Raw genomic sequence first — 57671 nt, 5'->3', positions numbered from 1 at the left:
GCTGGAGAGCTCCGGCTACCTGGCCCGCGCCGCCTTCGTGGTGGATGCCCTGATGCGCCGCCTCGGCCTGCCGGGCAAGGCGTTCGTCCCCATGCTGATGGGCTTTGGCTGCACCGTGCCCTCGGTGATGGCGACCCGCACCCTCAACTCCGAGCGTGAGCGGCTGATGACCTCGGCCATGGCCCCCTTCATGTCGTGCGGTGCCCGCCTGCCGGTCTACGCCCTGTTCGCGGTGGCCTTCTTCCCCGAGTCGGGCCAGAACCTGGTGTTCGGTCTCTACCTCATCGGCATCCTGGTGGCGGTGCTCACCGGCCTGTTGCTGCGCAGCACCCTGCTGCCGGGCAAGAGCGACTCCATGCTGATGGAGATGCCGGACTACGAGTGGCCGCGCCCGGTCAACGTCGGCATCAAGACCTGGCAGAAGCTCAAATCCTTCGTGTTCGGCGCCGGTAAAACCATAGTTCTGGTGGTCGCCGTGCTGAGCGTGCTCAACTCGCTAGGCACCGATGGCAGCTTCGGCCACCAGGATCAGGAGAGCTCGGTGCTGAGCAAAATCAGCCAGGCGGTGACCCCGGTGCTGCACCCCATCGGCGTGCGCGATGACAACTGGCAGGCCACGGTCGGCATCGTCACCGGCATCTTCGCCAAAGAGGCGGTGGTCGGTACCCTCAACAGCCTCTACGCCGGCAGCGGCGACGGGGAAGAGGAGGCGAGCGAGTTCTCCCTGGTGAACAGCTTCCAGGAGGCGATCGCCGCGGTCGCCACCAATCTGGCCGACATCGACCCGACCGACCCCATGGGGCTGGCGGTGGGCAACCTGGATGACCAGAAGGCTGCCGCCGAGGCGCAGGAGGTGGACGTCTCCACCTACGGCAACATGCAGAGCCACTTCGATGGCGCGGCCGGTGCCTTTGCCTACCTGTTGTTCGTGCTGCTCTACATGCCCTGCGCCGCCGCCATGGGCGCCCTGGTGCGGGAGACCGGCCGCCAGTGGGCCCTGCTGACCGCCGCCTGGTGCAACTACATGGCCTTCATGTGTGCCACCGTCTTCTATCAGCTGGCCACCTTTGCCGCGCACCCCGAGCAGAGCCTGTTCTGGGTGGCGAGCTACGGCGGCTCCCTGCTGCTGCTCTGGTGGGCCGGTCGTCGCCACGGCGACATCGTCGCCCGCAAGGTGGTGACCCTATGATCCTGCGCGAGCTGGGGGAGTACCTCGCCGCGCAGCAGAAGGTGAGCCGGCGCGAGCTGGCCCGCCACTTCCACACCTCGGAAGATGCGGTGGAGGCCATGCTCGGCGTCTGGATGCGCAAGGGGCGGGTCGCCAAGCGAGAGACCCAGGTGTGTGGCGGCTCCTGCTGCGGCAAGAGCCAGGAGGTGATGTTCGAATGGTGCGAGCCGGGCCAGATTGGTCTGGTGCAAAAGGGCTGAGCTCACGCCCGAACCCCCGCATTCAGATATAAAAAGACCCGCCGCTGGCGGGTCTTTTTATTGGCGCGTGTTCGCCGTGTTGGCAGTGTTCGCGTAAGGGTGGGGGGCAGATCAGCGCCCCGGCCAGCGCTGGCCCACCTCGGCATGGCGATACCAGGCCATCAGCGCCTGCTGGCCGGCGACGTCGTCCACCGCCGGTGACCAGGGGGCGAAGTCCTCTTCCCGAAAGGGGGCGTAGGGGCCGTGCTTGACCTCGAAGATGACGGCGCCGGGATCCAGAGAGAGCACCGCATGCCAGCTGGCGACGGGGGTCTCCAGCACCGAGGTCTCTTCCCCCAGCACGGCACGAGCAATGACGGTGCCCTCGTCGTCGAAGTTGAGCACCACGAAGCGGCCTTGCAGCGAGGTGAGCAGCTCCCAGGTCTGCAGGTGGCGATGGGGGCGGATATAGGTGCCCGGCTCCATGGCGATGGCCAGGCGCTGGATGGGGTCGGCCAGCTCCTGATGCAGGTTGTGGTTCATGCGCAGGCGCGGGGAGTGGGCGGCCTCATCGGCGAGGCTGGCAAGGCGGGCAACATCCAGTTTTTTCATATGCGATTCCATGGTGAGACGAAGGCAGGGCCGAGCGCAGAGTAGCATGCCCGGCAACCTGTCAGGCAAGGGGCGAGCGGTAAGCAAATGTAAAAAGGGAGCCATTTTGACTCCCTCTGCTATGACTGTTCGGCATCACAATCTGGCCAGCATCTCCTTGGTGACCAGCACTATGCCCTGCTCGGAGCGGTAGAAGCGGCGGGCATCCTCGCAGGCGTTTTCCCCCACCACCAGCCCTTCCGGCAGCTTGCAGCCCTTGTCGATCACCACCCGGCGCAGCCGGCAGCCCGGGCCTATTTCGACCCCGGGGAAGATCACCGCCTGATCCAGGGTGCAGAAGGAGTCGACCCGCACATTGGTAAACAGAACCGAGCTGACGATGAAGGAGCCGCTGACAATGGTGCCGCCGGCAAACATGGAGTTGATGGTCATGCCGTGCTGGCCGTTTCTGTCCTGCACGAACTTGGCGGGCGGGGTCATGTTCTGGCTGGTCCAGATGGGCCAGTCCTGATCGTAGATGTCGAGCTCCGGGGTGACGGAGGCGAGATCCATGTTGGCTTCCCAGAACGAATCCACCGTGCCCACGTCGCGCCAGTAGGGGCGCTTTTGTGGGCAGCAGCCGACGCAGGACATGCTGAACGGGTGGGCGTAGGCGGTGCCCTCTTGCACCACCCGCGGGATCACGTCCATGCCGAAATCGTGGTGGGAGGCCGGGTTGGCGAGATCCTCTTCCAGCAACTGGTAGAGGTAGTCGGCCTCGAAGATGTAGACCCCCATGGAGGCCAGCGCGGTGTCCGGTTTGCCCGGCATGGCGGGTGGGTTGGCGGGTTTCTCGACGAAGGCGTTGATCTTGCGATCCCCATCCACCGCCATCACCCCGAAGGCGCTCGCCTCATCCCGCGGCACCTCGATGCAGGCCACCGTGACCCTGGCCCCCATGTTGACATGATCGAGCAGCATGGCGGCGTAATCCATCTTGTAGATGTGATCCCCCGCCAGCACCACCACATACTTGGGGCCGTGATCGCGAATGATGTCCAGATTCTGGTAGACCGCATCGGCGGTGCCGCGATACCAGTTGACCTCGTCCACCCGTTGCTGGGCGGGCAGCAGGTCGATGAACTCGTTCATCTGGTAGCGCAGAAAGGACCAGCCGGACTGCAGGTGGCGCAGCAGGCTGTGGGATTTGTATTGGGTCACCACCCCGACCCGGCGAATGCCGGAGTTGATGCAGTTGGAGAGTACGAAGTCGATGATGCGGAACTTGCCGCCGAAATGCACTGCCGGTTTCGCCCTGTTGTCCGTCAACTGTTTGAGGCGACTGCCCCGCCCTCCTGCGAGAACCAAGGCCATGGTCTCGTTCAGCAACTGTCTGGACTGTGCTGTATTGGCAGGTTGTAACAACATTGAATACCCCTTTATTGATAGAACCCCTTGATACTGCCTCCTTTGAAGCCAGTATGAAAGTGCTTTCACTCACACTTCTCACACGCCTTTTCGGTGAAGTGATGGTTTTGTCATTTGTGATGACAAAATCTGTCGCAGATGGCGCGATAGTTCACCAGATGTCACGGCGGCGCTGGGCTGGCGGGGAAGGCGGTGGCCTTGAAGGGCGGCCAGATGCGGGCGTTTCTTGTGCAAACACCCACCGAAGCGGGTGTTTGCAGGTACTGTCAGAGGCGGGCGAGGTCAGAACAGATCGTCTTTCTCGTCCTTGGTGGGCTCGAGGCTCCAGCCGGTGGCATCGCTGCTGCTCGCGATCTGGCCCTTTTCCTTCCACAGCTTGATCTTGAGGCGCAGGTTGTTGGCCGAGTCGGCGTTCTTCACCGCCTCCTCCTCGTCGATCACCCCCTCTACCACCAGATCGAACAGGGCGCTGTCGAAGGTGACCATGCCGAGGGCCTTGGACTTCTCCATCACCTCCTTGAGGCCGCCAAATTCGCCGCGTTTGATCATGTCGCGAATGGTGTGGGTACCCAGCATGATCTCCACCGCTGCCCGGCGACCACCGTCGCTGGTTTTGACCAGCCGCTGGGAGACAAAGGCCTTGAGGTTGTTGCCCAGATCGTTGAGCAGCTGGGGCCGGCGCTCTTCCGGGAAGAAGTTGATGATGCGGTCCAGCGCCTGGTTGGCGTTGTTGGCGTGCAGGGTGGAAATCGCCAGGTGGCCGGTCTCGGAGAAGGCCAGCGCATGCTCCATGGTCTCGCGATCGCGAATTTCACCGATGAGGATCACGTCCGGTGCCTGGCGCAGGGTGTTTTTCAGGGCGGCGTGGAAGCTGCGGGTGTCCACCCCCACCTCGCGCTGGTTGATGATGCTCTTGCGGTGGCGGTGCACGAACTCCACCGGATCCTCGATGGTGATGATGTGGCCGCCGCTGTTGCGGTTGCGATGGTCGATGAGGGCCGCGAGCGAGGTGGACTTGCCCGAGCCGGTACCGCCGACGAACAGTACCAGGCCGCGCTTCTCCATGATGGTGTCGAGCAGCACGGGGGGCAGTTTCAGATCCTCGAAGCGGGGGATCTCGGTCTTGATGTTGCGCGCCACCAGCGACACTTCGTTGCGCTGCTTGAAGATGTTGATCCGAAAGCGGCCGATCTGGGGCAGCGAGATGGCGAGGTTCATCTCCAGCTCCCGCTCGAACTGCTGCTTTTGCTCGCCGTCCATGATGGCGTCGGCTATTCTGGCCACCTCGCCGGGTTCGAGCGGCGTTTCACTGAGCGGACGCAGGCCGCCGTTGAACTTGGCGCAAGGGGGGGCGCCGGTCGACAGATAGAGGTCGGAGCCATCCTGCTTGGCCAGGATCTGTAGCATGTCTCGCAATTCCATTGGTTTTGCCTCGTCTATCAAGCAGATGCAATTACATCGAATGTCATTGAGTGTACAGCGTCAGGCGCCGGTGAGTTTCTCGCGAAACACAAAAAACACCGCGCCCAGGATGCACAGGCCGGCCCACAGGTAATCCCATTTCAGATCCTCTTTCAGATAGAAGATGGAGAAGGGGACGAACACGGTGAGGGTGATCACCTCCTGCAGGATCTTGAGCTGGCCGACGGAGAGCACGGTATGGCCGATGCGGTTGGCAGGCACTTGCAACAGGTATTCGAACAGCGCTATGCCCCAGCTCACCAGGGCGGCGATGATCCAGGGTTTGTGATTCATGCTCTTGAGGTGGGCATACCAGGCGAAGGTCATGAAGACGTTGCTGCACAGCAGCAGGCCGATGCTGGTAAAGATAGGGTTCATTAGGTTCTCCTTTAAAATCAATCGCATTTTATCTCCGAACCACGGGTTTTCATAAGTGGGGCGGCAGGGTATTTTTAATCCATCAAGGATGAAGTCACAGAGGGTTGTACGGGATGGGCAAGACAAGCTGGGGTGTGCTTGGTCTGCTGTTTGCCTGCCTGGTGCATGGGGCGCCGACCCTGACGGTGGCCACCGATGTCTGGCCGCCGTTTCGAATAGTGCAGCCGGACGGCCGCTTCGGCGGACTGGACATGGACATCTTGCAGCAGTTGCAGCGCCGCAGCGGCATCCGCTTCGAGGTGAAACGGGTGCCCTGGGGGCGGGCGCTCAAGCAGATGCAGACCGGCCAGGTGGACCTCATGATAGGCTTGGCGATGACGGCGGAGCGGGCAGCCTTCATCGATTATCTGCAGCCGGCCTATTATCAGTGCCGGCCGGCCTTCTACGGCAAGGCGGCGGCGGTATCGACCCTGCGTACCTACGCCGACCTGCAGGGCAAGAAGGTGGGCTATGTGCTCAATTCGGCCTATTTTGCCCCCTTTGATGCCGACAACCGGCTCGACAAGCACGGGGTGCCCACCGAGGATCAGCTGCTGCGCATGGTGCAGCGTGGCCACCTGCCGCTGATGATCGGCACCGACTGCCAGGTGGACTACGCCCTGAGCCAGGACAATGAGGCCGGTCTGCTCAAGGCGGCCTATCAGCCGCCGCAACCTGTGGTGCTCTATCTGGGCATGAGCAAGCACTCCCCCCATCAGGCGCTGCAGCAACCGCTGGCGCTGGCCCTGCAGGAGCTGGTGGCAAGCGGCGAAATTGCCGCCCTCGCCAAGCCTTACCAGCCTTGACCTCGGGTAGTAACACGCTGTTATCATGCGTTTTTCATGACTCGCGCCAGCTGCTCGACAGGCTCTGGCGCCGGCTTCTTCTCACCTTCGGAGAGCCCCTGTGTATCTCTCTTTGCTCGCCCGCCAGCAGCGCTGGCAGCGGCGCTGGTTGCTCGGCCTGCTGCTGCTGACCCTGGCGCTGTTCCTCTGCTCCCTCGCCTGGGGCGAATTCGTCTTGCTGCCCTGGCAGCCGCTGGGGGATCTCGAGCAGCGCATCCTGCTGGAGCTGCGCCTGCCGCGCGCCCTGCTGGCCCTGTTGGCGGGGGCGGCGCTCGCCTGCGGTGGCGCCGTGCTGCAGGTGATGCTGCACAACCCGGTGGCCGAACCCGGCCTGCTCGGCGTCTCGAGCGGGGCGGGATTGGCCGCCATGGTGGCGATGGCGGTGGCCAAGGCCCTCGGCGTTTATCTGCCGGGCTGGGGGTTGTCGCTGGCGGCCTTCGGCGGCGCCCTGCTGGTGACCATGCTGCTCATTCGGCTGGCGCGCCGGGCCCGGCTTGGCCATGCCCGGCTGCTGCTGTTCGGGGTCGCCATCGGCATCCTCACCAATGCCGCCATGACCTGGTTGATGTACTTTGCCGATGATGCCTCCCTGCGTGAATTCATGTTCTGGATGATGGGCAGCCTAGCCTACGGCAGCCAGCAACTGGCCTGGTGGTGGCTGCTGTTCCCGCTCGCCCTCGGCTGGCTCGGCTGGCAGGGCAAGGCGCTGCAGCAACTGCTGCTGGGAGAGACCCAGGCCCGCCTGATGGGGCTCGATGTGGACAAGATGCGGGTGCGGCTGGTGCTGGCGGTGTGCCTGCTCACCGGGATGGCTGTGGCGCTGTGCGGCGTCATCGGCTTCGTCGGGCTGGTGGTACCCCATCTGCTGCGGCTCTGCGGCGGCAGCGATCAGCGCTTCCTGCTGCCCGCCTCGGCGCTGGGGGGCGGCGCCCTGCTGCTGGCGGCCGATCTCATCGCCCGCTCCGCCCTGCGGGCGGGGGAGCTGCCCATCGGGGTCATCACCGCCTCGGTCGGCGCCCCGCTCTTCATCTATCTGTTGTTGAGGCAAGATGCCCATGCCAGCACCTGATCTCCTCGGGGGCCAGCCCCCCTTGCTGGCGGCCCGCGCCCTGGCCGTCGCCAACCGGCTCGCACCCCTCGACCTTGCCTGGCAGGGGGGCCAGCTGGTAGCCCTGCTCGGCCCCAACGGCAGCGGCAAGTCGACCCTGCTCGGCGCCCTGGCCGGCCTCTTGCCGGGGCAAGGGGAGGTGCGCATCGGCGGGGCGTCGCTGGCGGACTTGAGCTGGCCGGCGCTGGCACAGCGGCGGGCCATGCTGCCCCAGCGCCAGCCCCAGCTGTTCCATATTCCGGTGTTCCAGGTGCTGAGCTTGGGGCTCGATGAGGCTCAACCTGCGGCCAGACAGAACGAGGCTATTCAGGCGCTGTGCCAGGCGCTGGAGCTGGAAGCCTTGCTGGCGCGGGACTTCAGCCGCCTGTCGGGCGGGGAGCAGCAGCGGGTGCTGATCGCCCGCACCCTGCTGCAGGTGTGGCCGAGCCTCAATCCGGGCGGGCGCGTATTGCTGCTGGACGAACCGCTGGCGGGGCTGGATCTGCACCATCAGCTGGCGCTGCTGCGGCTGCTCAAGCAGCTGGCCGGGCAGGGGTTGCTGGTGGTGCTCGCCATCCACGACATCAACCTGGCCATCGACTGGGCTGATCGCCTGCTCTGTCTGCAACAGGGACGGGTGGTGCGGGAGGGGGGCGTCGAGCTGGTGGACGAGGCGCTGCTGGCGCAGGTGTTTCAGATAAAGACCGATCGCATCGAGGCGGGCGGCCGGGTCTGGTTTATGCCGAGCCTGTGAGAGACAAGCAAGGCCCTGGCGTCAGCCGAGGGCCTTTTTGAAGAAGACGACCCGCTCCGTTTCGGCAAAGCCGAGCCGCTGGTGCAGCTGCTGGGAGGCGAGGTTGTCGATGGCGACATCGGAGGCCAGCTCGCGACAACCCAGCTCGCGGCCCCACTGGGCCACCCGGGCGATCAAGGCCTGAGCCAACCCGCGCCGGCGCGAAGCCGGCTGCACATATACCCCTTCCAGATAGACCACCGGGCTGCTCTCGCAGCCGTTCACGTAATCGTGGCGCAGGGCCGCATCGGCAAAGGCGACCGCCTGGCTCTGGGCATCCAGCACCAGAAAGGCGTTGAGATGGGCAGCGGCCAGCAGCTCGGCCCCTTCCTGCAGATGGGCCGCCATTTCGTGGTGCGGCCACAACTGCTGGCGCAGGGTTGCCCACTGCGCCAGCCGCGTCTCGTCGAGGGGCACTATCCGCCAGTCGGCGTTCGTCATCCGCACTCAGGCCTGCTGCTTGGCAAGGCGCACCTGCGCCGCCTCGGCCAGCATGGCCAGCAGGGTTTCGGTGTCGCTCCAGGAGAGGCAGGCATCGGTGATGCTCTGGCCGAAGGTGACGGCGCAGCCGTTCTCCACATCCTGCCGCCCTTCCACCAGGAAGCTCTCGGCCATGATGCCGGCGATGCCGGTGCGGCCGCGGCGCAGCTGATCACAGATGTCCTGCGCCACCAGCAGCTGGCGACGGTGATCCTTCATGCTGTTGCCGTGGCTGAAATCCACCACCAGCCGCTCGGGCAGGCCCACGTCAGCCAGCGCTTCGCAGGCTTCATCGATGCTGGCGGTGTCGTAGTTGGGGCGGTGGCCGCCGCGCAGGATCACGTGACCATAGGGGTTGCCGGCGGTGCGGTAGATGGTCATCTTGCCGTCCTTGTCCGGGGAATAGAAGATGTGGCTGTGACGGGCGGCGCGTACCGCATCGATGGCGATGCGAGTGTTGCCGTCGGTGCCGTTCTTGAAGCCGACCGGGCAGGAGAGGGCAGAGGCCATTTCGCGGTGCACCTGGGATTCGGTGGTGCGCGCGCCGATGGCACCCCAGGTGATGAGGTCGCTGATGTACTGGCCGGTCACCATGTCGAGGAACTCGGTGGCGGTGGGCATGCCGAGGGCGTTGATGTCCACCAGCAGCTTGCGGGCCAGTTTCAGCCCTTCGTTGACGTCGAAGCTGCCATCGAGGCGCGGATCATTGATGAGGCCTTTCCAGCCGACGATGGTGCGCGGCTTCTCGAAGTAGGTGCGCATCACGATGCACAGGCTCTCTTTATACTGCTCGCGCAGGGCATTGAGGCGCAGGGCGTACTCGTGGGCGGCGGCCGGATCGTGAATGGAGCAGGGACCGACGATGACCAGCAGGCGCTGATCCTCACCGGCCAGGATCGCTTCCACTTCGCGGCGGGCATCCAGCAGATTCTGGGCAACGGTGTCGCTTAACGGGAAGGCGTGCGCCAGTTCGCTGGGAGTGATCAGGGACTCCAGGCGACGGGTGCGCAATTCATCGGTGTGAATGGACATACGACTCGATTCTCGAAATGGGTGGCGTGGGCAGTAGCAATGACTGAGTGCCGAAGAGGCAAAGGGATAAAATAAAGCAAAAAACCCCTGATGGAAACCTCGAGGGGCTCTGATAGGATGTGAGCCCCAAAACGATTCCAAATGAGGTAGATAGCGTGGCAAAGCCAGGGGCAACCGGGGTCACCCGCATCATCAATGCAACCGGTTACAGCATGAAGGGGCTCAAGTCAGCCTGGATCAACGAGGCGGCCTTCCGGCAGGAGCTGATGCTGATCCTGCTGCTGATGCCGCTGGCGTTCTGGATCGGCGATACCCTCGATCAAATCCTGCTGCTCATCTGCATCAGCTGGCTGGTGGTGATCGTCGAGGTGCTCAACTCCGCGGTCGAGGCGGTGGTGGATCGCATCGGCTCCGAACATCACGAGCTCTCCGGTCGCGCCAAGGATCTGGGCTCCGCCGCCGTCTTTATCGCGCTGGCCCTGAATGCCCTGGTGTGGGGCGCTCTGGTGGGCCGCAACCTGCTGGGTTGGTGGTAAGTCAGGCCTCGTTTTTTCTCGCGTCATTGCTCTCTCCATTTGGGAGATGACTGGGTGAGGGAGGTCTCTTTTCCCCCTCATCCCCACCCCTGCTCCCGCGAGGGGAGAAGGGGGCGTCGTAGCAACGACGCGAATGTGTGTTGAGCATCGCAGCATAAAAAAAGCCCGTCATCACGACGGGCTTTTTGCTGGACGGCTCTGCAGGCCAATCAGTGCAGGATACGGGCACGGATGGTGCCGCCGATCTCCTTGAGCTTGGCCAGCGCCTTCTCGCTGTGCTCGGTCTCCACGTCGATCACCACGTAGCCGATGTGGCTGCTGGTCTGCAGGTATTGACCGGCGATGTTGATCCCCTCGTCGGCGAAGATCTGGTTGATCTGGTTCATCACGCCGGGCTGGTTGCGGTGAATGTGCAGCAGGCGGCTGGAGCCCTTGTGGCCGGGCAGGGAGACCTCGGGGAAGTTGACGGCGGAGAGGGTGGAGCCGTTGTCGGAGTATTTGACCAGCTTGTTGGCCACTTCCAGCCCGATGTTCTCCTGGGCCTCCTGGGTGGAGCCGCCGATGTGAGGGGTCAGGATCACGTTGTCCAGCCCGCGCAGCGGGGTGAGGAACTCCTCGTCATTGGACTTGGGTTCGCTGGGGAAGACGTCGATGGCGGCGCCGGAGATGTGACCGCTCTTGATGACGTCGGCCAGGGCATCGATATCCACCACGGTGCCGCGGGAGGCGTTGATGAAGATGGCGCCCGGTTTCATCATGCGCAGCTGTTCGGCACCGATCAGATCCTTGGTAGAGGCGGTCTCAGGCACGTGCAGGCTGATGACGTCGGACATGTTGAGCAGCTCGACCATGCTCGGTACCTGGATGGCGTTGCCGAGGGAGAGCTTGTTCTCGATGTCGTAGTAGTAGACCTTCATGCCTATGCTCTCGGCGATGATGCCGAGCTGGGTGCCGATGTGGCCGTAGCCGATGATGCCGAGCTTCTTGCCACGGGCTTCCACCGAACGGTTGGCCAGCTTTTCCCACACACCGCGATGACACTTGGCGTTCTTCTCCGGGATGCCGCGCAGCAGCAGCAGGATCTCGCCCAGCACCAGTTCGGCCACCGAGCGGGTGTTGGAGAAGGGGGCGTTGAACACCGGGATGCCGCGCAGATGGGCGGCGTCAAGCTCGACCTGGTTGGTACCGATGCAGAAACAGCCGATGGCCACCAGCTTGTTGGCGGCATCCAGCACCTTCTCGGTGATCTGGGTGCGCGAGCGCAGCCCCACGAAATGCACGTCACGAATGCGCTCGATCAGATCTTCTTCGGAGAGAGAGGTCTTCAGATACTCCACACTGGTGTAACCTGCGGCACGAAAGGTTTCCACCGTGTTGGGGTGAACCCCCTCCAGCAGCAGTACCTTGATTTTATCCTTGTCCAGTGAAAACTTGGCAGTCATGACGATCCCTCTATGTTTGCAAAAGTGAGTGCAGATATGGTGTGTGAAGAAAACCGTAAAGTAGCAAAAACGTTTGGGAGAGGGAATATTTGTGACGAAAGTCAAATTCTTTGAAGTTTTCAACGATAGTTGTAAACGAGGGTTTGCAACTCATTGAGCAACCAATAAAAACGGCGCCATGGGGCGCCGTCTTGCATTGCGGGGCGATGGTCGGGGACCACCTCCGTTGAGCTGCCTCTTGGCAGGCAACCTTATTGGGTGATGACCCCGTCGGGAGTACCAATCAGCACCACGTCTGCACCGCGGTGGGCGAACAGGCCGTTGGTGACGGTGCCTACGATGGCATTGAGCTGCACTTCCAGCCCCTTGGCGTCGGTGATGGCCATGCCTTTCACGTCCAGGATGTGGTTGCCGTTGTCGGTGACTACCCCTTCCCGCCAGACCGGGTTGCCGCCGAGCTTTCTGATCTCGCGGGCCACGTATTCGCGGGCCATGGGGATTACTTCCACCGGCAGCGGGAAGGTGCCGAGCACGTCGACCGTCTTGGTGTTGTCGATGATGCAGATGAACTTGTCGGCCACGGCGGCGACGATCTTCTCGCGGGTGAGGGCTGCGCCGCCGCCCTTGATCATGTCGCGGGTGCCGTTGATCTCGTCGGCACCGTCCACGTAGACGGAGAGGGCGTCGATCTCGTTGAGGTCATACACTGTGATGCCGAAGCCCTTGAGGCGTTCGGTGGAGGCCACGGAGCTGGATACCGCCCCCTTGATCTCGTCCTTCATGGTCGCCAGTGCATCGATGAAGTGGTTGACGGTAGAGCCGGTGCCTACCCCGACGATGGTGCCGGGAACCACATACTTGAGCGCAGCCCAACCGGCCGCCTTCTTCATTTCATCTTGAGTCATGATCGATCCTTTGGAAAAAAGCGGCCGCATTATATACAAGCCGCTCCCCCAGAGCGACCACCCAGCTCACGTTCCGGGCCAAAAACTCGCAAGATGTAAATCGTTTGCCTGTTTATTGCACCATGTCATTGCACCATGGCTGTGGCGGCAGGGCGTGACGATCGCGGCAGAGGGGGGCAGATGGTCCTAGCCGGGAAAGTGCCAGCAGCGGCTGGGGGTGATGATCTGGGGCAGCGGCACGTCCCACTCCTCTTGCGGCACCGCGTCCACCTGCTGGCAGTCGTGGGCGAGCCCCAGTGGCTTGGGGCCGAGCCGATGTTCATGCCAGCAGGCGAGGGTGCGATCGTAGTAGCCACCGCCCATGCCGAGCCGGTTGCCCGCTGCATCGAACGCCACCAGCGGCGTGCAAATCAGATCGAGGGTGCTGTGGGGTACCACCTGCTGCATGTCGAGCTCAGGTTCGGCGATGCCGTAACGGTTGCGGGTCATGGGGCTGGTGGCGGTGTAGCGCAAGAAGAGCAGGTGGCCCGGGGTGAAGGGGTGCAGTACCGGCAGGTAGACCTCTTTTTGCTGGGCCCACAGCCAGTGGATGGCGGGCAGGGGATTGAGCTCGCCGTCGTTGGCCAGATAGAGGGCGATGCGTCTGGCCGCCAGGATCTCGGGATGCTGCTTGAACTGGGCAACCAGCTGCTGGGCCGCCTGCTGCTGCTCGGCCTGGGTCAGGCTCTTTCTGCGCTGGCGAATGAGCTGGCGCAGGGATTGTCTTTCAGGCTGGGTATCCGGCATAGGGGCTCCTCTGATGAACGGGCGGGGCGACGAGCGGATCGCGCTGACAGGCGATCACCTTAACAAGGCCGCGCCGGGTTGAACAGCGCGGCTCGGCCGCCGGATCCTCGGGGACCCGGCGGCCGCACTATCAGGCGTGGGCGGCTTTGCGCATCTGGTGCTTGACGAACACCGCCACTAGGGCGGCCAGCGCCAGCGCCATGGGGTAGAAGCTCATGCTCACCACCGCCAGCGGCGAGAGGGCGAAGATGGAGCCCAGCAGCAGTGCCTGGGCACCCCAGGGGATGAGCCCCTGCACCACGCAGGAGAAGATGTCGAGCATGGAGGCGGCGCGGCGCGGGGTGACCCCGTGATGATCCGCCAGCTCCTTCGCCACCTTGCTGGCGACTATGATGGCCACCGTGTTGTTGGCGGTGCAGAGGTTGGTGAGGCTCACCACCCCGGCGATGCCGAGCTCGGCCGCCTTCTCGTTCTGCTCGCCGTCATGCTGACGGGTGAAGCGGGCGATGAGGGCGCTGATGCGGGCGCTGATCCAGGCCAGCCCCCCCTGGCGCTCCATCAGGGCGCCGAGGCCGCCGATCAGCATGGAGAGCAGGAAGATCTCCTGCATGCCGGTGAAGCCCTGATAGATGTCCTTGCTGAACTGGCCGAGGGGGTAATCCCCCAGCAGGCCGACTCCGCCGGCCGCCAGAATGCCGAGCCCCAGCACCATGAAGACGTTCATGCCAGAGAGGGCCAGCACCAGGATCAGCAGGTAGGGCATCACCTTGAGCAGCTCGACATGGGCCTCGGTGGCGGGGGCATCCCCGACCGACCCCAGGGTCAGATAGAGCAGGATCACCCCGATGGCGGCCGGGGCGGCAATCTTGAAGTTCTCGCGAAACTTGTCCTTCATCTCGCAACCCTGGCTGCGGGTGGCAGCAATGGTGGTGTCGGAGATGATGGAGAGGTTGTCGCCAAACATGGCGCCGGAGAGGATGGTGCCGGCCATCAGCACCGGATCGATGCCGGCGGCCTGGGCCACGCCGAGCGCCACCGGTGCCACGGCGCCGATGGTCCCCATGGAGGTGCCCATGGCGGTGGCGATGAAGGCGGAGATGAGGAACAGCCCCGGCAGCAGGAACCAGCCGGGGATGAGGGAGAGGCCGAGCGCGACCGTGGCATCCACCCCGCCGGTGGCCTTGGCCACGGTGGCGAAGGCACCCGCCAGCAGATAAATGAGGCACATCGCCATGATGTTGCTGTCACCGACCCCTTTGAAGAAGGTCTCGAGGTTCTTGTTGAACCCCTCCTTGCCCAGCACCAGCGCCAGCATGACGGCGGGGAGGGCGGCGACGGGGGCGGGCAGCTGATAGAAGGCGAACTCGACCCCCTGCAGGGTCAGCCAGGTGCCGGTACCGATAAAGAGAGCAAGAAAGACCAGCAGAGGCAGCAGGGCTCTGGCGCTGGGTTGAGTCTGGATCATGTGTTCCTCGATGGTTGAACATGACCTCCCTGTCTCAGCCAGCCCGCAGTGGGGTGAGCGTGGCGGGCATCCTGCCGCTATGGGGCGTCTACAGTAGTGAGTCATGCCCGCCGGGTCAAGATAGCCGTCCAGATGGATACTGCTTTTTGTCTTGTGATTTTGCTTAATTGATTAAATCCGTCAAATATTCGGATTTAAAGAGATATGTCGTTGAATTTTCGGGTGGCTAACGGCGGCCACGGCGGGCTTTTCAAAGCGGGCGCAGGCTGGTAAAACGGTCTCTTTCCTTAATAGAGATGAGAGGGTGGAGATGGACAATCCGATCCGTGTGGCCGTGATGGGCTGTAATGGTCGTATGGGCAAGGTGCTGCTGGAGGCGATCAGCCATGCCGAAGGCGTGGTGGTCGGGGCGGCGCTGGAGCGACCGGGCTCCGCCGTGATCGGGCTGGATGCCGGCGAACTCAACGGGCTGGGTCGGCTCGGCGTCATCATCAGCGACAGCCTGGACAAGGTACGGGACGAGTTTGATCTCATCATTGACTTCACCCGCCCCGAGGTGACTCTGGCCAACCTGGCCTTCGCCCGGGCCCACCACAAGCAGATGGTGATCGGTACCACCGGCTTTGACGACGCGGGCAAGGCGGCACTCAAGGCCGCCGCCGGCGAGATCGGCATCGTCTTCGCCTCCAACTACTCGGTCGGCGTCAACCTGGTGTTCAAGCTGCTGGAGCAGGCCGCCAAGGTGATGGGGGATTACACCGACATCGAGATCATCGAGGGGCACCACAGACACAAGGTAGATGCCCCGTCCGGCACCGCGCTCTCCATGGGCGAGGTGGTGGCCAAGACGCTCGGACGTGACTTGAAAGAGTGCGCCGTCTACGGCCGCGAGGGGATCACCGGCGAGCGGGATCGCAACACCATCGGCTTTGCCACCATTCGCGCCGGCGATCTGGTGGGGGAGCACACCGTCATGTTCGCCGACATCGGCGAGCGGGTGGAGATCAGCCACAAGGCCTCCAGCCGCCTCACCTTCGCCAACGGTGCGGTACGCGCCGGCAAGTGGCTCAAGGGGCAGGGTGCCGGCCTCTATGACATGCAGGACGTGCTCGGCCTCAAGTAACCACATCAGCTGACCCCCGGGTCCCCGTGGTGCGCACAAAGGGGCTGCCCGGCCCGTTCGTCTGTTAAAAACCCCGCTCATGCGGGGTTTTTTATTAGTGATTTTGTATAAATGGCGCTTACGCAGCGATTTTCATGCGAAGTGGTATAAACCCTTCCTCTCTGCTACTGCGCCGGATCTGCCATTGCACAAATGTCATCGGCTGGTAACGAAATTGGGCCTCAATAGCCCCTGTCAGGGCATTTTTTTACATCCATCAAAACAGACTAAAAATTCAAACACAGAAAAACGTTTTACATTTTTCAAGGCCACTCATCCTCCCTAAAAAAGCTGCTTGCAGGCGTTGAGATTTTTTATATGAAACTTCAATTCATTGTTTTTTAAGGATTAAAAATTGGTTTTTGTATCAATGCTGGCCTCTTGGTCTGGATTGGCAGCAACTTTTGCCTTTTCTTTTCAGGGTGGGGGTTGCAAAGCGATTGAGTGCATAGATAATGGGTAATGTTGCTTGTTTATTGAATTTAGATGCATTTCGAATGAGAAAAGACGTTGAAATGCGATCGTTTTTAAGTAGAATGCGCCCAATTTGCCAGAAATCTGCCGGGTTCGAGTCCTGTCCAAGGCCGGAACCGAGCCCGCAACACCCAGGTAAATTGCTGAATTTAAAGCTAAATAACTGGAGGTTGTCTTGAATCACACTGCATTGCTAGTGCTGGAAGATGGAACTGTGTTCAAAGGCGTGTCGATAGGCGCCGAGGGATGTTCCGTTGGTGAAGTGGTTTTCAATACGTCGATGACGGGCTATCAGGAAATCCTCACCGATCCCTCTTATTCCCGTCAGATAGTCACCCTCACTTACCCCCATATAGGCAACACCGGCACCAACAGCGAAGATGAAGAGTCCAGTCAAATCCACGCACAGGGATTGATCATCCGGGACCTACCGATACTTGCCTCCAATTTCCGCAATCAGCAATCCCTCTCCGAATACCTCAAGTCTCACAACATCGTTGGCATCGCCGACATCGACACCCGCAAACTGACCCGCATCCTGCGCGAGAAAGGCGCCCAGGCTGGCTGCATTCTGGCCGGGAAACAGGTTGATGAAGCCTATGCCCTCGAACAGGCCCGCGCCTTCCCCGGCCTGAAGGGGATGGATCTGGCCAAAGAGGTCACGGTTGACGAGGCGTACAACTGGACCGAGGGCAGCTGGCAGCTTGGCAAGGGGCACGTCACCCCGGCTGCCGACCAGCTCAAATACCACGTGGTGGCCTATGACTTTGGCGTCAAGCGCAACATCCTGCGCATGCTGGTGGACCGCGGCTGCCGCCTGACCGTGGTGCCGGCCAAGACCCCGGCCGCCGAGGTTCTGGCGCTGAACCCGGATGGCATCTTCCTCTCCAACGGCCCCGGTGACCCCGAGCCGTGCGACTACGCCATCGAGGCCATCGAGGCTTTCCTCAAGACCAATATCCCGGTGTTCGGCATCTGCCTGGGTCACCAGCTGCTGGGTCTGGCCTCCGGCGCCAAGACCATCAAGATGAAGTTCGGCCACCACGGTGCCAACCACCCGGTGAAGAGCCTGGACGACAACACCGTCATGATCACCGCCCAGAACCACGGCTTTGCGGTGGACGAGCAGACCCTGCCGGCTTGCCTGCGCGCGACCCACGTCTCCCTGTTCGACGGGTCACTGCAGGGCATCCATCGCACCGACCGTCCGGCCTTCAGCTTCCAGGGTCACCCCGAAGCGAGCCCGGGCCCGCACGACTGTGCCGGTCTGTTCGACCACTTTATTGAATTGATCAAGCAGTATCGCGCTTAAGAGGAAAAGAGAAGCCATGCCAAAACGTAACGACCTACAGAGCATCCTGATCCTCGGCGCCGGCCCCATCGTCATCGGCCAGGCCTGCGAATTCGACTACTCCGGCGCCCAGGCCTGCAAGGCCCTGCGCGAGGAGGGCTACCGCGTCATTCTGGTGAACTCCAACCCGGCCACCATCATGACCGACCCGGAGATGGCCGACGCCACCTACATCGAGCCCATCACCTGGGAAGTGGTGCGCGAGATCATCAAGAAAGAGCGCCCGGACGCCATCCTGCCCACCATGGGTGGCCAGACCGCGCTCAACTGCGCGCTGGATCTGGAAAAGCACGGCGTGCTGGCCGAGTTCGGCGTGGAGATGATCGGCGCCACCGCCGATGCCATCGACAAGGCAGAAGACCGCTCCCGCTTTGACAAGGCGATGCGCAGCATCGGCCTGGAGTGCCCGCGCGCCGGCATCGCCCACAACATGGAAGAGGCGTGGGGCGTGCAACAGATGGTGGGTTTCCCCTGCATCATCCGCCCCTCCTTTACCATGGGCGGCTCCGGCGGCGGCATCGCCTACAACCCGGAAGAGTTCGTCGAGATCTGCGAGCGTGGTCTGGACCTGTCGCCGACCAAGGAGCTGCTCATCGACGAGTCGCTGATCGGCTGGAAAGAGTACGAGATGGAGGTGGTACGGGATCGCAACGACAACTGCATCATCGTCTGCGCCATCGAGAACTTCGACCCCATGGGCATCCACACCGGTGACTCCATCACGGTCGCGCCAGCCCAGACGCTGACCGACAAGGAGTACCAGCTGATGCGCAACGCCTCCATGGAGGTGCTGCGCGAGATCGGCGTCGAGACCGGTGGCTCCAACGTCCAGTTCGGCATCAACCCGAAAGATGGCCGCATGGTCATCATCGAGATGAACCCGCGGGTGTCGCGCTCCTCTGCGCTCGCCTCCAAGGCCACCGGCTTCCCCATCGCCAAGATCGCCGCCAAGCTCGCCATCGGTTACACCCTGGACGAGCTCATGAACGACATCACCGGCGGTCGCACCCCGGCCTCCTTCGAGCCGGCCATCGACTACGTGGTCACCAAGGTGCCGCGCTTCAACTTCGAGAAGTTCGCCGGCGCCAACGACCGCCTGACCACCCAGATGAAGTCCGTCGGGGAAGTGATGGCCATCGGCCGCAACTTCCAGGAGTCCCTGCACAAGGCGCTGCGCGGCCTCGAGACAGGCAAGACCGGCTTCGACCCCATGGTTGACCTGAACGCCCCTGACTCCCTGACCCGCATCCGCCACGAGCTGCAGGATGCCGGTGCCGAGCGTATCTTCTACATCGCCGACGCCTTCCGCGCCGGCCTCTCCATGGACGGCGTGTTCAAGCTGACCAAGATTGACCCCTGGTTCCTGGTGCAGATTGAAGAGCTGGTGAAGCTGGAAGAGCAGGTAAAAGAGCGCGGCATGGCCGGCCTCGATGCCGATTTCCTGCGCGCCCTCAAGCGCAAGGGCTTTGCCGATGCCCGCCTGGCCAAGATCCTCGGCGTGGCCGAAGGGGAAGTGCGCAAGCTGCGTGCCCGCCACAACATCTTCCCGGTCTACAAGCGGGTCGATACCTGCGCCGCCGAGTTCGCCACCAACACCGCCTACATGTACTCCAGCTATGACGAGGAGTGCGAGGCCAACCCCACCAACCGCGACAAGATCATGGTCATCGGTGGCGGCCCGAACCGTATCGGTCAGGGCATCGAGTTTGACTACTGCTGCGTACACGCGGCGCTGGCCCTGCGCGAAGACGGTTACGAGACCATCATGGTCAACTGCAACCCGGAGACCGTCTCCACCGACTACGACACCTCGGACCGTCTCTACTTCGAACCGGTCACCCTGGAAGATGTGCTGGAAATCGTGCGCGTCGAGCAGCCCAAGGGCGTCATCGTCCAGTACGGCGGCCAGACTCCGCTCAAGCTGGCCCGCGCCCTGGAAGCCAACGGCGTGCCGGTCATCGGCACCAGCCCGGATGCCATCGACCGCGCCGAAGATCGCGAGCGCTTCCAGTCTGCCGTCGAGCGCCTCGGCCTCAAGCAGCCGGAGAACGGCACCGTCACCGCGCTGGAGCAGGCGGTGCTGACCGCCGAGCGCATCACCTACCCGCTGGTGGTGCGCCCCTCCTACGTGCTGGGTGGCCGCGCCATGGAGATCGTCTATGACGAGCAGGACCTGCGCCGCTACTTCGCCGAGGCGGTGAGCGTCTCCAACGAGTCGCCGGTACTGCTGGACCGCTTCCTGGACGACGCCACCGAGGTGGACGTGGACGCCATCTGCGACGGCGTGGATGTGGTCATCGGCGGCATCATGGAGCACATCGAACAGGCCGGCATCCACTCCGGTGACTCCGCCTGCTCCCTGCCGCCCTACACCTTGTCCAAGGCCATTCAGGACGAGATGCGCGAGCAGGTGCGCAAACTGGCTCTGGAGCTTGGCGTGGTCGGTCTGATGAACGTGCAGTTCGCGGTGAAAGACAACGAGATCTACCTCATCGAGGTGAACCCCCGTGCCGCCCGTACCGTGCCGTTCGTCTCCAAGGCCACCGGTGCCCCGCTGGCCAAGATCGCCGCCCGGGTGATGGCCGGTCAGAGCCTGAAGGAACAGGGCTTTACCACTGAAATCATCCCGCCCTACTACTCGGTGAAGGAAGTGGTACTGCCGTTCGCCAAGTTCCCGGGCGTGGATCCGCTGCTGGGGCCGGAAATGCGCTCCACTGGCGAAGTGATGGGGGTGGGTAGTAGCTTTGCCGAAGCCTATGCCAAGGCGCAGCTGGGTGCCGGCCATCAGGTGCCGCGCGAAGGGCGTGCCCTGCTCTCCGTTCGCCACAGCGACAAGGAGCGGGTGGTGAACCTGGCCGCCAAGCTGCTGGAGCTGGGCTATGACCTCGACGCCACCCACGGCACCGCCGTGACCTTGGGGGAGGCGAGCATCAACCCGCGTCTGGTCAACAAGGTGCACGAGGGCCGTCCGCACATTCTGGATCGCATCAAGAATGGCGAGTACACCTACATCGTCAACACCGCCGAGGGTCGTCAGGCCATCCAGGACTCCAAGCAGCTGCGTCGCGGCGCCCTGCAGCACAAGGTGGCCTACACCACCACGCTGCACGCCGCCTTTGCCACCTGCATGGCCATCAGCGTGGATGCCACCGCCAACGTCAACTCGGTGCAGGAGCTGCACCAGAAGGTCGAAAGCCAGCTGAAAAGCCGCTAAGACCGCGTGATGAAGGAGGGACGCCTCCTTCGTGACCCGATACAACCCCGTCAGCGATGGCGGGGTTTTTTATTGGCAAAGAGATCAGGTGCCTATGGCAACGGGCGTCACCGAGCAACAGGCTCTGGGTGACATTCACCCCTTATGAACCGGAAAAAGTGACAATGATTGTGCAATAGATGTATTTGACAGCGTTCTTTGCAATCTATCGCCCGCGTTACCTCTCTATACTGGTTTCTCGTCACAGGATTTATCGACCCAGGTCGTCTGCGCCTGCCAACGCAGGGGCGAGCAGATCGGGCCCGCAGCCTTATCGGGTTGTGCGGCCGGCCCCCACTTACCGGAAGGGGCCACAGGAAACCGGGCGTGGGGCTACCGCCGCACGACCGGCCAGGGCCAGCGTTACCGCGCCAACCCGCTTCCCCTCCTTGTCCCCGTCAATCAGCCCAGCCGTACCACCAGGACATCTGCCAAGGGAATCAGAATATGAGCTTCGATCATCGCAAATACCGCCGTGCCCCTGTCATCAATCTGGCGGATCGCCAGTGGCCCAACCGGGTGCTGGAGCGGGCCCCGCTCTGGTGCGCGGTGGATCTGCGCGACGGCAACCAGGCGCTGGTCGAGCCGATGACGGTGGCCCAGAAGCTGCAGATGTGGGCGCTGATGGTGCACATCGGCTTCAAGCACATCGAGGTGGGCTTTCCGGCCGCCTCTCAGCCTGATTTCGACTTCGTGCGCGAGCTTATCGACCGCAACCTGATTCCGGACGACGTCACCATCCAGGTGCTGGTGCAGGCGCGCGAAGATCTGATTGCCCGTACCTTCGAGGCCCTCAAGGGGGCCAAGCGGGCCATCGTCCATGTCTATAACTCGGTCAACCCGACCCAGCGCAACTATGTGTTCAACTCAGGGCGCGAAGGGGTCAAGGCCATCGCCGTGCAGGGGGCGCGCTGGGTGCGGGAGTATGCGGCCCGCAACCCAGGCACCGAATGGAGTTTTCAGTACTCGCCGGAGAGTTTCAGCAGCACCGAGGTGGAGTTTGCCGTCGAGGTGTGTGACGCGGTGATCGACCAGTGGCGCCCGGCTGCCCGCCCCATGATCCTGAACCTGCCCGCCACCGTGGAGGTGAGCACCCCCAACGTGTTTGCCGATCAGGTGGAGTGGTTCTGCCGCCACCTCAAGGCGCGCCCGGAGGTGAGCATCTCCATTCACACCCACAACGATCGGGGCTGCGGGGTGGCCGCCGCCGAGCTGGCGGTGCTGGCGGGGGCGGATCGCATCGAGGGCACCCTGCTCGGCAACGGCGAGCGCACCGGCAACATGGACATCGTCACCATGGCCATGAACCTCTACAGCCAGGGGATCGACCCCGAGCTCAACCTGGCGGACATGGATGCCATCGTCGCCACTGTGGGTGCCTGTACCCAGATTGCCCTGCACCCGCGCCACCCGTATGCCGGCGAGCTGGTCTACACGGCGTTTTCCGGCAGCCACCAGGACGCCATCCGCAAGTCTCTGGCGGCGGAGAAGCCGGATCACTACTGGGACGTGGCTTACCTGCCCATCGATCCTGCCGATCTCGGTCGCAGCTACGAGGCGGTGATCCGCATCAACAGCCAGTCCGGCAAGGGGGGCGTCACCTACCTGCTGGAGCGCGACCTTGGTCTGCAACTGCCGCGCTGGCTGCAAATTGACTTCAGCCGCCGGGTCCAGGCCGAGGCCGAGGCTTGCAGCAGCGAGATAAGTCCGGAGCAGATCCGCACCCTGTTCGAGCGCCACTATCTCGAACCTGCCCACGGCTATCGCATCGGTCGCTTCCAGCTCGGTCGCGACAGCCAGGAGAGCCTGCGCCTCGAGCTGCAGACCCCGACCGGCTCGCTGCAATTGAGTGGTGAAGGGGAGGGGGCCATCACGGCGCTGGTCAACGGCTGGCAGCGCCAGACCGGGATGCACATCGACGTGCTGGACTACTCCGAGCATGCCTTAAGCGCTGGCACCGAGTCTCGCGCCGCCGCCTATGTGCTGCTGAGTGTCGACGGGACCCGCACCTGCGGGGTGGCCATCGGCCGCGATGTGGTCAGCGCCTCCCTGCAGGCGGTGATCAATGGCGCCGCCCAGATAGAGGCGCTGCGCCAGAGCGCCTGATCCCGGCGCCGTCTCGACCCTTGGGGGCCCTCGCCACGCAGGCGGGGCCCTTGTCATTGATGGCTTCTGCTCCCCGTCCCAATCCTCTACAATGCCCTGCCTGTCTGCGTCCGGATACCCTTTGCGGGTGCCGTGACGCCTCATCCACCGGGAAGCATTCATGTCTCATCTCATCGTCTGTCGTCATTATCTGGCCCCGCTGCTGGCCACCTTGCTGCTGGCCGCCTGTGCCAGTGAACCCGTCAGTCAGGGCGATGCCAGCAAGCCTGGCAGCGCCGCCGTCACCGGGCCGGCCATCGCCAGACCCGCCCCGCTGCCCAAAGCCCAGGTCCCCCGGGCGCCTGCCAGCATGCAGTCACGCATCGTGCGGCTGCTGCCGGCCCGCACCGTGGATCGCAACGGTTGGGCCCAGGATATCGTCACCGCCCTCGCCAAACAGGATCTGGCGGTGACCGACGAGAACGTCTGCTCCGTGCTGGCGGTGGCGGAGCAGGAGTCCACCTTTCAGGCCGACCCCGTGGTGCCGGGCCTTGGCAAGATCGCCTGGAAGGAGATCAACGCCCGCGCCGGCAAGCTGCTGATCCCCGAGTTCGTGGTGCGCACCGCGCTCTCCATCAACTCGCCCACCGGCAAAACTTACGCCGAGCGTATCGACAAGTTGCGCACCGAGCGGGAGATGAGCGAGATCTTCGAGGACATGATAGGGGAGGTGCCCATGGGCAAGACCCTGTTCGGCAACATGAATCCGGTACGCACCGGCGGCCCCATGCAGGTGAGCATCGCCTTTGCCGAGGTCAACACCGACGGCTATCCCTATCCGATCAAGGAGTCCATTCGCCACGAGGTATTTAGTCGCCGTGGCGGCATCTGGTTCGGCACCCGCCACCTGCTCAACTACCCGGCCCAGTACCCGGATCACCTCTACCGCTATGCCGACTTCAATGCCGGCTGGTATGCGAGCCGCAACGCCGCCTTCCAGGCGGCGGTGAGCCGGTTGAGCGGCAAGCCGCTGGCGCTGGATGGGGATCTCATTCGCTACGACTCCGAGCTGCCGGGCAAGACCGAGCTGGCGGTTCATACCATCGCCGGCCAGCTCAACATGAGCACGCAGGCCATCCACCAGAGCCTGAAGCTCGGCGACACCAGCGAGTTTGCCCAAAGCGATCTCTACCACAGGGTCTTCGTGCTGGCCGACCGCAAGGCGGGCAGCCGGTTGCCCCGCGCTGTGCTGCCGGGGATCTCTCTCAAGAGCCCCAAGATCACCCGTAACCTCACCACCGCCTGGTTTGCCAAGCGGGTGCAGTGGCGCCAGCGAACCTGCCTGAAGCGGCTGGGGTCGCTGTAACTGCAATAACAAAGGCGGCCAATGGGCCGCCTTTGTTTTATATCGTTAAGTGGATCAATTCCCCTGCAAAATGCCTCTACATTTTGGAAATCCGCTGCATCCCCAAAACTGATTGCCCTTGTTCTCCCCCCGAGTTGCGGTGCGCAATACCATGGTGCTGCCACATTTGGGGCAGATCGGGGGTGGATTGTCCGGTGGCGATACGCTTTGTGAGGGTGGGTTTGCAACGGATTGCCTGACAGGTGCGCGGGTGGAAACATGGTTGGCGGATGGGTCGGCATGACGCACCTTGAGCTGGGTGACATGCTGCCGATGGGTTTTCCAACTGGCGGCCAAGCGGCCTTGCTGAATGGTGTCGACAATCCGAACGACGTCGGCGGTGCTCAAGACGGGAGTGGTCTTGCTCTTGATATAGCTGACTAGGCCGCGACGCATGACGTTCTCCGGCATGGGGGTCTTGAAGGTGCAGTCGCCAATAAAATAGACGATGGAATGCAACTGGTGATCCGCCAGCCCCAGCAGGGATTTGAGGGTCATCAGGTGCAGATAGTTTTGATGCAGCGGATTTTGAAAGCCGTGCCGGCGTCGAAACAGCTGCTGGGTCCAGCGCTTGTGGCTGGGATTGCCGAAGATCCACCCTTTCATGTTCTTGGTTTCTATCACGAATACCCCGAAGCGGGAGACGAGCACCTGATCGATTTGGGTGCTGCCCTGCTCGAGCGGCAAGGTGACATTGCTCAGCAGATGATATTCCTGCCGGTCGAGAAAGAGCCGGATGCTGAGATTGAGCAGCCACTCCCCGATCATGCCCTTGAACCAGGGGCTCTTGGCGATGGTGGCCAGCAAAAACAGTGGCAGCAGAAACCAGAGCTGGTTCAGCAGAACGGCCATCAGGGCGGTAACGTCCATGTCATCTCTCCTCGCTCCCGATACCTCTCCCTGGTGACGGGGCACTCTTATGGTATGAGCCTGGTGTGGCACCACAGGATTGGCGCCATCCGGAAAATGGGGTGCCGAAATGAGCACTGTAGCGAGTTGACCAGAAGGAATGTGTGACCGCTTGCACCAACTGAGCGGCGCATCACTCTTTTTGTGTCAACGCCAGAGAGGGAAGCAGCCGCAGGGAGTGGCCTAGAAGCTCATCGCCAGCCCGACGCCGTAGCCGCTGGTGTTGTGGCTGAACATATAACGGGCCACCAGCCGGGTACGGGTGACGAAGATATCGTACTTGCTGCTGTCGAGCTCCACCCCGAGGCCGAGGGAGTTGAGGGAGTTGAAGCCGAGCAGGCCGCGCTGCTCGCCCAGGTATTCGGTGCGGGCTCCCTCCATCACGTAGCGCACGGGTTTGCCCAGCAGCGTCAGATTGCCGATGGGGGCGCGGCGGCGCAGATAAAGGCCGAGGTTCTTGGCGTTGGCTTGGCCGGTCACGCTGGCGGCGGTGCCGCCAAAGCTCTGCAGGTGCTGATAGGAGTAACGCAGCTCGGCGTCGATGTCCTGGGCTGGGGAAAACAGTTCGTAGTCCAGCATCATGGCGCCACCGAGGCCGTAGACGTCGAGCCGGCCGCCATCGAGAAAATCGAGGTTTTTGCCGGTGTACTGGCCCAGCAGCCAGTTGCCGATGCGCAGATCGCTCGCCACCGTGCCGAGGGTGACGTTGCCGATGGGGCGCAGCACCCAGTTGCCGCCGTGGCTGTCCCGGTGCAGCCCTATGTCCCAGCCGATCCCGCCGGTGGCCGTCAGGCTGTTCCACTTGGTGGGAACGGTGCGGCTCTCGCTGCCGTTGCTGACCACGAACTGGGGATCGTAGCGGCTGAACCCCAGGGTTCCTTCCAGATAAATCGGCACGCTCTCGCTCATGGTGGCGCCACCGCCGACCTGGGTCATGTTGAGCGCCGCCGACTGGTTGGTGCCGCTGCCGATGTTGATGTTGCTGGCGGTGATGTCGGGTACCACGGTAAAGGTCATCAGGGAGACCACGGCGTTGGCGCGCTGCTGCACCAGCGAGTCGTCGTCGGCCATGGCCTGACAGCTGCACAGCAGGCCGAGCAGCAGGGCGGGGCGAAGCGGAAGGGTGAGAGGTGTGAGCATGCCGGGATCCCGTGAAGCCTCTTCCGATGAGGCACGGTTACACTGTAGCGATTTTTTGTTCGCTTGGCAGCCCCAACCGTGAGCCGGATGACGCCATTTGTGCCCATTCACGCCATGGCGCCGCAGGCTGGTCGCTCTGGCGAGCTTTTTCGCGCAAGGGGCAGGCGCAGAGGCAAAATCCATTAAACTCAATGGGTCACCTGTTCGGGAGTGTGGGTAAAGATGAAGATCAGCCGCAAGATTACGCTGACCATAGTGCAGACGCTGCTGCTGTTGCTGGGGGTCGGCTATGTCGGCCTTCATTATGTGGTAGGCAACAAGTTCGGCGAGCTGGAGCGCATGAGCGTGGAGCGCAACCGCGAGCGGGTCCGGGCCGTGGTGCAGGCCGAGCTTGGCCAGCTCACCATGCTGGGGCAGGACTGGTCCGAATGGGACGAGACCTACGCCTACATGGTGAGCCGCGATCCCGCCTATCTGGCGGCCAATCTCAACGTGCGCACCTTCGAGACCCTGGGGGTGGATCTGGTGGCCCTCTATGATGCAGACAAGCAGCCGCAGGCGGCGTTTGCCTATCATGGCGGCCAGCTGGTGACGCAGACGCCGGCCCAGCTGGCGCCTCTTACCGATTATCTGGTGCGCTACGGCAGCCTCAAGCCCAATGCGGGCATCTGGTTTGACGGCGAGCGCTACTACCTGCTGGCCGCCACCCAGATCCTGACCAGCGAGGGGGAGGGGCCGAGTCGCGGCACCCTGCTGCTGCTTAAGGCCTTCACTACCCGGCTGGTCCATCAGCTGCAAAAGCGCACCAATCTCTCGCTCTCCTTTTTGAGCCCGCAGCAGCTGGCCACCAGCCTGGGGGTCACCACCCTGGCTCGGCTCAGGGCCAACGACAGCCTGATCCTGCCGCAGGAGGAGCGACTGCTCACCCTGGCCCAGATCGATACCCTGCAGGAGGACTCCCCCCTCATCTTTCGCTTCACCCTGCCACGGGATCTGATGCTGGAGGGCAAGGCCATCGAGCGCCACATCTTCTGGCTGCTGAGCCTGGGAACCTTGCTGTTCGGGGCCCTGGTGCTGCTGATCCTCAACGGTTATATCGCCGCCCGTCTGCAGCGGCTGAGCGCCAATCTGCGGCTCATCGGCGACGATGGCGCGGTGCGCCGGCTGCTGGTGGAGGGCAACGACGAGATCTCCCAGGTGGCCATCGACTGCAATCGGATGCTCGATCATCTGGACAGCCTGCGTCAGCGCCAGCTCGACAGCGAAGCCCGCCAGAAACTGCAGCACGGCGCCCTCATTCATCTGGCCAAGAGCGATCTGCTGAGCGGCGAGGATCCGGGTCAGGCGGCGCGCCACATCAACGAGGCGATCTGCTCTGGCACCGGCGCGGCGCGGGCCAGCGTCTGGTTCAGTGCCGAAGATAAGCAGAGCATGTACTGCCAGGATCTGTTCTTTTTGCCCAAGCTCCATCACCAGCAGGGCTTTCACCTGCCCTATGCCTTGATCCAGGGGCGCTACGAGGTCTCCAAGCCCGAGCATGAACCCTGCCTCATCCTGCGCGAGCCCTACGATCTGACGCGCTTTGGCGCCATGCTGGCCCAGCTCGGGCTGGAGGGGCTCTCCGGCACCATCCTGATGGCCCCCCTCAAGCAGGGGGATGAGCTGCTCGGCTTCATCATCGCCGAGCGGGCCAGGCTGAGCGAGGTATGGCATCCCGACGAACTCGCCTTCGTGCTGTCGGTGTGCGATCTCTCGGCCCAGACCCTGCTCACCCTCACCAAGCTGCAGCGCCTCAAGCGCAGTTGACGCCATTTTGCTGTCTGGGCCCCTCCAGCCGGAGCGGGCCCGATTTTTTTGCTGGCCCTGGCCGATTATCTCCCCTATCCATGACCTGTATTAATTTCTTGTTCACTTGGCCGGGTGTATAACGGGCCACCCTCAGGGAGAAAAGGGGTTGGCGACAGGGAGGGTCTGCCGCACCGGAGGCCGTCAGGCCGCCCAGGATGGATGCTCACGAAGTTGATGGGAGTCACCAGATGCAGGACATGCTGCTTGCCATATGGCAACAGGACTTTGACCAATTGATCCAGATGCAGGCGGTGGGCCTGCTCGTCACCTGCCTGGTGGTGATCCTTTTTCTCGAATCGAGTTTCGTGTTTCTGCCCCTGCCCGGCGACAGCCTGGTGCTGCTGGCCGGCGGGCTGGTGGGGATGGGGGTGCTCGGCCCCGAGGTGACGCTGCTCTACATGCCGCTGGCGGCCGGGCTGGGCAGCCTGATCGCCTATGTGCAGGGCCAGGCGCTGCACGGCACCGCCTTCATGGGCCACGTGGAGCGAATGATCCCGGACGGCAGCCTGCCACGGGCCTCCCGCCTGCTGCACAACTACGGCTTCTGGGCCATGTTCTCCTCCCGTTTCGTGCCCTTCGTGCGGGTGCTGACCCCCATGCTGATGGGGGTCTCGCGGCTGCATCTGCCGCGAGTGATGCTCGCCAGTTTTGCCAGCGCCTTCCTCTGGGCCCTGGTGCTGAGCCTGGTGGGCAAGGCGGTGATGGCGGCCCCGCTGTTCGCCCAGTATCACGAGTTGCTGACCAAGTGCCTGCTGGTGACCTCCCTCGGCCTGTTCGTCATCGCCATGGCCGCCATCGCCATCCGGCTGCTCAAGCGCCCGACCAACCGCATTCGCTGACCGGCCGGGGCAGGGGCCCCGCCGTCTGTTGCTCTCATTCTTCATGGCGCCGCCGCCCCTGGCTGGCGCCCCTTCACGCTGCAAGCAGGTACCTTATGTCATCCCACGACACCTTGACCCTTCGCCCCCTCGAGCGCGAGGATCTCAAGTTCGTCCATCAACTCAACAACAACGCCAGCATCATGCGCTACTGGTTCGAGGAGCCTTACGAGGCGTACATGGAGCTGGCCCAACTCTATGACAAGCACATCCACGACCAGCACGAGCGCCGTTTCATCCTCGAGGTGGCGGGCGACAACGTGGGGCTGGTGGAGCTGGTGGACATCCGCAGCATCCATCGCCGCGCCGAATTCCAGATCATCATCGCCCCCGCCCATCAGGGGAAGGGCTATGCCAAGACCGCCACCTTGAAGGCGATGAAGTACGGCTTCAATGTGCTCAACCTGCACAAGCTCTATCTCATCGTCGATCGGGACAACGCCCGGGCGATCCACATCTATCAGGAGCTGGGCTTCGAGCCGGAAGGGGAGCTCAAAGAGGAGTTCTTCATCGATGGCCAATATCGCACCGCCATTCGCATGTGCCTGTTCCAAAGAGACTTCCTGGCCCAGAATGGTCGAGGTGGCTGAACTCCCGCACGGACGTGAAGGGCTGCTGGCGGGGCGTGTTCGCCTTGCCAGCCAGGCAGCTCTGGCCCCATGAAAAGGGCGCGTATTTGAGGCAGAATTTGCGCCATCTATCTGTTACACTTCGCGCCCGCCATTTTCCGGCCACTCTCTGACTTGATGTCAGGCACAGCCGTCGGTGGTCTGCACCGACTTTTCGCTCATGCCGAGCTAACCAAGCCAGCCACAGTCCAGCTGGAACACAGGAACCCATTATGAGATTTGAATCGTTCGATTTTGCCCCCGAGATTTTGCGCGCCATCTCAGAGTGCGGTTATCAGGAGATGACCCCTGTGCAGCAGCAGGCGATCCCGGCCATTCGCCGCGGTCGCGACGTGCTGGCCAGCGCCCAGACCGGTACCGGCAAGACCGCCGCCTTTGCCCTGCCCATCCTGCAGCGGCTGGTGGACAATCCGGCGCCGGTGCAGCCTTCCAACGCCCGGGTGCTGATCCTGACCCCGACCCGCGAGCTGGCGGCCCAGGTGGCGAGCAACATCAATGACTTCGCCAAGCATCTGGATATCACCACCCTCACCATCTACGGCGGTGGCAAGCAGGATGTGCAGGCCAGAAAACTGAAAGCGGGCGCTCACATCATAGTAGCGACCCCGGGCCGGCTGCTGGAGCACCTCACCGCCTGCAACCTGAGTCTCTCCGGTGTCGAGTGCCTGGTGCTGGATGAAGCGGACCGCATCCTCGACATGGGCTTCAGTGCCGATGTGCAGCAGATCCTGCAAGCGGTCAACAAGACCCGTCAGAACCTGCTGTTCTCCGCCACCTTCTCCGAGGCGGTGAAGAAGCTGGCCAACCTGATGCTGGACAAGCCTCAGATAGTGAGCGTCAACAAGCAGAACTCAACCGCCGATACCGTCAGCCACACCGTCTATCCGGTGGAGCAGAAGCGCAAGCGCGAGCTGCTCTCCGAGCTCATCGGCAAGCAGAACTGGCCGCAGGTGCTGGTGTTTGCCAGTACCCGCGAGAGCTGCGACGAACTGGTGGCTGAGCTGAACCTCGACGGCATCAAGTCGGCCGTGGTGCACGGCGACAAGGCGCAGGGCAGCCGTCGCCGCGCCCTGCGCGAGTTCACCGAAGGCAAGCTGCGGGTGCTGGTGGCCACCGAAGTGGCCGCCCGTGGCCTGGACATCCCGGATCTCGAGTACGTGGTCAACTATGATCTGCCGTTCCTGGCGGAAGACTACGTGCACCGCATCGGCCGTACCGGCCGCGCCGGCAAGAGCGGCATGGCCATCTCCTTCGTCAGCCGCGAAGAAGAGCGCACCCTGCTGGAGATCGAGGCGCTGATCGGCCAGAAGATCCGCCGCATCATGGTGCCGGGCTATGAGGTGAGCAGCCGCGACGAGCTGATCAAGCAGCTGCAGGAGCGTCGCCGCTTCGGCAAGCGCCCGCAGCGGGAAGACAACGCCGCCGCCCAGGCCATGGCCGAGGCCAAGCTGCAGGGCCAGCGCCTCAAGCGCCTGGCTGCCGCCAAGAAGCCGCGCCAGCCGAAATAAGGCGCGCAGGCCGCTCTATTGAACCGCAAAGGCGCCACTGGCGCCTTTGCCATCTCTGTCATCGGTGTTGACCCCTGGTGGTCAACTCAAGGATTGCTTATGACCGCTCCTACCTACAATCAGGCTCTGTTCGAGATGGCCAGCCAGAGTCTGGCCGAACTGGCCCGCACCGCCGAGCAGAAGGCTGGCAAGCGTACCCCGGCGCAAGAGAGCCATTTTCTCTGCACTTGGATGGCTGACTCCCTCAAGGAGAAGCGCTTCTCCCGGCTGGTGATGGAGGATTTGAAGGATTGGGTGCAGCTTGGCCGCACCCTGGGGGCCGGCGCCGATCTCAAGGGGCTGCTTGAGCGGATCATGAGCCAGTATGAGCGGGCCATGGCCGAGCCGACCGTGCTCGGCAGCCGGCTGGCCGCCCTGTTGGCCGAGCTCGCGGCCGAGGGTTGGTTAGTGATTACCGACAGCGAGGTGAGTGCCAAGCTGCGCCTGCAATCGGGCGGTCAGCCGAGCCTCATCATCAGCGCCAGCGAGTATCAGGGCCACATCGAGGCGGGCGAGCTGGTGAAGCCGCTCACCCTCTATGTGCGCGGCGACGAGGCCCGGCTGGCACGGGCGGCCTTTGCCCACCGCCTGCTGCTGAGCCAGGGCAACAAGAAAACCACCCTGGTCAAGCACCACAAGGCTTACCGGCTGGTGCCGGGCAACGCGCAGCCAGCGCTGGCGCTGCTGGTAGGCCCCTGAACAGGGAGTGCTCCATCTGTCTGATACCCCGGCCCGGTGCCGGGGTTTTTTATGAGCGCGGGGCGGGGTGGCAGGCAGGGGAAAGGGGGAGGGCGGCGCGACTCTTGTCGCAGCAAGAGGGGCATCTGGCATTCCCCCTATCCTGGGGGGCGTCCCCCATATGGTGGGATGGTCGCGGAAAAAAACTGCTCTAGGGTGAGTGGGCCCCAAAGAGGGCCTTGAAGGAAGCAAACCGCCTGACAAGGCGACACTCAATGAATGAGGAAACATGATGAAAGCGACTCCCATTGCCCTGTTGCTGGCCGGCGTGCTGGCCTCCCCGCTCTGCGCCGCAGGGCTCGATGCCCAGCTCACCCTGGTGGATGGCAACAGTGACGACGTACGCGTCAACCTGACCCTGACCAACAGCGGGGACAAGCCGGTTCGCCTGCTCAAATGGCAACTGCCGGGCAGCGAAGATGCCCCCCTGTTCTTGGTGGAGCGGGATGGCCAGCCGGTCAGCTACGAGGGGGCCCTGATCAAGCGGGCCGCACCGACCGATAAGGACTTCCAGCTGCTCAAGGCCGGCCAGAGCCTGACGGTGCAGGCCGAGGTATCCGGTCTCTACGACATGAGCGCCCAGGGCCAGTACAGCATCCGCTACCTGCTGCCGACGTTGCCGCAAGAGGCGAAAGCCGCCAAGGCCAAGCAGGCCCAGGCGAGCGAATCCAATGCGGTGACCCTGTGGGTGGACGGGGTGAGTGACGAGCGGGTGCTGGCCAAGGCGGCCCCCCTGGCCGAGCCGCAGGCGGTGACCGCGTCGGTCAGCTTCAGCGGCCGCTGTACCAACACTCAGAAGAGCGACATCCTGGCGGCGCTCGATGCGGCCAGCGGCATCACCAACAACTCCAGCAGCTACCTGGCGGTGGACAAGCCGGAAGGCCAGCGTTATCGCAGCTGGTTTGGCGCCTATGATGCCTCGCGCTGGGATCAGGCCGAGACCCACTTCAGCAAGATCAAGGATGCCATCGACAACAAGCCGCTCACCTTCGACTGCGGTTGCAAGCAGAGCTACTTTGCCTACGTCTATCCGGATCAGCCCTACAAGGTCTACCTGTGCAAGAGCTTCTGGACCGCACCGGTCAGCGGGACCGATTCCCGTGCCGGCACCATCGTCCACGAGCTGAGCCACTTCAACGTGGTGGCGGGCACCGACGATCTGGGTTACGGTCAGGCCAATGCCCGCAACCTGGCGAAGACGGATCCGGTCAAGGCGCTCAACAACGCCGACAACCACGAGTACTTCGCCGAGAATACGCCGAGCGAAAACTGATTTGCCGACCGGGGGCCGCAAGGCCCCTTCTTGTCCATGCCGTTTGTCATAGGAAGGAGCGACCATGATGACACTCTTGCTCACCACCCTGGCGCTGGCCCCCCTGCAGTGCGATCTGTCGGTCAAGGCACAAAGCCGGGTCAACGAGCCGCTGCCGCTGGTGATGACCCTGACCAATCGGGGGGAGGGGCCGCTCGAGGTGCTGAGCTGGTTCACACCGTTCGAAGGCTGGTTTGCCGATGCCATCGATCTCACCCTCGATGATAGGCCGATACCTTACAAGGGCCCGCTGGCCAAGCGGGGCAACCCGGGCGGCGAGGATTTCTTCTTGCTGGGGGCCGGTCAGCAGAGCCAGGCCGACGCGGATCTGACCCTGGTCTACGATCTCTCCCACCCCGGCCGCTACCAACTGAGCTACCGCGCCCAGCCGCTGACCCTGACCCGGGGCGTGGCTCCCCGCTGCCCCGTCATTCACTTCACCCGGCTGCCCGCCTCCTAGGGCAGCCTCTGCGTACTACCTAGATGGCATCCGGCTCGGTGAGAGGCGCCAGCAGCCCCGCCGCACGGGCGGCCACCGCCAGATAACGGTCTGCCAGCAAAGGCCTGGCGAGTCCCTCTCGCCAGCAGCAATGCACCAGCTTGATCACATGATCGTCGAGACTCGCCACCGCCCGGGCCAGCACGTTTTGCCACGACAGCTTGCCGGTATCGGGCCAGACCGGCGCCTGCAGTGACGGCGCGCCGACCGTGACATAGGCGGCCGCCACCGCCTGCCACATCAGGGTCTGCCAGCGCGCTTGCCATGGCGTGGGCAGGTGGCTGGCGACGATGGCGGCGGCGCGACTGCCGGTCACCATGTGCAGCACGGTAAAATTGCCGGTCTGCCAGTAGAGGGCGAGGGCCGCGTCGGCCAGCTGCACCAGCAGATCCGATGATGCTACCTCGCTCGGCAACCCGCTTGCCCAGGTCGGCGCATCCGTCACCTGCCGCAGTCGCTCGGTGATCCACTCGCCCCGCCAGCGTGCGCCTTCCCACTGCCGGGCCAGCGCACTCAGCAAAGTGTCGATATCCTGCACCGGCGCCCGCTGCCCGGCCGGCACCCGCAAGGGTCTGCACTGCCAGGCGGCCAATGCGGCGGCCTGCTCTCCCTGATGGCCATTTTCCAGCGCGCAGGCGAAGCGGATCAGCGGATGGAAGGCGCCGCCGGCCGGTGAAAGACCCTGCTCCAGCAGGCTGGCAAAGGTGGGCAGCCACCCCTCGTCGGCCAGCCGTGTTGCCAACTGCTGACGCAGCCGGACAAACTGCAGCTCCTCCTCATCCCCCTGCTGTTGTTCACCCCCCGGCAGGGCATAGTTGGTCTGCCAGTGTGCGAAGAACTGCTGCAGCTGGCGGGGATTGGCGCCCATCTCGAGCAGGGCGTGCAATGCCATCGGGCAGTGGTTGGTGGTGCCGCGTCCGTTGAGGGCAAAGGCTCGATTGGCATCGAGCAGATGATGAAGATGATGAAGATGATGCATAATCATTTGACTCCTTTCATAAGGGGAGACAGGATTGTGCAAGTTAAAGCTAACTTGAGGTCAAGCGTGGCGATGGAACGCAAATGGCTGGCCATCGGCCAGATAGCCAAACGCTCGGGCGTCAAGGCCAGCGCCCTGCGCTTCTACGAGCAGAAGGGGCTGATTGGCAGTGTGCGCAGCGAGGGGGGCCAGCGGCTCTATCCGCAGGATGTGCTGCGCCGCATCGCCTTCATCCGGGTGGCGCAGGGCATGGGGTTGAGTCTGGGCGAGATAGGGGAGGCCCTGGCCGGTCTGCCGGAAGGGCGCACCCCGGATCGCCGCGACTGGGACGGCATTGCCGGCCAGTGGCAGAGCCTGCTCGATCGGCGCATCACGGCTCTGCAGCAGCTCAAGGAGAAGCTTGGCGCCTGCATTGGTTGCGGTTGCCTCTCGCTGGAGCACTGCGCACTTTACAATCCGGATGATCAGGCCGCCGGGCAGGGCGAGGGTCCCCGCTACCTGCTGGGGGATACGCCACCGAGCGGGCCGGCAGCAAAATGATGAACATGAGGGGCGGTCCAGCCATGCCATGCACCGGGCCGACTCGTTTACACCGTCAAGGAGGAGACATGGCACTGGAACAACTGAAACGGGAGTTGGAGCTGTTTGGCGAGCAGAATGACGGCGCGCAACAGTCCCGTGGCAGCAAGATGCTCAACATTACCCGCGATACCGGCGAGCTGCTGGCGGTGCTGGTACAGACGAGGGGGGCCGATGCGGTGCTGGAGATCGGCACCTCCAACGGTTACTCCACCCTCTGGCTGGCCGAGGCAGTCAAACGGCTGGGGGGCCGGGTCACCACCATCGAGCTGGACGAGGGCAAACGGGCCATGGCGGCCGCCAACTTTCAGCGGGCCGGGCTCGACCCCTGGATTGAGCAGTTGGCAGGGGAAGCAGGCACGCTGCTGCCCACCCTGCCGACGACCGCTTACCCGCTCATCTTCCTCGACTCCGATCGCCAGCACTACCAGGCCTGGTGGCCCGAGATCCAGCGCCTGCTGGCCCCCCGCGGTCTGCTGGTGGTGGACAATGCCATCTCCCATCGCGAGGAGCTGGCCGAGTGGATGGCAGAGGTGGAGCAGGATCCGGCCTTTGCGACCTCGCTGGTGCCGGTGGGCAAGGGGGAGTGGCTGGTGGTGCGGTTGTAGGGGGCAGGCATGGAAAACAAGACCATGGAACCAAAAGCAGTGGTGGAGGCCTATTGGCAGGCCATGCAGAGCAACGATTTTGTCAAGGCCTCCAGGTGGCTGAGCGATGACTTCCTCTGTGACTGGCCCCAGTCGGGGGAGCGGATCGAGGGACGGGCCAACTTCGTCGAGATCAATCGGCGCTACCCGGCGGCCGGGCCCTGGAATTTCGATGTCGTCCGCCTGCTGGAGCAGGGGCGGGAGGTGGTGACCGAAGTGGTGATCACCGACGGTGAAGTCGAGGCGCGCGCCATCACCTTCCACACGGTGCGTGGCAATACCATCTGCCATCAGACCGAATTCTGGCCCGATCTCTACGAGGCGCCGCACTGGCGTCGTCACTGGGTCACCAGCATCCCGCGGGAGTCGCAACCCGCCTGACATGGTTTCCGCTGGCGGAGCGCCGCCAGCGGGGCTATTCCTCGGTCAGCCCGGCCATTATTTTTTCGTTATCCATTATTTCGCTAAATATCCCCGTATTTCATGGTTGGGTCATGCCATGCGCCACGTTATGTTTCATCCATACCGCCAGCCAGCATTATGAAAGTTCTCTCAGCCGATAATTAATTTAAAGATGATAACCGGCTGGTTTTATTTTGTGGTGGTGGGCAAGCGTTCTGGATGTTCATAAAATATAACGAGGTGAATAATGAAAAAACGGCACTCCCTGTTTTTAATGGCGGCACTTCCGCTGGCACTGATGACCTCGGTACAGGCACAGTCAAGCCTGGCCGAGATCCAGCGGGCCGGGGTGATCAAGATCGGCACCGAAGGGGCCTATCCTCCCTTCACCTATCACGACAAGAGCGGCAAGCTGGTGGGCTTTGACGTGGAGATCGGCGAGCTGATCGCAAGCGGTCTCGGCGTGAAGCCGCAGTTCGTCGAGGGCAAGTGGGACGGGCTCATCGCCGGGGTGGATGCCAAGCGCTATGATCTGGTGCTCAACGAAGTGGCCATCACCCCTGAGCGGCTGAAAAAATATGATTTTTCAGACCCCTACATCACCTCCAAGGCGGTGATCGTGGTGCACAGCGACAACCACAACATCAAGAGTTTTGCCGATCTGAAGGGCAAGAAATCCTCCCAGTCGCTGACCAGCAACTTTGCCCAGCTGGCGAAATCATCGGGCGCCGAGGTGGTAGCCACCGAGGGATTCAACCAGTCCCTTGAACTGGTGCTGACCGGGCGGGTAGATGCAACCATCAACGACAGTCTCTCTTTCCTCGACTTCAAGAAACAGAAGCCGGACGCCAAGCTGAAGGTGGCGGCCACCGAGGCCAAGGGGGATCAATCTGCCGCCCTGCTCGCCAAGGGACAACCCGAGTTGCTGGCCGCCATCAATCAGGCGCTGCGCAATGCCAAGCAGGATGGCGAATATCAGAAAATATCGCAGAAATATTTCGGCACCGACGTCTCGCAATAATATCGCGGCAACATAATAACAACTGAGGATATTAACGTGCCGGCCTGGTTGCAGTTAATGATCGACTCTTTTTGGCCCCTGCTCAGTGCGGGGCTTATTTTTACCGTGCCACTCACCCTGATCACCTTCGTGCTGGGAATCGTGCTCGGCTTGTCGGTGGCGCTGGCCAGATTATATGGTCCGGCCCCGCTGGTGATGCTGGTCCGCTTCTATGTCTGGCTTATTCGGGGCACCCCGCTGCTGGTGCAGCTGTTTCTGATCTTTTACGGTCTGCCGAGCGCCGGCATAGTGCTGGATGCCTTCACCGCCGCGGTGATCGGCTTCACCCTCAACATCGGTGCCTACAGCTCGGAGATCATCCGTGCCACCCTGGCGGCCATCCCCAAGGGGCAGTGGGAGGCGGCCTATTCCATCGGCATGAACTGGCCCCAGGTGATGTGGCGGGTGATCCTGCCGCAGGCGGCGCGCATCGCGGTGCCGCCGCTCTCCAACACCTTCATCTCCTTGGTCAAGGACACCTCGCTGGCGGCGGCGGTGACCGTGCCCGAGCTGTTTCAGGCGGCTCAGCGGCTCGCCTCCGTCACCTATGAGCCGCTCATCCTCTATGTCGAGACGGCCCTCATCTACCTGTTGTTCAGCTCGGTGCTCTCCACCCTGCAAGACAAGCTGGAGCAGCGACTGGCTTACAAAGAGACCCGGGAGGTCGCCCTATGATCCGCTTGAGTGGCATCGAGAAACAGTTTGCGGGGCAGCGGGTGTTGAAAGGGGTGGGGCTGGCGATGGCCGCGGGCAGCGTCACCGCCCTGATCGGCCCCTCCGGCAGCGGCAAGAGTACCTTGCTGCGCTGCGTGAACCTGCTGGAGCGACCCGATGCGGGCCAGCTGGTGCTGGGGGGCAGCGAGCTCGACTTTACCCGGCATCTGTCACGGCAAAGCGTGCTGGCTCTGCGCCAGCAGACCGGCATGGTGTTCCAGAATTTCCAGTTGTTCCCGCACATGACGGTGCTGGAGAACGTGATGGAAGGGTTGGTGACCGTGTTGAAGTGGCCCAGGGAGAGGGCAGTGGCGCGCGCCCTGCAACTGCTCGACAAGGTGGGGCTCAGGCACAAGGCCGAGGCGGTACCTGCCACCCTCTCCGGCGGTCAGCAGCAACGGGTGGCCATTGCCCGGGCGCTGGCGCCGGCCCCCAAGGTGCTGCTCTGTGACGAGCCCACCTCGGCGCTGGATCCCGAGCTTGCCCAGGAGGTAGTGGCGGTGCTGCGCCAGCTGGCCAGTGAGGGCACCACCATGCTGATCGCCACCCACGACTTGCGTCTGGCGGCCCAGATCGCCCAGCAGGTGATCTTTCTGGAGGCGGGAGAGGTGGTGGAGGCGGGCAGTGCGCGCCAGATGTTCACCACCCCCAAGCGGGCGCGTACCTTCGAATACATCTCCACCCTCACCGAGCGGTTGCCGGAGAGCTGGAGCATCTAGCCGGTTGTGGCTGAGCGACATAAAAAAACAGCCCCGCACGAGCGGGGCTGTTTGCATGATGGCTTGGTTGCGACGGCAGATCACACGGCCAGATAGTCCATGATCCCTTCGGCCGCCTTGCGCCCCTCATAGATGGCGGTCACCACCAGATCGGAGCCGCGCACCGCGTCGCCACCGGCGAATACTTTGGGGTTGCTGGTCTGGAAGGCATGCTCGGCCTGCTCCGAGGCCTTGATGCGATCCCGGCCGTCAAGCTCGATGCCGTGTTCCGCCATCCAGGGCTGAGGATTGGGCTGGAAGCCGAACGCCATCACCACCGCATCGGCAGCCAGCACCTGCTCGGAGCCTGTCACAACCACCGGATTGCGGCGGCCATTGGCATCGGGGGCGCCGAGCTCTGTGCTCACCACCTTGATGCCGCAGGTGCGGCCCTGGGCGTCCAGCTCGACGCCGACCGGCTGCAGGTTGAACATGAATTCAACCCCCTCTTCGCGGGCATTCTTCACCTCCCGCTTGGAGCCCGGCATGTTCTCCTCGTCGCGGCGATAGGCGCAGATCACCTTGTCGGCCCCCTGACGGATGGCGGTACGCACGCAGTCCATGGCGGTATCACCACCGCCGAGCACCACTACCTGCTTGCCGGCGAAGTCGATGTAATCGGCTTGCGCCTTCTCAAAGCCCAGCAACCGGTTGGCGTTGGCGATGAGGTAGGGCAGGGCGTCATAGACTCCCGGCGCCTCCTCGTTGGCAAAGCCGCCCTTCATGTACTTGTAGGTGCCGACCCCGAGGAAGACCGCATCGAACTCGCCGAGCAGGTCGGCGAAGGTGACATCGCGGCCCACCTCGGTCTCGAGGCGAAACTCCACCCCCATCCCCTCGAAGATCTCGCGGCGACGCTGCATCACCTCTTTTTCCAGCTTGAAGGAGGGGATGCCAAAGGTGAGCAGACCGCCGATCTCCGGATACTTGTCGAACACCACCGGGGTGACACCGCCCCGAGCCAGCACGTCGGCACAGGCGAGGCCCGCCGGGCCGGCGCCGATGACGGCGACCCGCTTGCCGGTCTTGACCACCTTGGAGAGATCGGGCTTCCAGCCCATCTCGAACGCCTTGTCGGTGATGTATTTTTCGATGTTGCCGATGGTGACGGCGCCGAAGCGATCGTTGAGGGTGCAGGCACCCTCACACAGTCTGTCTTGCGGGCAGACCCGGCCACACACCTCCGGCAGACTGTTGGTCTGGTGGGAGAGCTCCACCGCCTCCAGAATGCGTCCCTCGTTGGCCAGCTTCAGCCAGTTGGGGATGTAGTTGTGCACCGGGCACTTCCACTCACAGTAAGGGTTGCCGCAGTCGAGGCAGCGATCCGCCTGCATGCCGACCTGGGCCTGGTTGAAGGACTCGTAGATCTCCACGAACTGGATCTTGCGGATCTTGAGCGGCTTCTTGGGCGGGTCGACCCGCTGCACGTCGATAAACTGAAATACGTTCTGGCTCATAGGGTTCCCTCCTTATTGCGCCTGGATTCTGAGTTCTGCACTGGAACGGCTGGTGTGGCCAAGCAGCGATTTGACGTCGCTGGACTTGGGTTTGATCAGCCTGAACTTGGGCACATAGGAGTCGAAGTTGGCCAGGATCTCCTCGGCGCGCGAGCTGCCGGTTTCATTGAGGTGCGCCGTGATGATGCCGCGCAGGTGCTCCTGATGGATGGCGAGATCCGCCACGTCCAGCAGTTCTACCAGCTCGGGGTTGGTGCGCTTGGCAAAGTTGCCGCACTCGTCGAGCACGTAGGCGAAGCCGCCGGTCATGCCCGCGGCGAAGTTGACGCCGGTGGTGCCGAGCACGGTGACGATGCCGCCGGTCATGTATTCACAGCCGTTGTCACCAATCCCCTCGACTACCGCCAGCGCCCCTGAGTTGCGCACCGCAAAGCGCTCGCCAGCGGTACCCGCAGCGTAAAGTTTGCCGCCGGTGGCGCCGTAGAGGCAGGTGTTGCCGATGATGGCCGCCTCGTGGGATTTGAATGCCACGCCGACATGGGGTTTGATCACCAGCTTGCCGCCGGTCATCCCCTTGCCCACGTAGTCGTTGGCATCCCCCGTGAGGATCATCTCAAGGCCGCCGGCGTTCCAGACGCCGAAGCTCTGGCCTGCGGTGCCGTTGAAGTGAACCCGCACCGGATCGGCCGCCATGCCCTGGTTGCCGTGGCGCTTGACGATCTCGCCGGACAGGCGCGCCCCCACCGAGCGGTCGGTGTTGCGGATGTCGTAGCGAAACTCGCCGCCGCTCATGTTTTCCACCGCCTCCAGCAGATCTTCCACCATCTTGAGGTTCAAAGGCCCCTTGTCGAAGGTGGGGTTGTGCTGCTGGCTGAACAGGCTGGAGCCTGCCGGTGCGACCGGGCTGGCCAGAATACCGGAGAGATCCAGCTTGGCCTGACGGGCGGTGAGGCCGGGCAGCGCTTCCAGCAGGTCGGTGCGACCGATGAGGTCGGTCAGCTGGGTGACGCCCAGCTGGGCCATCAGCTCGCGGGTCTCCTCGGCGATGAACTTGAAGTAGTTCATCACCATCTCCGGCAGGCCGGTGAAGTGCTCGCGACGCAGCTTCTCATCCTGGGTAGCGACGCCGGTGGCGCAGTTGTTCAGGTGGCAGATACGCAGGTATTTGCAGCCGAGCGCCACCATGGGGCCGGTGCCAAAACCGAAGCTCTCGGCGCCGAGAATAGCCGCCTTGATGATGTCCAGACCCGTTTTGAGGCCACCGTCCACCTGCAGCCGCACCTTGTGACGCAGGCCGTTGGCCACCAGTGCTTGCTGGGTCTCGGCCAGGCCCAGCTCCCAGGGGGAGCCGGCGTATTTGACCGAGGTGAGGGGGCTCGCGCCGGTGCCGCCGTCGTAGCCGGAGACGGTGATGAAGTCCGCATAGGCCTTGGCCACGCCGCAGGCGATGGTGCCAACGCCGGGCTCGGACACCAGTTTCACCGACACCAGGCAGCTTGGGTTGATCTGCTTGATGTCGAAGATGAGCTGGGCCAGATCCTCGATGGAGTAGATATCGTGGTGGGGCGGCGGCGAGATCAGGGTCACGCCGGGCACCGAGTAACGCAGCTTGGCGATCTGGGCCGTCACCTTGTCACCGGGCAGCTGGCCCCCTTCGCCGGGCTTGGCCCCCTGAGCCACCTTGATCTGCACCACGTCGGCGTTCATCAGGTAGTGGGGGGTGACGCCAAAGCGCCCCGAGGCCACCTGCTTGATGCGCGAATTCTTCTCGGTGCCGAAGCGCTTGGGATCCTCGCCGCCTTCACCCGAGTTGCTCTGGCCGCCGAGCCGGTTCATGGCGATGGCCAGGGCCTCGTGGGCTTCCGGGCCCAGCGCGCCGATGGACATGGCGGCGGAGTCGAAGCGGGGGAACAGCTTGGCAGCCGGCTCCACCTGCTCCAGCGCCACCGGGTTGTCGACCTTTTTGAGGGTAAGCAGATCGCGCAGGGTGGCGACCGGCCGCTCGTTCACCAGGCGGGCGTACTCCTTGTAATCGGCATAGTTGCCGGAGCGCACCGCCACTTGCAGGGTCTGTACCACGTCCGGGTTGTAGGTGTGGTACTCGCCGCCGTGGACGAATTTGAGCAGGCCGCCCTGAGTGAGGGCCTTGCGGGCCAGCCAAGCCTGACGGGCCAGATTGAACTGATCCTGCTGGATGTCGGCAAAATCGGCGCCCTGGATGCGGCTCGATACGCCGCGAAAACACATCTCGACCACGGCTTTGGAGAGGCCCACCGCTTCGAACAGCTGGGAGCAGCGGTAGCTGGCCACCGTGCTGATGCCCATCTTGGACATCACCTTGTAGAGCCCCTTGTTGATGCCGTTGCGGTAGTTGAGCATGGCCTGGCGCAGGCTCATCTTGAGCACGCCCTCTTCTACCTGCTTGGCCAGGGTTTCGTAAGCGAGGTAGGGGTAGATGGCGGTGGCGCCAAAGCCCAGCAACACAGAGAAGTGGTGCGGGTCGCGCACGCTGGCGGTCTCCACCAGGATGTTGGCGTCGCAGCGCAGGTTGTTGTCCACCAGGGTACGCTGCACCGCTCCCACCGCCATGGCTGCCGGGATGGGCAGGGTGTCGGCACTGACGTCCCGATCCGAGAGGATAAGCAGCACGGTACCGGCCTTGGCGGCAGCCTTGGCCTCTTCACAGATGCGCAGGATGGCCGCTTCCAGGCCCTCTTCGGGTTTGAAGTTGAGGCTGATCACCTGATGGCGATAGTGCTCCCCTTCCAGCGCCAGCAGCTGGTGGAAGTCGGAGTAGAGCAGGATCGGCGACTGGAACAGCACCCGGTGGGCGTGGCCGAAGGTCTCGTTGAACACGTTCTGCTCGCGGCCGATACAGGTGGCCAGCGACATGACGTGGTTTTCCCGCAGCGGATCGATGGGCGGGTTGGTGACCTGGGCGAACATCTGGCGGAAGTAGTCGTACAGGGTGCGCTGGCTGGAGGAGAGCACCGCCATCGGGGTGTCATCCCCCATGGAACCCACCGCTTCCTGGCCGTTTTCACCCAGTACCCGGATGATCTGATCCAGCTCCTCATAGGAGTAGCCGAACAGCTTCTGATAGGTTTTCAGTTGATCGTCGGAGAACTCGCGGGCGCCGGTGCTGGCGTCATCCATCTGCTCAAACGGCACCAGCCGCTTGCAGTGCTTGTCCATCCACTGTTTGTAGGTGTGACGGCTCTTGAGATCGTCATCGATCTCGAAGCTGGTCCAGATCTTGCCGTTGCTGGTATCGACCACGAACAGCTCGCCCGGGCCGACCCGGCCCTTCTCCAGCACTTCGTCCGGGGTGTAGTCCCAGGTGCCCACTTCAGAGGCCAGCGTGATGAACTTGTCCTTGGTGATGACGTAACGGGCCGGACGCAGGCCATTGCGATCGAGCGCGCAGGTGGCGTAGCGACCGTCGGTCATGACGATGCCGGCCGGGCCATCCCAGGGCTCCATGTGCATGGAGTTGAAGTCGTAGAAGGCGCGCAGGTCGTCATCCATGTTCGGGTGTTTCTGCCACGCAGGCGGGATCAACAGGCGCATGGCACGGAACAGGTCCATGCCGCCGGCCAGGAACAGATCCAGCATGTTGTCGAGGCTGGAGGAATCCGACCCCGTGGTGTTGACGAAGGGGGCGGCCTCTTGCAGATCGGGGATAAGCGGCGTCGCAAACTTGTAGCTGCGCGCCTTGGCCCACTGGCGGTTGCCGGCGATGGTGTTGATCTCGCCGTTGTGGGCCAGATAGCGGAACGGTTGCGCCAGCGGCCAGCGCGGGCTGGTGTTGGTGGAGAAACGCTGGTGGAACACGCAGATGGCCGCCTGCATGCGAATGTCGGCCAAATCCAGATAAAAACGCGGCAGATCCACCGGCATGCACAGTCCTTTATAGACGGTGACCAGGTTGGAGAGGCTGACCACGTAGAAGTAGTCGTCGCTGATGCGTTTCTCGATGCGGCGGCGCACGATATAGAGGCGGCGCTCGAGATCCTTGTCGACCCAGCCGGGCGGGGCGTTGACAAAGACCTGTTCGATGCTGGGCAGGGAGGCCTTGGCGATGGGGCCGAGTACATTGGTATCGATAGGCACCTTGCGCCAACCGACCAGGCTCAGGGTCTCCTTTTCCAGCTCTTCGTCGATGATGTCGCGAGTGGCTTGCGCCAAGACGGGGTCGGGGTTGAGAAACAGCATGCCGACCGCGTAGTTGCGGCCCAGGTGCCATCCCTTCTCTTCGGCGACAGCTCTGAAGAAGCTGTCGGGTTTTTGCAGCAACAGACCGCAGCCGTCGCCGGTCTTGCCGTCGGCGGAGATGCCGCCACGGTGCTGCATGCGAGCCAATGCTGACATCGCGAGACGGACAAGCTTGTGGCTGGCTTCACCTTCCATGTGGGCCAACAGGCCGAAGCCACAGTTATCCCTCTCCAGCTTTGGATCATATAGTGACATTGCATTTCTCCCTTGCTCGGCCTTGCATCGCACTGTCATCAACAGACTGCATAAATTGCGATTGGCTCTTGTGGTTCCGTCCGCCTGAGGTGGCGAATCTCCAAACTAATGGGATTTTTCGGCAAGGTCAATTGGACATCCCGGCTGTTTTCATTATCACAAACCCATAACAAAATGTCGGGGTGCGGGTATATATGGGGTATTAACTGGCGATTGCTCTGGTTATTTTTGTTTTCGTGGAGTTTTGTATTGCCATATTGGACTTTGCTGGTTGACTCAATGGGGGCAAGGATTTGTAGTAATTTTACCAATCCACTCGACAAGTGAATGGCCGAGATCACAATAACGATGCAGGTGACTTGCATTTGCAAAACCACCGTCTATGAGAAAATTTTCATTATTCAACAAACTGTTAGAAGATGGTTTTGTGGTGGTGTTGAGCCTTCGTCAAATTGGGGATGAGTCTCGAAAGCGTCGATAACTACCCATTTGCTGATATTTATCCGGTTATTGATGAATATTTATATGTTTTCCCGACTCTCTCCTCTCTTGATCCAGCGCAGCGCTGCGCGCGGCCAAGCTCGTACAATGACGCCCCTTTACTGGAGGTGTCATGCAGTTACACGAACTCGTCAATACATTCGGCCAGGATCTCAAGCAGCGCCATGGCCAGAAGATCCACAAGCTCTCCATTCACGGTGCCTTCACCTGCCCGAACCGGGACGGCACGCTGGGCCGTGGCGGTTGCACCTTCTGCAATGTCTCCTCCTTTGCCGACGAGTCGGCCCAGCAGCTTTCGGTGGTGCAGCAACTGCTGGCTCGCCGGGATGAAGTGACCCGAGCCAAACGTTATCTCGCCTACTTTCAGGCCTATACCAGCACCTATGCCGAGGTGGAGTACCTGCAGCGCATGTATGAAGAGGCGCTGTCGGTGAGCGACATGGTGGGCTTGTGTGTGGGGACGCGTCCAGATTGCGTACCGGATGCGGTACTGGACCTGCTGGCCGGTTATCAAGCCCGGGGTTACGAGGTGTGGCTGGAGCTGGGGCTGCAGAGCGCCAACGACAAGACGCTGCAGCGCATCAACCGGGGTCATGGCTATGCCGCCTATGTTGACGCTGTGACCAGGGCCCATCAGCGCGGCATCAAGGTGTGCGCACACCTGATCGTCGGTCTGCCCGGTGAAGTCGCCATGGACAGCCTGAATACGCTGCAGCGCATCGTGGAGACGGGGGTGGAGGGGATAAAACTGCACCCGCTGCACGTGGTAGAGGGAAGCACCCTTGGCAAGGCGTGGCAGGCGGGTCGACTGGAGGTGCCGAGCCTGGCGCAGTATGTGGAAGCGGCGGTTGCCATGATCCAGCATACGCCGCCCGAGGTGGTGTACCACCGCATCTCGGCATCGGCACGCCGTCCGACTCTGTTGGCGCCGGCCTGGTGCGAGAATCGCTGGACAGCCATGGCTGACATTGCTAGTGAACTGGCCCGATCCGGCGCCCAGGGTCATGCGCTGGGGCGCCCTTTTTCGCTTTCTGGCAATATCGACTAGGTAATCAGATTCCATCAAAAAAACAGTGAGTTATTAGATGAAATTCAGTCTTTGCGGTATAGTTTCGGTAAAATTGTCTTGATATAGTACTTGGCTTGAAAAAGATATCATTATCAATAAGCTTGTATTATTTCCAATTTGGACGGGATATATCGGAGGTGGCGCCATCTTGTGTCGCGATCCGCAACCAAACTGCCCGTCTCGCCTTTGGGTGTAATGCCTATCAGGTCTGCCAATGACATTCAGTGTCATGTACCTGTGCTTAATGTGTATCAGGCTGTTGATCCCTTCTCGGGGAGCTCTGTTCTTTATGTCACGGGATCGTCTGCGCCAAACTGCGCCCGTGAAGCTTGAATATCGGTGTGGCGATAGAGCCGGCCCAATCATGCAGTGACAGGATGCTATGCAAGCAGAAACTAACCGTATTGACGAGTTGTTGGAGTGTCTGGTCTTTCTGACCCGCTTTTATGGGGTGCCCAACAGCAAGGATGCCCTGACGACCGGTTTGCCACTGGTGTCCGGCCTGCTGACGCCCAACCTGTTTAGCCGTGCCGCCGAGCGGGGCGGGCTGTCGGCCCGGGAAGTGATCCAACCGCTTGCCGAAATCTCCCCCTTGTTGCTGCCTTGCGTGTTGCAGATGCGCAATGGCGGTGCCTGCATTCTGCTGGAGTGGAATGAAGACAGGAGTCAGGGCAAGGTCATCTTTCCTCAGGCGGGAGATGCGGCCCAGTGGCTCAGTGCGGCCCAACTGGGTGATGAATATCTGGGCCGACTGTTTTTTGTCAAAAAGCAGTTTAAGTTTGATGAGCGCTCCCCCAAGGTGCTGGAGACCCGTGACGGGCATTGGTTCTGGAGCACTCTGTTTGAATCCCGTGGCATCTATCGGGACGTACTGATCGCGTCCATCCTCATCAACCTGTTTGCCATCGCCAGCCCGCTGTTCACCATGAACGTCTACGACAAGATAGTGCCCAATCTGGCATTTGATTCTCTTTGGGTGCTTGCGGTCGGGGCCATGGTGGTGTTCACCTTCGATTTCGTGATGCGTCAGCTGCGCAGCTACTTCATCGACATCGCCGGTAAAAAATCGGATGTGCTGTTGTCGGCCAAGATCTTCGCCAAGGTGATGGGCATGCGGATGGAGTCGCGGCCGGCCTCGACCGGTGCGTTTGCCAAACATCTGCAGGAGTTCGAATCGGTACGGGAGTTTTTTACCTCCGCTACCGTCTCTACCCTCATCGACCTGCCGTTCGCGGTCTTCTTCCTGTTCATCATCTGGATTTTTGCCGGTGTCATGGTCGTGGTACCGATCGTCGCCATGCTGATCCTCATTATTTACAGCTTCTATATTCAGGCGCCGCTCAAGCAGTCCATCGAAGAGGGATCGCGGCTTGCTTCCCAGAAGAACGCCAACCTGATCGAGAGCATTTCAGGCCTTGAGACCGTCAAGATTTTCGGGGCTGAGAGCATGTTCCAGCATCGCTGGGAGCAGGCCGTCTCCCATATCTCGACCTGGGGCGTGCAGACTCGCCGCATCACCAACTCCATGTCTTCGCTGGCCAGTTATATCCAGCAGGTGGTGACGGTGGCACTGGTGATTGTCGGCGTTTATCAGATCTCGGAAGGGTTGGTCACCATGGGTGGCATGATTGCCGCCGTCATGCTGTCAAGCCGTGCCATTGCGCCCATGGTACAGCTGTCGGTGCTCTCCACCCGCTACAACCAAGCCAAGTCCGCACTGGAAATCCTGGAAAAAATCATGGTGACACCGGGTGAGCAGGAAGAGGGAAAACAGTATATCCACCATCCCGTGATCTCCGGTCGGATCGAGTTTGACAATGTATCGTTCAAGTACCCAGGGATGGAAACCAGCACCCTGCACAACATCAATCTGCGGATCGAGCCGGGCGAGAAGGTGGCCATCATAGGCCGGATCGGGGCGGGTAAAACCACGCTCGAGAAGATCTTGATGGGCTTGTATCGGCCCACCGATGGCTCGGTACGACTCGATGGGTTTGAACTGGATCAGCTGCCGGCCTCGGTGATCCGGCGCAACATAGGTTGTGTCCCGCAGGACGTGACCCTGTTTTTTGGCTCGGTGCGCGACAACATCATGCTGGGCAATCCGCTGGTGGACGATGTGCGGGTCATGCGGGCCGCCAAACGGGCCGGCGTCACCAATTTTACCAATCGGGATCCCAACGGGCTGGATCGGCAGATAGGTGAGGGGGGTCGCCAGCTCTCGGGGGGCCAGCGTCAGGCCATCCTGCTGGCGCGAGCCTTGCTCAACGACCCCCCCATTCTGGTGATGGACGAACCCACCTCCAACATGGATAACCAGTCCGAGATGCAGGTCAAGCATGAGTTGGCACGATTGGGGCCGGAAACGACCCTGATCCTGATCACTCACAAAACCTCCATGCTCGATGTCGCTTCACGGGTCATCGTGGTTGAGCAGGGGCAGGTGGTGGCCGATGGGCCCAAAGAGGCTGTGCTGCAACAGTTGAAAGAGGGCAAGGTGCGTGTGCAGGAGGCGTCCAATGGCTAAATTTGGCCTGTTCAAGAAGGCGCCATCCGATACCGTACTGCCGGCACCGGAGCACCTCGAATTCGTCGATGACGGTGCGGCTGCGGTACTGCTGAGTACTCCGACTCGAGCCAGGGCATTGCTATGGGCCTGCTTCCTGTTTTTCATGAGCGCCATCGTCTGGGCCGCATGGGCCGAGCTCGATGAGGTCACCGTTGGACAGGGCAAGGTCATCCCTTCCCGTCAGTTGCAGGTGATCCAGAATCTGGAGGGGGGGATCGTCAAGGAGATCTTCGTCAAAGAGGGTGACATCGTTGAAAAAGGGCAGCCGCTCTTGCGCATCGATGATACTCGCTTCCGCTCCGATTTTCGTGAACGGGAGCAGGAGCTGGTGACTCTCAAGGGGGATATTGCCAGGCTGCGCTCCGAAATCCAGAGCGTGGTGGTCAAGACCGGCCCCAATCTGGGGTGGCGCGAGCAGGTCGTGGTCGACAAGCAACCCATCGATTTCCCGGACGGTTTCGAAAACGTCTTTGCCGAATATGCGGCTCGAGAAAAATCAGTTCAGGATGAGCGCCTCAACAACTTGAACAACCAGCTCTATATTCTGGGGCAGCAGATTGAACAGAAAGAGCAGGAGACCATAGAGCTCAACGCCAAGATCAGGACGGTGGCGCGTAGCGTGGATCTGGCGCGGCAGGAGCTCAATATCAGCCGCCCCTTGGCCAAGGAGGGGATAGTACCTCAGGTCGAACTGATCAAGCTGGAACGGCAGGTCAACGAGATGCAGGGGGAATTGGAGAGCAACCGGCTGCTTATTCCCAAGCTCGATTCCGTGTTGCGGGAGACCATCTCCAAGCGCAACGACATTGCCTTGAAATTCCGGGCCGATTCACAGACCGAGCTCAATGAACGGCAAGGCAAATTGAGCCAGCTGTCCGAAGGCCAGGTTGGGCTGCGGGATCGGGTGGATCGCACCAGCGTGATCGCGCCGCTCAAGGGCACCATCAAGAAGCTCAAGATCAACACGCTGGGTGGTGTGGTGCAACCGGGCATGGATCTGATGGAAATTGTTCCGCTGGAAGACACTCTGCTGGTCGAGGCCAAAGTGTCGCCCAAAGATATTGCGTTCTTGCGGCCAGGGCTGGAGGCCGTGGTCAAGATTACTGCCTATGACTTCACAATTTATGGAGGATTACATGGCAAGGTTGAACAGATAAGTGCTGACTCGATCCAGGATGAAGATGGCAACTCCTTTTACCTGGTACGAGTACGCACCGAGAAAAGTTACTTGGGCGATGAGCTTAACGCACTTCCCATCATCCCCGGTATGTTAGCCAGTGCAGATATTATTACTGGTAAAAAAAGTGTCCTAGACTATTTGCTTAAGCCGATTTTACGGGCAAAGCAGTCGGCACTGAGAGAACGATAAGCCAACAATCTAAAAACAACATGACTGGAGATACCATGAAGAAGACGATTGTTGCCATGTTAGTAAGTGGCGCCGTGCTGTTCCCGGGCCTTACCCAGGCCCAAACACTGGAACAGTCAGTGGCACAGTCACTGGCTACCCATCCCAAAATCAAGGAAGCTTTTGATCTCTATCAGGCGCGACTGTATCAGCATGATGGAGCCAAAGGTGGTTACTATCCCACCATCGATCTGCGTGGTGGTGTCGGCTATGAGAAGACTGACAGCCCGTCAACTCGTGCGGCCGGCGCTAACTCGACCACCATCGATGACTCCATGACCCGTAAAGAGGCCGGTATCAGCCTGCGCCAGATGCTGTTTGATGGTTTCAACGTCAGCAGCAACGTAGCTCGTACCGATGCCGAAGCCAATGCTCAGCGTCTGGCCATGATCTCTGAGGCGGAGAATACCGCCCTGCGCGTGGCTGAGGTTTACCTCAACATGCTGCGTCAGCAGGAGATCCTGGAGCTGTCCAAACAGAACCTGGAAACGCACGAGCAGATCCGCAGCGACATCAGCAAGCGGACCGATTCTGGTTTGGGATCCACGGCAGACCAGACTCAAATTGATGGTCGTGTTGCCAGAGCCTACGCCAATCAGGCGGCTGCCGAAAATAACTACCGGGATGCCGAGAGCGAATTCATCCGGGTAGTCAACGAGATGCCAAAAGATTTGGTACAGCCGGTGCCGGATGCTCAGCTCATTCCGAGCAGCCTGGATGCCGCATTGAAGACGGCGACCGAGGTGCATCCGACCTTGCTGTCATCCTTGCAGGATATCGAAGCCGCCAAATATCAGCATGAAGGCTCCAAGTCCGGTTTTTATCCCAATGTCACGTTTGAAGTGGATCAGAACTGGAACGAGGACATTGATGCAGTCAAGGGACGCAATGACGATCTGACCGCCATGGTGCGCATGCGTTACAACCTGTTCCGTGGTGGTTCCGATCTGGCGCAGAGCAAGGCGACGTCCGCTCTCTATTCCCAGGCGAAAGATATTCATATGAATGCTTTCCGTCAGGTTGAAGAGGGAACTCGCCTGGCTTGGAACGCCAAAGAGTCTTTGACCAAGCAGAAGACCTTCCTGAAAGAGCACGTGGATGCCAGCTATGACACCGTACAGGCGTACAAGAAGCAGTTCGGGTTGGGCCAGCGAACCTTGCTTGACGTACTGAACACCGAGAACGAACTGTTTGAGGCCCGTCGCAGCTACATCACGGCCGAGTATGACTCCTTGCTGGCGGATTATCGGATCCTCAATGCCACTGGCAGTTTGCTCAATGCATTTAATGTGAAGCAGCCAGCCGATTGGCAAGCTAAACAGTAATGAAGTGCGCATCAGGTTTGATGCGAGTAAAAGGGATGGCTGCAGCCGGGCTGCTGCCATCCCTTGTCTCTGACGGCCACTTCTGGCCAGCGTTGTAACAGCCAGTGGATCTTTTGAAGATGCATGTGACTGAGCAGTATCGAGCAGGCAGTGTCGGCATGGCGTCAAGTTTCGTCTTGGCTCCGTTTTTGCGCGCACGCTGGTTGCGCTGGTCACTCTGGCTGCTGCTGGTTTCTCTGCCTTTGTTGCTTTCTGCCAGCCAGCCTCTTACCCCCGAAGATCTCAAGCTGGTACAGCGTGCACAAGATACGTACGGTGTCAGGGCCGGTAAACGGGTCACGACTTGGCGTACGCTGGTTATGCAAAATCGTGCCGCCGGTCTGACTGACCGCCAGAAACTGGAGAAGGTAAACCAGTTTTTCAACCAGATGCGTTTTATCGACGACATCAAGTTGTGGCGTAAAAAAGACTATTGGGCGACCCCGTTGGAATTTTTGGGCGCTGCTGGTGGTGATTGTGAAGATTTCAGCATTTCAAAGTACTTTACTCTGTTGGAATTGGGGGTGCCGGATGAAAAAATGCGGATGGTCTATGTCAAGGCATTGGATTACAACCAGTTTCATATGGTAGTTGCTTACTATGAAACACCATCCTCAGTTCCCGTGATTTTGGATAACTTGATTGGGTCAATCCGGCCAGCCAGCCAGCGCCGGGATCTGATGCCGATATACAGCTTTAACGGTAGTCACTTGTGGTTGATGAAGGCGCGTGGTCAAGGGGAACTGGCTGGACAGTCCTCACGCCTGGGATTATGGAATGATTTACGCAATCGCATGACTTCGGGGCGATTGGCTCAGCCTGTGTTGAATTTGGATGATTAACCTATGACGCTCTACAGACAATTACTGGCAACCATGTTGATCCTGTTCGGCTTGTTGTTTGCAGCCACCTATTGGGTGCAATTCAACTCGACTCGTACCTATCTGGCGCAGCAACAGGAAACCACTGTTATCAACACCGCCACATCCCTTGGATTGGCGTTGACGCCTTATTTGGAAAATGGCGATAAGGTGGGGGCTGAATCCGTCATTCAGGCGATATTTGATGGGGGATATTATCGCTTGGTCCGTCTGGACTTGTTGGCTTCCAAAGATGTCATTGAGCAGGAAAATACCAACAATATTCAGGGAGTGCCGCAGTGGTTCATTAATTTGGGCCTGTTTCCCGAAGTCTCCAACGAATCGATACTGACCTCTGGCTGGCTGCAACTGGGCAAATTGAAGGTTGTTGGCCACCCCGGGCAAGCCTACTACGAGCTGTGGCGTGGTATGAGCGAACTGGCGAGCTGGTTTCTGATAGGCTTTCTCATCACCACCATTTTGTTGATGCGTGCGCTCAACTATTTGCTCAAGCCGCTCAAGCAGATCTGCGAACAGGCGGTGGAGATCGAGCTCCACCACTTTGGCCACGCCATTCCTGAACCCAAGACCCATGAATTGAAACAGGTGGTACAAGCCATCAATACGCTTTCCAGCAAGCTGGCCCTGCAGTTCAAGGAACAGGCTGATGAGGCTGAAAAATTGCGGGAGCGGGTTTATGTGGACGCCGTATCAGGCTTGGGCAACCGGGCTTATTTCGTGGGTCAGGTAAACGCATGGATTGCCGAGGCAGGACAAGGCGGCGTCATGCTGGTCGCTGTCGATATGCTGGATGATCTGTACCGTGAGGAGGGGTTTGCCGCTCGCGACAACATGGTCAAGTCGATAGCACAGGCTCTGAAGGAGCAGCTGAAAGGCTGGGATGGGTCGGCACTGGCGCGGATTTCGGCCACGGAATATGCCTTACTGTGTCCTACCGATGATCTGGCCCAGCTGAAAGATTTGGCGGAAGTGATCAATAGTCGCATTGCCGACCTGGTTGTGAACCCCATGGGTGAGGGTGGTGCACTCTCCGTTATCGGTATTGCAGGGCGCGATGGTAATGACGATTTGTCAGCGTTGCTGACCAAGGCCGACAACGCCTTGGGCAAAGCGCGTAATGAACGTCGTGGCGCAGTAGTCATGGAGGGTGGTGTTGATCAAGGACTGATGGGACGTCTGGCTTGGCGCGATCTGGTACAAGATGCCATCGCTCGGCACTTGTGGCGTTTCAAGGCGCAACCTGCCTGCAGATTTGATAACGGTGAGCGTTTGCATGCCGAATTGTTTGCCTCTATTTCTCGTGATGGCACAGATTATTTTGCCGGTCAATTCTTGCCGGCCATCGAACAGTTCAAATTGGGCGGCGAATTCGATCAGGCGATACTTGAAGCTTCTATTCCATTGCTCCAACAACAGGCGGATCTGGTCTTGGCGGTCAATATTACAGCTGGCTCGCTGTGTTCCGATGAGTTCAGAGCGTGGTTGACGGGCTATCTGACGGATCATATCGAGCTGCAAGAGCGGCTGCTGTTTGAAATCCCGGAAGCTGCCATCATGAAACATAAAGATCATGTCACCGCCTTGGTGAAGGCCTTGCAAGAACATGGATTCCAGTGGGGGGTGGATCATTATGGACGTCACTTCCAGTCACTGGGATATCTGGAAGAGCTGGCTCCAGCCTATGTCAAGGTTGATCATGGCTATACCAGTCAGGTGATGGAGCCGGGGGCGGATACCTCCTTCCTGGCAGCAGTGTGCCGCGCCGCTCACAATGCAGGAGTCACAACCATTGCGACCCGGGTTGAAGATCAACATCAGGTTGAGTTGCTTGCCAAGTTGCATATCGATGGCTATCAGGGTTTTGTGCATCCCGCATTCCCACTGGCTTAAATCTTATGAAATCAAAAGGGGCCCATAAGGGCCCTTTTTTTATTCTAAAGATGAATAAGAATAGGTATTTTTAGGGCTCCTCTCTGTTTGAGATTCGCTTGAGGCGCCACCAAGTGATTGATTTGACATTATAAAAAAGACCCTTCGATTTAATACATTGCATCCCCCCAAGACGGAACAAATCCAATACATTTTTGCAACGGATGCGAAGCGTACAGACATCTATGGTGTAGACATCGAGATCTGTCACGTTGGAGCAAAGGATATGCGCACTCAAATCATCGACAAAACGGTTGTGGTCTCTTCCATTGAAGGCAGTGTTCAAATCGTGCTGGCTGATGGAAGCAGCCGCCCATTGCAAAAAGGCGAGATCCTCCAGCCGGGAGCCAAACTTAATATTGCAGATGACGCCAAACTGGTATTGGCTCCCTATGACGATTCTCCTGCCGCCGCTACTCCAGATGCTCCCGCTCATGACGCGCCAGCCCCTGGTCAACCTCAAGCCCCTGATGCGGGTACTGCGGCTTCTCCTGATATCGCTGCATTGCAAAAATCAATTCTGCAAGGGGTAGACCCGACACAAAACTTTGAAGCTTCTGCTGCCGGTGGGGCACCTGCCGCCGGTGGTGGTGGTGGCGGGATCGGTGGTGTAGCCGGTGCCAGTGGCAATGGTGGCTTTGTCACCATTGACCGTATTGGTGATGCAACCATTGCTGCCGCAGGCTTTGACACCACATATCAGACAGAGCCGGTTGTAGATACACAACAAGTAGTAGAGCCCTTGCTGGTCAATGAACTGACGGATCAGGGCGAGCAGCTGGTTGTTGCGGAAGACGGTGTATTGAATGGCAATTTGCTGGATAACACGGTCAATACCGATGGGCCGTCAGCTGCGTCGGTTCTGCTCTTCAGCTGGGGAGGCAACGCCAATGTGGCTGTCGGAACCAGTGTGACAATCGACGGGATCGGTACGCTTGTCGTCAATGGCGATGGCAGCTTCACATTCACCCCGGCACCCAACTACGACGGTGCTGTCCCCCCTGTCGTGTACACGGTTACCGATGGCACCGATACGGTCCAATCCACCTTGGAACTCACTATCACGCCAGTCAATGATCTTGCTGATCAGGGTGAGAACGTCGTGGTGACGGAGGATGCGGCGGTATCGGGCAATTTGCTTGACAACACCGTCGATAATGACGGGCCTCAGGCTGCTACTGTCACAGGATTTAGCTGGGGTGGAGTTGCCAACACGACTCTGGGCACCCCCGTCACTCTGGCAGGGGTTGGTACCCTGCTGGTCAATGCAGATGGCAGTTATCAATTTACGCCAGCCACCAATTATAACGGCCCTGTCCCGGCGGTGAGTTATACCGTCACAGATGGTACAGATTCAGTACAGTCCATACTGACTATCACGATCACTCCTGTTGATGAACCGGTTGAGCTTGCCGGTTTGCAGCTGGAGGGCGGAGAGCTGACATTAAATGAAGCCTCATTGGCAGGAGGGAGTAATCCGAATGCAGCCGCTGTGACTCAGAGCGGTACTTTTACCTTCAGTGCGGCCGATGGTGTGCAGAGTCTGACGCTGGGGGGCGTCGCCTTGGTCACCAATGGGCAAGCAGTTACAGCCTTCCCGCAAACCATTACCAGCCCACTTGGTAATCAATTGATCGTTACCGGCATTAGTTACAATCCCGTGACCGGCACTGGTAGCGTGAACTACAGCTACACCTTGGGGGGGAGTGAAACCCACACCCAGCCTGCCAATGACAATTCGCTTAGCGAGAGTTTCAGCGTGGTACTGGTTGATACCGATGGTGACAATACCAGTGGCAGCCTGGATGTGGTCATTCTGGATGATGTTCCCAGCGTCACCCTTACTACCAATTCTGACGGATTGGGATCTGTGTCCGTAGATGAAAGCCTGGTCAGCCTGGGCGGTGCCGGCACTGACGGGGTGGCCAGTGCCACCTTGAGTGCGGCCGACGTGCAGGCCCAGTTCAACCCGGCCTTCGGGGCCGACGGGGCGGGCAGCATCGGCTACAGCCTGGCGCTCACGGGGAGTAACGTGGTCAGCGGCCTGTTTGCGGTAGATCCGCAGGCTCCCGATGGACAGGGCGAGGCCATCGTGCTGAACCAGGTGGGCAACGTTATCACCGGCAGCGCCGGCGGGGTGGCCTACTTCACCCTGACCATCAACCCGAGTACCGGCGAAGTGACCCTGGCCCTGCTGGACAACGTCTGGCACGGCGACACCACCAATGCGGATGACAGCGTGGCGCTGACGCTGGGGCAGGGCGTGCTGACCCTGGTGCAGACCGTGACCGACGCCGATGGCGACCGAGCCAGTGCCGCCATTGATGTGGGCACTGGCGGGGTATTCCAGTTTGATGATGACGGTCCGAGCGTGACCATTACGGTGACGGACGATAACAGTGTGGTGTTGAATACCCAGGATGCACAGACGATTGGTGAGCTAACTGACAGCGATGGTCCGGTGAACTTTGCCAGTGCATTTGTGGCCTCGGCGACAAGCTTTGGTGCCGATGGCATGGGGAGCGATAGCTGGAGTTATGGGTTGACCTTGCTGGCGGCGAGTGGTGCTGATTCGGGTCTGGATAGTAATGGCAGCAATGTGTACCTGTACAAAGTTGGGGATGTGATAGTGGGGTCGACGGCGGCCAGTGGCGTCGGGTTGACAACCAGCTCATCCTCGGTGGTATTCACCCTGTCGGTGAATGGGAGCGGTGGCGTCACCTTGAACCAGATGCAGGAGATAGACCATGCCGGGCCGGGTGTGACGAGCGGCTATGGTAACCAGGAAGCGATCTTGGGGAGTGGGTTGGTTGGTCTGACGGGGACGGTGGTGCGCACAGACGGAGACGGTGACACAGCGACGGACAGCAAGACACTGGATTTGGGCGGGAACGTAACGTTCGATGATGACGGTCCGAGCGTGACCATTACGGTGACGGACGATAACAGTGTGGTGTTGAATACCCAGGATGCACAGAC

At 61.3% G+C, this 57671-nt stretch carries 46 protein-coding genes (1 of these 46 running past the window's edge); 31 read left to right on the top strand and 15 right to left on the bottom strand.

Features of this window, described 5'->3' with window-relative positions:
- A protein-coding gene (feoB, locus tag OKB87_RS03570; RefSeq protein WP_270826494.1) for a Fe(2+) transporter permease subunit FeoB crosses the window boundary here: on the top strand, nucleotides 1-1189 show its 3' portion. 1085 nt of this gene lie to the left of the window's left edge; the window shows 1189 of its 2274 coding nt (coding positions 1086-2274); its start codon lies beyond the left edge, outside the window; it ends in the stop codon at nucleotides 1187-1189.
- Entirely contained in the window at nucleotides 1186-1428 is a 243-nt protein-coding gene (locus tag OKB87_RS03565) for a FeoC-like transcriptional regulator (protein WP_011706553.1), read from the top strand. The genes feoB and OKB87_RS03565 overlap by 4 nt, the downstream gene beginning before the upstream one ends.
- A 111-nt stretch (nucleotides 1429-1539) precedes the next feature.
- On the opposite strand, the gene OKB87_RS03560 is transcribed toward OKB87_RS03565, so the two are convergent.
- The 4 genes from OKB87_RS03560 to OKB87_RS03545 form a co-directional block, all read right to left on the bottom strand.
- Nucleotides 1540-2019: a WbuC family cupin fold metalloprotein gene (locus OKB87_RS03560; RefSeq protein ID WP_164927684.1), complete on the bottom strand. Its 480-nt coding sequence runs from the start codon at nucleotides 2017-2019 to the stop codon at nucleotides 1540-1542.
- A gap of 135 nt (nucleotides 2020-2154) precedes the next feature.
- Complete coding sequence (gene glgC / locus OKB87_RS03555) at nucleotides 2155-3426, bottom strand: glucose-1-phosphate adenylyltransferase (RefSeq protein ID WP_011706551.1); 1272 nt, start codon at nucleotides 3424-3426, stop codon at nucleotides 2155-2157.
- Between the two features lie 282 nt (nucleotides 3427-3708).
- Nucleotides 3709-4848 carry a type IVa pilus ATPase TapW gene (gene tapW, locus OKB87_RS03550; protein ID WP_011706550.1) on the bottom strand — a complete coding sequence of 380 codons (1140 nt, stop codon included), beginning with the start codon at nucleotides 4846-4848 and terminating at the stop codon, nucleotides 3709-3711.
- A 60-nt stretch (nucleotides 4849-4908) separates the two neighbouring features.
- A complete protein-coding gene (locus OKB87_RS03545) occupies nucleotides 4909-5265 on the bottom strand; it encodes a DMT family protein (protein WP_005302630.1) in 357 nt (118 codons plus the stop codon).
- Between the two features lie 113 nt (nucleotides 5266-5378).
- Here OKB87_RS03545 and OKB87_RS03540 point away from each other — a divergent pair, with 113 nt between their 5' ends.
- The 3 genes from OKB87_RS03540 (at nucleotide 5379) to OKB87_RS03530 (ending at nucleotide 7990) form a co-directional block, all read left to right on the top strand.
- Complete coding sequence (locus tag OKB87_RS03540) at nucleotides 5379-6110, top strand: substrate-binding periplasmic protein (protein WP_029300033.1); 732 nt, start codon at nucleotides 5379-5381, stop codon at nucleotides 6108-6110.
- A gap of 100 nt (nucleotides 6111-6210) precedes the next feature.
- On the top strand, nucleotides 6211-7218 hold the full coding sequence (gene btuC, locus OKB87_RS03535; RefSeq protein WP_270826492.1) for a vitamin B12 ABC transporter permease BtuC: 1008 nt from the start codon (nucleotides 6211-6213) through the stop codon (nucleotides 7216-7218).
- Nucleotides 7205-7990: an ATP-binding cassette domain-containing protein gene (locus OKB87_RS03530; RefSeq protein WP_181014921.1), complete on the top strand. Its 786-nt coding sequence runs from the start codon at nucleotides 7205-7207 to the stop codon at nucleotides 7988-7990. Before btuC ends, OKB87_RS03530 begins: the two co-directional genes overlap by 14 nt.
- Before the next feature lie 21 nt (nucleotides 7991-8011).
- On the opposite strand, the gene aac(6') is transcribed toward OKB87_RS03530, so the two are convergent.
- The gene (aac(6'), locus tag OKB87_RS03525) at nucleotides 8012-8470 is read right to left on the bottom strand and encodes an aminoglycoside 6'-N-acetyltransferase (protein ID WP_223951743.1); all 459 of its coding nucleotides are present in this window, start codon (nucleotides 8468-8470) and stop codon (nucleotides 8012-8014) included.
- A 6-nt stretch (nucleotides 8471-8476) separates the two neighbouring features.
- Nucleotides 8477-9541 (bottom strand): 3-deoxy-7-phosphoheptulonate synthase, encoded by a 1065-nt coding sequence (locus OKB87_RS03520; RefSeq protein WP_029303894.1) that lies wholly within the window; start codon nucleotides 9539-9541, stop codon nucleotides 8477-8479.
- A 155-nt stretch (nucleotides 9542-9696) separates the two neighbouring features.
- On the opposite strand from OKB87_RS03520, the gene OKB87_RS03515 reads away from it, so the two are divergent.
- Complete coding sequence (locus OKB87_RS03515) at nucleotides 9697-10077, top strand: diacylglycerol kinase (RefSeq protein ID WP_005302618.1); 381 nt, start codon at nucleotides 9697-9699, stop codon at nucleotides 10075-10077.
- A 209-nt stretch (nucleotides 10078-10286) separates the two neighbouring features.
- Here OKB87_RS03515 and serA read toward each other — a convergent pair whose 3' ends face one another.
- The 4 genes from serA to OKB87_RS03495 form a co-directional block, all read right to left on the bottom strand.
- Nucleotides 10287-11519, bottom strand: a complete 1233-nt coding sequence (gene serA, locus OKB87_RS03510) for a phosphoglycerate dehydrogenase (RefSeq protein WP_024946386.1) — start codon at nucleotides 11517-11519, stop codon at nucleotides 10287-10289.
- Between the two features lie 251 nt (nucleotides 11520-11770).
- The gene (gene rpiA / locus OKB87_RS03505) at nucleotides 11771-12424 is read right to left on the bottom strand and encodes a ribose-5-phosphate isomerase RpiA (protein ID WP_011706540.1); all 654 of its coding nucleotides are present in this window, start codon (nucleotides 12422-12424) and stop codon (nucleotides 11771-11773) included.
- Nucleotides 12425-12610: 186 nt separating this feature from the next.
- The gene (locus OKB87_RS03500; RefSeq protein WP_041217814.1) at nucleotides 12611-13210 is read right to left on the bottom strand and encodes a 5-formyltetrahydrofolate cyclo-ligase; all 600 of its coding nucleotides are present in this window, start codon (nucleotides 13208-13210) and stop codon (nucleotides 12611-12613) included.
- 130 nt (nucleotides 13211-13340) lie between these two features.
- Nucleotides 13341-14675, bottom strand: coding sequence for a Na+/H+ antiporter NhaC family protein (locus tag OKB87_RS03495; RefSeq protein WP_016351189.1), 1335 nt, complete (start codon nucleotides 14673-14675; stop codon nucleotides 13341-13343).
- 310 nt (nucleotides 14676-14985) lie between these two features.
- Here OKB87_RS03495 and dapB point away from each other — a divergent pair, with 310 nt between their 5' ends.
- The 5 genes from dapB to OKB87_RS03470 all read left to right on the top strand — a co-directional run bounded on the left by dapB (nucleotide 14986) and on the right by OKB87_RS03470 (nucleotide 24366).
- Nucleotides 14986-15798 (top strand): 4-hydroxy-tetrahydrodipicolinate reductase, encoded by an 813-nt coding sequence (gene dapB / locus OKB87_RS03490; protein WP_011706537.1) that lies wholly within the window; start codon nucleotides 14986-14988, stop codon nucleotides 15796-15798.
- A gap of 688 nt (nucleotides 15799-16486) precedes the next feature.
- The gene (gene carA, locus OKB87_RS03485) at nucleotides 16487-17623 is read left to right on the top strand and encodes a glutamine-hydrolyzing carbamoyl-phosphate synthase small subunit (protein WP_242798424.1); all 1137 of its coding nucleotides are present in this window, start codon (nucleotides 16487-16489) and stop codon (nucleotides 17621-17623) included.
- 16 nt (nucleotides 17624-17639) lie between these two features.
- Nucleotides 17640-20876 carry a carbamoyl-phosphate synthase large subunit gene (gene carB, locus OKB87_RS03480; RefSeq protein WP_270826485.1) on the top strand — a complete coding sequence of 1079 codons (3237 nt, stop codon included), beginning with the start codon at nucleotides 17640-17642 and terminating at the stop codon, nucleotides 20874-20876.
- A 486-nt stretch (nucleotides 20877-21362) separates the two neighbouring features.
- Entirely contained in the window at nucleotides 21363-23021 is a 1659-nt protein-coding gene (gene leuA / locus OKB87_RS03475; RefSeq protein WP_270826484.1) for a 2-isopropylmalate synthase, read from the top strand.
- 160 nt (nucleotides 23022-23181) lie between these two features.
- Nucleotides 23182-24366 (top strand): DUF1615 domain-containing protein, encoded by a 1185-nt coding sequence (locus OKB87_RS03470; RefSeq protein WP_270826483.1) that lies wholly within the window; start codon nucleotides 23182-23184, stop codon nucleotides 24364-24366.
- A gap of 54 nt (nucleotides 24367-24420) precedes the next feature.
- On the opposite strand, the gene OKB87_RS03465 is transcribed toward OKB87_RS03470, so the two are convergent.
- Nucleotides 24421-25275, bottom strand: coding sequence for a nuclease-related domain-containing protein (locus OKB87_RS03465; protein ID WP_270826481.1), 855 nt, complete (start codon nucleotides 25273-25275; stop codon nucleotides 24421-24423).
- Between the two features lie 222 nt (nucleotides 25276-25497).
- Nucleotides 25498-26454 (bottom strand): hypothetical protein, encoded by a 957-nt coding sequence (locus OKB87_RS03460; RefSeq protein ID WP_270826479.1) that lies wholly within the window; start codon nucleotides 26452-26454, stop codon nucleotides 25498-25500.
- A gap of 222 nt (nucleotides 26455-26676) precedes the next feature.
- On the opposite strand from OKB87_RS03460, the gene OKB87_RS03455 reads away from it, so the two are divergent.
- From OKB87_RS03455 to OKB87_RS03425, 7 genes are all read left to right on the top strand, one after another.
- Complete coding sequence (locus tag OKB87_RS03455; RefSeq protein ID WP_270826478.1) at nucleotides 26677-28260, top strand: CHASE4 domain-containing protein; 1584 nt, start codon at nucleotides 26677-26679, stop codon at nucleotides 28258-28260.
- Between the two features lie 230 nt (nucleotides 28261-28490).
- On the top strand, nucleotides 28491-29141 hold the full coding sequence (locus tag OKB87_RS03450; protein WP_270826476.1) for a DedA family protein: 651 nt from the start codon (nucleotides 28491-28493) through the stop codon (nucleotides 29139-29141).
- A 95-nt stretch (nucleotides 29142-29236) separates the two neighbouring features.
- Nucleotides 29237-29770 carry a spermidine N1-acetyltransferase gene (gene speG / locus OKB87_RS03445; RefSeq protein WP_016351180.1) on the top strand — a complete coding sequence of 178 codons (534 nt, stop codon included), beginning with the start codon at nucleotides 29237-29239 and terminating at the stop codon, nucleotides 29768-29770.
- Between the two features lie 251 nt (nucleotides 29771-30021).
- Nucleotides 30022-31317, top strand: coding sequence for a DEAD/DEAH box helicase (locus OKB87_RS03440; RefSeq protein ID WP_016351179.1), 1296 nt, complete (start codon nucleotides 30022-30024; stop codon nucleotides 31315-31317).
- Between the two features lie 99 nt (nucleotides 31318-31416).
- The gene (locus OKB87_RS03435) at nucleotides 31417-32055 is read left to right on the top strand and encodes a DUF2913 family protein (RefSeq protein WP_017410886.1); all 639 of its coding nucleotides are present in this window, start codon (nucleotides 31417-31419) and stop codon (nucleotides 32053-32055) included.
- A gap of 268 nt (nucleotides 32056-32323) precedes the next feature.
- Nucleotides 32324-33367: a M35 family metallo-endopeptidase gene (locus OKB87_RS03430; RefSeq protein ID WP_039216042.1), complete on the top strand. Its 1044-nt coding sequence runs from the start codon at nucleotides 32324-32326 to the stop codon at nucleotides 33365-33367.
- Nucleotides 33368-33431: 64 nt separating this feature from the next.
- Complete coding sequence (locus OKB87_RS03425; RefSeq protein ID WP_043162924.1) at nucleotides 33432-33866, top strand: hypothetical protein; 435 nt, start codon at nucleotides 33432-33434, stop codon at nucleotides 33864-33866.
- Nucleotides 33867-33885: 19 nt separating this feature from the next.
- On the opposite strand, the gene OKB87_RS03420 is transcribed toward OKB87_RS03425, so the two are convergent.
- Complete coding sequence (locus OKB87_RS03420) at nucleotides 33886-34884, bottom strand: questin oxidase family protein (RefSeq protein WP_429076349.1); 999 nt, start codon at nucleotides 34882-34884, stop codon at nucleotides 33886-33888.
- Between the two features lie 72 nt (nucleotides 34885-34956).
- Here OKB87_RS03420 and soxR point away from each other — a divergent pair, with 72 nt between their 5' ends.
- From soxR to OKB87_RS03390, 6 genes are all read left to right on the top strand, one after another.
- Nucleotides 34957-35424, top strand: coding sequence for a redox-sensitive transcriptional activator SoxR (gene soxR, locus OKB87_RS03415; protein ID WP_017410890.1), 468 nt, complete (start codon nucleotides 34957-34959; stop codon nucleotides 35422-35424).
- Nucleotides 35425-35492: 68 nt separating this feature from the next.
- On the top strand, nucleotides 35493-36071 hold the full coding sequence (locus OKB87_RS03410) for an O-methyltransferase (RefSeq protein ID WP_270826471.1): 579 nt from the start codon (nucleotides 35493-35495) through the stop codon (nucleotides 36069-36071).
- A gap of 9 nt (nucleotides 36072-36080) precedes the next feature.
- Nucleotides 36081-36491, top strand: a complete 411-nt coding sequence (locus OKB87_RS03405) for a nuclear transport factor 2 family protein (protein WP_016351173.1) — start codon at nucleotides 36081-36083, stop codon at nucleotides 36489-36491.
- A gap of 268 nt (nucleotides 36492-36759) precedes the next feature.
- The gene (locus tag OKB87_RS03400) at nucleotides 36760-37533 is read left to right on the top strand and encodes an amino acid ABC transporter substrate-binding protein (RefSeq protein ID WP_270826469.1); all 774 of its coding nucleotides are present in this window, start codon (nucleotides 36760-36762) and stop codon (nucleotides 37531-37533) included.
- A 57-nt stretch (nucleotides 37534-37590) separates the two neighbouring features.
- Complete coding sequence (locus OKB87_RS03395) at nucleotides 37591-38247, top strand: amino acid ABC transporter permease (protein WP_017410894.1); 657 nt, start codon at nucleotides 37591-37593, stop codon at nucleotides 38245-38247.
- Nucleotides 38244-39005: an amino acid ABC transporter ATP-binding protein gene (locus OKB87_RS03390; protein WP_269382569.1), complete on the top strand. Its 762-nt coding sequence runs from the start codon at nucleotides 38244-38246 to the stop codon at nucleotides 39003-39005. The genes OKB87_RS03395 and OKB87_RS03390 overlap by 4 nt, the downstream gene beginning before the upstream one ends.
- A gap of 80 nt (nucleotides 39006-39085) precedes the next feature.
- Here the strand turns inward: OKB87_RS03390 and OKB87_RS03385 are convergent, their stop codons facing one another.
- The gene (locus OKB87_RS03385; protein WP_139748781.1) at nucleotides 39086-40501 is read right to left on the bottom strand and encodes an FAD-dependent oxidoreductase; all 1416 of its coding nucleotides are present in this window, start codon (nucleotides 40499-40501) and stop codon (nucleotides 39086-39088) included.
- Nucleotides 40502-40513: 12 nt separating this feature from the next.
- On the bottom strand, nucleotides 40514-44971 hold the full coding sequence (gltB, locus tag OKB87_RS03380) for a glutamate synthase large subunit (RefSeq protein WP_270826465.1): 4458 nt from the start codon (nucleotides 44969-44971) through the stop codon (nucleotides 40514-40516).
- 613 nt (nucleotides 44972-45584) lie between these two features.
- Here gltB and OKB87_RS03375 point away from each other — a divergent pair.
- The 7 genes from OKB87_RS03375 to OKB87_RS03345 all read left to right on the top strand — a co-directional run.
- Complete coding sequence (locus tag OKB87_RS03375; RefSeq protein WP_042066796.1) at nucleotides 45585-46520, top strand: TIGR01212 family radical SAM protein; 936 nt, start codon at nucleotides 45585-45587, stop codon at nucleotides 46518-46520.
- Between the two features lie 403 nt (nucleotides 46521-46923).
- Nucleotides 46924-49068 (top strand): type I secretion system permease/ATPase, encoded by a 2145-nt coding sequence (locus tag OKB87_RS03370; protein WP_118880918.1) that lies wholly within the window; start codon nucleotides 46924-46926, stop codon nucleotides 49066-49068.
- Entirely contained in the window at nucleotides 49061-50479 is a 1419-nt protein-coding gene (locus OKB87_RS03365) for an HlyD family type I secretion periplasmic adaptor subunit (protein WP_011706512.1), read from the top strand. Before OKB87_RS03370 ends, OKB87_RS03365 begins: the two co-directional genes overlap by 8 nt.
- Before the next feature lie 35 nt (nucleotides 50480-50514).
- Nucleotides 50515-51843: a TolC family outer membrane protein gene (locus OKB87_RS03360; RefSeq protein ID WP_011706511.1), complete on the top strand. Its 1329-nt coding sequence runs from the start codon at nucleotides 50515-50517 to the stop codon at nucleotides 51841-51843.
- Between the two features lie 158 nt (nucleotides 51844-52001).
- Nucleotides 52002-52724: a transglutaminase-like cysteine peptidase gene (locus OKB87_RS03355; RefSeq protein WP_139329108.1), complete on the top strand. Its 723-nt coding sequence runs from the start codon at nucleotides 52002-52004 to the stop codon at nucleotides 52722-52724.
- A gap of 3 nt (nucleotides 52725-52727) precedes the next feature.
- A complete protein-coding gene (locus tag OKB87_RS03350) occupies nucleotides 52728-54653 on the top strand; it encodes an EAL domain-containing protein (protein WP_270826464.1) in 1926 nt (641 codons plus the stop codon).
- A 157-nt stretch (nucleotides 54654-54810) separates the two neighbouring features.
- On the top strand, nucleotides 54811-57671 hold a 2861-nt coding region (locus tag OKB87_RS03345; protein WP_270826462.1), incomplete at its 3' end, for a retention module-containing protein.

Origin of the sequence: Aeromonas sp. Y318-1 (genome assembly GCF_027706125.1) — a bacterium.
Taxonomy (GTDB): domain Bacteria; phylum Pseudomonadota; class Gammaproteobacteria; order Enterobacterales; family Aeromonadaceae; genus Aeromonas; species Aeromonas hydrophila.
This window is presented reverse-complemented; position numbering and strand designations above follow the sequence as displayed.

Bases quoted from the DNA above. Each gene is read 5' to 3' on its own strand.
- OKB87_RS03565 (WP_011706553.1), top strand. From the start codon at position 1,186: ATGATCCTGCGCGAGCTGGGGGAGTACCTCGCCGCGCAGCAGAAGGTG.
- OKB87_RS03560 (WP_164927684.1), bottom strand. From the start codon at position 2,019: ATGAAAAAACTGGATGTTGCCCGCCTTGCCAGCCTCGCCGATGAGGCC.
- glgC (WP_011706551.1), bottom strand. From the start codon at position 3,426: ATGTTGTTACAACCTGCCAATACAGCACAGTCCAGACAGTTGCTGAAC.
- tapW (WP_011706550.1), bottom strand. From the start codon at position 4,848: ATGGAATTGCGAGACATGCTACAGATCCTGGCCAAGCAGGATGGCTCC.
- OKB87_RS03545 (WP_005302630.1), bottom strand. From the start codon at position 5,265: ATGAACCCTATCTTTACCAGCATCGGCCTGCTGCTGTGCAGCAACGTC.
- OKB87_RS03540 (WP_029300033.1), top strand. From the start codon at position 5,379: ATGGGCAAGACAAGCTGGGGTGTGCTTGGTCTGCTGTTTGCCTGCCTG.
- OKB87_RS03530 (WP_181014921.1), top strand. From the start codon at position 7,205: ATGCCAGCACCTGATCTCCTCGGGGGCCAGCCCCCCTTGCTGGCGGCC.
- OKB87_RS03520 (WP_029303894.1), bottom strand. From the start codon at position 9,541: ATGTCCATTCACACCGATGAATTGCGCACCCGTCGCCTGGAGTCCCTG.
- serA (WP_024946386.1), bottom strand. From the start codon at position 11,519: ATGACTGCCAAGTTTTCACTGGACAAGGATAAAATCAAGGTACTGCTG.
- rpiA (WP_011706540.1), bottom strand. From the start codon at position 12,424: ATGACTCAAGATGAAATGAAGAAGGCGGCCGGTTGGGCTGCGCTCAAG.
- OKB87_RS03500 (WP_041217814.1), bottom strand. From the start codon at position 13,210: ATGCCGGATACCCAGCCTGAAAGACAATCCCTGCGCCAGCTCATTCGC.
- OKB87_RS03495 (WP_016351189.1), bottom strand. From the start codon at position 14,675: ATGATCCAGACTCAACCCAGCGCCAGAGCCCTGCTGCCTCTGCTGGTC.
- dapB (WP_011706537.1), top strand. From the start codon at position 14,986: ATGGACAATCCGATCCGTGTGGCCGTGATGGGCTGTAATGGTCGTATG.
- carB (WP_270826485.1), top strand. From the start codon at position 17,640: ATGCCAAAACGTAACGACCTACAGAGCATCCTGATCCTCGGCGCCGGC.
- leuA (WP_270826484.1), top strand. From the start codon at position 21,363: ATGAGCTTCGATCATCGCAAATACCGCCGTGCCCCTGTCATCAATCTG.
- OKB87_RS03470 (WP_270826483.1), top strand. From the start codon at position 23,182: ATGTCTCATCTCATCGTCTGTCGTCATTATCTGGCCCCGCTGCTGGCC.
- OKB87_RS03465 (WP_270826481.1), bottom strand. From the start codon at position 25,275: ATGGACGTTACCGCCCTGATGGCCGTTCTGCTGAACCAGCTCTGGTTT.
- OKB87_RS03460 (WP_270826479.1), bottom strand. From the start codon at position 26,454: ATGCTCACACCTCTCACCCTTCCGCTTCGCCCCGCCCTGCTGCTCGGC.
- OKB87_RS03455 (WP_270826478.1), top strand. From the start codon at position 26,677: ATGAAGATCAGCCGCAAGATTACGCTGACCATAGTGCAGACGCTGCTG.
- OKB87_RS03450 (WP_270826476.1), top strand. From the start codon at position 28,491: ATGCAGGACATGCTGCTTGCCATATGGCAACAGGACTTTGACCAATTG.
- speG (WP_016351180.1), top strand. From the start codon at position 29,237: ATGTCATCCCACGACACCTTGACCCTTCGCCCCCTCGAGCGCGAGGAT.
- OKB87_RS03440 (WP_016351179.1), top strand. From the start codon at position 30,022: ATGAGATTTGAATCGTTCGATTTTGCCCCCGAGATTTTGCGCGCCATC.
- OKB87_RS03435 (WP_017410886.1), top strand. From the start codon at position 31,417: ATGACCGCTCCTACCTACAATCAGGCTCTGTTCGAGATGGCCAGCCAG.
- OKB87_RS03430 (WP_039216042.1), top strand. From the start codon at position 32,324: ATGATGAAAGCGACTCCCATTGCCCTGTTGCTGGCCGGCGTGCTGGCC.
- OKB87_RS03425 (WP_043162924.1), top strand. From the start codon at position 33,432: ATGATGACACTCTTGCTCACCACCCTGGCGCTGGCCCCCCTGCAGTGC.
- OKB87_RS03420 (WP_429076349.1), bottom strand. From the start codon at position 34,884: ATGCATCATCTTCATCATCTTCATCATCTGCTCGATGCCAATCGAGCC.
- soxR (WP_017410890.1), top strand. From the start codon at position 34,957: ATGGAACGCAAATGGCTGGCCATCGGCCAGATAGCCAAACGCTCGGGC.
- OKB87_RS03410 (WP_270826471.1), top strand. From the start codon at position 35,493: ATGGCACTGGAACAACTGAAACGGGAGTTGGAGCTGTTTGGCGAGCAG.
- OKB87_RS03405 (WP_016351173.1), top strand. From the start codon at position 36,081: ATGGAAAACAAGACCATGGAACCAAAAGCAGTGGTGGAGGCCTATTGG.
- OKB87_RS03400 (WP_270826469.1), top strand. From the start codon at position 36,760: ATGAAAAAACGGCACTCCCTGTTTTTAATGGCGGCACTTCCGCTGGCA.
- OKB87_RS03395 (WP_017410894.1), top strand. From the start codon at position 37,591: ATGATCGACTCTTTTTGGCCCCTGCTCAGTGCGGGGCTTATTTTTACC.
- OKB87_RS03390 (WP_269382569.1), top strand. From the start codon at position 38,244: ATGATCCGCTTGAGTGGCATCGAGAAACAGTTTGCGGGGCAGCGGGTG.
- OKB87_RS03385 (WP_139748781.1), bottom strand. From the start codon at position 40,501: ATGAGCCAGAACGTATTTCAGTTTATCGACGTGCAGCGGGTCGACCCG.
- gltB (WP_270826465.1), bottom strand. From the start codon at position 44,971: ATGTCACTATATGATCCAAAGCTGGAGAGGGATAACTGTGGCTTCGGC.
- OKB87_RS03375 (WP_042066796.1), top strand. From the start codon at position 45,585: ATGCAGTTACACGAACTCGTCAATACATTCGGCCAGGATCTCAAGCAG.
- OKB87_RS03370 (WP_118880918.1), top strand. From the start codon at position 46,924: ATGCAAGCAGAAACTAACCGTATTGACGAGTTGTTGGAGTGTCTGGTC.
- OKB87_RS03365 (WP_011706512.1), top strand. From the start codon at position 49,061: ATGGCTAAATTTGGCCTGTTCAAGAAGGCGCCATCCGATACCGTACTG.
- OKB87_RS03360 (WP_011706511.1), top strand. From the start codon at position 50,515: ATGAAGAAGACGATTGTTGCCATGTTAGTAAGTGGCGCCGTGCTGTTC.
- OKB87_RS03355 (WP_139329108.1), top strand. From the start codon at position 52,002: ATGGCGTCAAGTTTCGTCTTGGCTCCGTTTTTGCGCGCACGCTGGTTG.
- OKB87_RS03350 (WP_270826464.1), top strand. From the start codon at position 52,728: ATGACGCTCTACAGACAATTACTGGCAACCATGTTGATCCTGTTCGGC.